Source organism: Luteimonas salinisoli (genome assembly GCF_013425525.1).
GTDB classification, from domain to species: domain Bacteria; phylum Pseudomonadota; class Gammaproteobacteria; order Xanthomonadales; family Xanthomonadaceae; genus Luteimonas; species Luteimonas salinisoli.
On sequence record NZ_JACCKA010000012.1, the window covers coordinates 1 to 48,137 of the forward strand.

38 protein-coding genes, 1 pseudogene and 1 riboswitch are annotated in these 48,137 nt (G+C 73.0%); of the genes and pseudogenes, 14 read left to right on the forward strand and 25 right to left on the reverse strand.

The annotated features are described in order from the left end of the window. The 8 genes and pseudogenes from H0E84_RS01660 to H0E84_RS01695 all read right to left on the reverse strand — a co-directional run. A pseudogene (locus H0E84_RS01660) lies at positions 1–1,040 on the reverse strand (excinuclease ABC subunit A); the annotation flags it as partial. A 105-nt stretch (positions 1,041–1,145) separates the two neighbouring features. Next, positions 1,146–1,505 (reverse strand): four-helix bundle copper-binding protein, encoded by a 360-nt coding sequence (locus H0E84_RS01665; protein ID WP_180676889.1) that lies wholly within the window; start codon positions 1,503–1,505, stop codon positions 1,146–1,148. Between the two features lie 281 nt (positions 1,506–1,786). Continuing rightward, entirely contained in the window at positions 1,787–2,488 is a 702-nt protein-coding gene (locus H0E84_RS01670) for an RES family NAD+ phosphorylase (protein WP_180676890.1), read from the reverse strand. Beyond that, complete coding sequence (locus H0E84_RS01675) at positions 2,488–2,901, reverse strand: antitoxin Xre/MbcA/ParS toxin-binding domain-containing protein (RefSeq protein ID WP_180676891.1); 414 nt, start codon at positions 2,899–2,901, stop codon at positions 2,488–2,490. The genes H0E84_RS01670 and H0E84_RS01675 overlap by 1 nt, the downstream gene beginning before the upstream one ends. A gap of 155 nt (positions 2,902–3,056) precedes the next feature. Beyond that, positions 3,057–3,566 (reverse strand): hypothetical protein, encoded by a 510-nt coding sequence (locus H0E84_RS01680; protein ID WP_180676892.1) that lies wholly within the window; start codon positions 3,564–3,566, stop codon positions 3,057–3,059. 58 nt (positions 3,567–3,624) lie between these two features. Then, a complete protein-coding gene (locus tag H0E84_RS01685; protein ID WP_345776249.1) occupies positions 3,625–3,978 on the reverse strand; it encodes a LysM peptidoglycan-binding domain-containing protein in 354 nt (117 codons plus the stop codon). A gap of 82 nt (positions 3,979–4,060) precedes the next feature. Then, complete coding sequence (gene queF, locus H0E84_RS01690; RefSeq protein ID WP_180676893.1) at positions 4,061–4,876, reverse strand: NADPH-dependent 7-cyano-7-deazaguanine reductase QueF; 816 nt, start codon at positions 4,874–4,876, stop codon at positions 4,061–4,063. Positions 4,877–5,039: 163 nt separating this feature from the next. Continuing rightward, positions 5,040–6,383, reverse strand: coding sequence for an amidohydrolase (locus tag H0E84_RS01695; RefSeq protein ID WP_180676894.1), 1,344 nt, complete (start codon positions 6,381–6,383; stop codon positions 5,040–5,042). A gap of 389 nt (positions 6,384–6,772) precedes the next feature. Here H0E84_RS01695 and H0E84_RS01700 point away from each other — a divergent pair, with 389 nt between their 5' ends. After that, a complete protein-coding gene (locus H0E84_RS01700) occupies positions 6,773–8,707 on the forward strand; it encodes a choice-of-anchor X domain-containing protein (RefSeq protein WP_425600444.1) in 1,935 nt (644 codons plus the stop codon). A 64-nt stretch (positions 8,708–8,771) separates the two neighbouring features. On the opposite strand, the gene H0E84_RS01705 is transcribed toward H0E84_RS01700, so the two are convergent. The 12 genes from H0E84_RS01705 to H0E84_RS01755 all read right to left on the reverse strand — a co-directional run bounded on the left by H0E84_RS01705 (position 8,772) and on the right by H0E84_RS01755 (position 20,263). Next, on the reverse strand, positions 8,772–9,803 hold the full coding sequence (locus H0E84_RS01705; RefSeq protein WP_180676895.1) for a ribonucleotide-diphosphate reductase subunit beta: 1,032 nt from the start codon (positions 9,801–9,803) through the stop codon (positions 8,772–8,774). Positions 9,804–9,849: 46 nt separating this feature from the next. Continuing rightward, the gene (locus H0E84_RS01710) at positions 9,850–10,071 is read right to left on the reverse strand and encodes a hypothetical protein (RefSeq protein WP_180676896.1); all 222 of its coding nucleotides are present in this window, start codon (positions 10,069–10,071) and stop codon (positions 9,850–9,852) included. A gap of 19 nt (positions 10,072–10,090) precedes the next feature. After that, positions 10,091–12,400: a ribonucleoside-diphosphate reductase subunit alpha gene (locus H0E84_RS01715; protein ID WP_180676922.1), complete on the reverse strand. Its 2,310-nt coding sequence runs from the start codon at positions 12,398–12,400 to the stop codon at positions 10,091–10,093. Between the two features lie 321 nt (positions 12,401–12,721). Next, a riboswitch (cobalamin riboswitch) is annotated at positions 12,722–12,954 on the reverse strand. Positions 12,955–13,025: 71 nt separating this feature from the next. Then, positions 13,026–13,679, reverse strand: a complete 654-nt coding sequence (locus tag H0E84_RS01720) for a mechanosensitive ion channel family protein (protein WP_180676897.1) — start codon at positions 13,677–13,679, stop codon at positions 13,026–13,028. 33 nt (positions 13,680–13,712) lie between these two features. Then, on the reverse strand, positions 13,713–13,949 hold the full coding sequence (locus tag H0E84_RS20715; protein ID WP_425600445.1) for a DUF3037 domain-containing protein: 237 nt from the start codon (positions 13,947–13,949) through the stop codon (positions 13,713–13,715). Then, the gene (gene zapE / locus H0E84_RS20720; protein WP_345776251.1) at positions 13,871–14,062 is read right to left on the reverse strand and encodes an AFG1/ZapE family ATPase; all 192 of its coding nucleotides are present in this window, start codon (positions 14,060–14,062) and stop codon (positions 13,871–13,873) included. Before zapE (H0E84_RS20720) ends, H0E84_RS20715 begins: the two co-directional genes overlap by 79 nt. Positions 14,063–14,170: 108 nt before the next feature. Continuing rightward, on the reverse strand, positions 14,171–15,763 hold the full coding sequence (locus H0E84_RS01730; RefSeq protein WP_180676898.1) for an aldehyde dehydrogenase family protein: 1,593 nt from the start codon (positions 15,761–15,763) through the stop codon (positions 14,171–14,173). Then, the gene (locus tag H0E84_RS01735) at positions 15,760–16,668 is read right to left on the reverse strand and encodes a dihydrodipicolinate synthase family protein (RefSeq protein WP_180676899.1); all 909 of its coding nucleotides are present in this window, start codon (positions 16,666–16,668) and stop codon (positions 15,760–15,762) included. The genes H0E84_RS01730 and H0E84_RS01735 overlap by 4 nt, the downstream gene beginning before the upstream one ends. After that, entirely contained in the window at positions 16,665–17,969 is a 1,305-nt protein-coding gene (locus H0E84_RS01740) for an NAD(P)/FAD-dependent oxidoreductase (RefSeq protein ID WP_180676900.1), read from the reverse strand. Before H0E84_RS01740 ends, H0E84_RS01735 begins: the two co-directional genes overlap by 4 nt. Then, positions 17,962–18,216 carry a (2Fe-2S)-binding protein gene (locus H0E84_RS01745; protein WP_345776252.1) on the reverse strand — a complete coding sequence of 85 codons (255 nt, stop codon included), beginning with the start codon at positions 18,214–18,216 and terminating at the stop codon, positions 17,962–17,964. Before H0E84_RS01745 ends, H0E84_RS01740 begins: the two co-directional genes overlap by 8 nt. Then, on the reverse strand, positions 18,213–19,313 hold the full coding sequence (locus H0E84_RS01750) for an NAD(P)/FAD-dependent oxidoreductase (protein ID WP_180676901.1): 1,101 nt from the start codon (positions 19,311–19,313) through the stop codon (positions 18,213–18,215). The genes H0E84_RS01745 and H0E84_RS01750 overlap by 4 nt, the downstream gene beginning before the upstream one ends. Beyond that, on the reverse strand, positions 19,310–20,263 hold the full coding sequence (locus tag H0E84_RS01755; protein ID WP_180676902.1) for a proline racemase family protein: 954 nt from the start codon (positions 20,261–20,263) through the stop codon (positions 19,310–19,312). Before H0E84_RS01755 ends, H0E84_RS01750 begins: the two co-directional genes overlap by 4 nt. Positions 20,264–20,425: 162 nt before the next feature. Here H0E84_RS01755 and H0E84_RS01760 point away from each other — a divergent pair, with 162 nt between their 5' ends. Together H0E84_RS01760 and H0E84_RS01765 are read left to right on the forward strand one after the other, a co-directional pair. Further along, the gene (locus H0E84_RS01760; RefSeq protein ID WP_180676925.1) at positions 20,426–21,130 is read left to right on the forward strand and encodes a helix-turn-helix domain-containing protein; all 705 of its coding nucleotides are present in this window, start codon (positions 20,426–20,428) and stop codon (positions 21,128–21,130) included. Between the two features lie 74 nt (positions 21,131–21,204). Then, a complete protein-coding gene (locus H0E84_RS01765; protein ID WP_180676903.1) occupies positions 21,205–22,011 on the forward strand; it encodes a fructosamine kinase family protein in 807 nt (268 codons plus the stop codon). Positions 22,012–22,122: 111 nt separating this feature from the next. Here the strand turns inward: H0E84_RS01765 and zapE (H0E84_RS01770) are convergent, their stop codons facing one another. From zapE (H0E84_RS01770) to H0E84_RS01785, 4 genes are all read right to left on the reverse strand, one after another. Continuing rightward, complete coding sequence (gene zapE / locus H0E84_RS01770) at positions 22,123–23,268, reverse strand: cell division protein ZapE (protein WP_180676904.1); 1,146 nt, start codon at positions 23,266–23,268, stop codon at positions 22,123–22,125. Continuing rightward, the gene (locus H0E84_RS01775; RefSeq protein ID WP_180676905.1) at positions 23,261–23,929 is read right to left on the reverse strand and encodes an alpha/beta hydrolase; all 669 of its coding nucleotides are present in this window, start codon (positions 23,927–23,929) and stop codon (positions 23,261–23,263) included. The genes zapE (H0E84_RS01770) and H0E84_RS01775 overlap by 8 nt, the downstream gene beginning before the upstream one ends. A 26-nt stretch (positions 23,930–23,955) precedes the next feature. Next, entirely contained in the window at positions 23,956–25,713 is a 1,758-nt protein-coding gene (locus tag H0E84_RS01780) for an ExeM/NucH family extracellular endonuclease (RefSeq protein WP_180676906.1), read from the reverse strand. Positions 25,714–25,790: 77 nt separating this feature from the next. Then, positions 25,791–26,306: a c-type cytochrome gene (locus tag H0E84_RS01785; protein WP_180676907.1), complete on the reverse strand. Its 516-nt coding sequence runs from the start codon at positions 26,304–26,306 to the stop codon at positions 25,791–25,793. 406 nt (positions 26,307–26,712) lie between these two features. Between H0E84_RS01785 and xylB the strand changes: the two genes are divergently transcribed. Both xylB and xylA read left to right on the forward strand, forming a co-directional pair. Beyond that, the gene (gene xylB, locus H0E84_RS01790; RefSeq protein WP_180676908.1) at positions 26,713–28,221 is read left to right on the forward strand and encodes a xylulokinase; all 1,509 of its coding nucleotides are present in this window, start codon (positions 26,713–26,715) and stop codon (positions 28,219–28,221) included. Between the two features lie 60 nt (positions 28,222–28,281). Beyond that, positions 28,282–29,619 (forward strand): xylose isomerase, encoded by a 1,338-nt coding sequence (gene xylA, locus H0E84_RS01795; protein ID WP_180676909.1) that lies wholly within the window; start codon positions 28,282–28,284, stop codon positions 29,617–29,619. Positions 29,620–29,883: 264 nt separating this feature from the next. On the opposite strand, the gene H0E84_RS01800 is transcribed toward xylA, so the two are convergent. Next, positions 29,884–30,864 (reverse strand): LacI family DNA-binding transcriptional regulator, encoded by a 981-nt coding sequence (locus H0E84_RS01800; protein ID WP_425600446.1) that lies wholly within the window; start codon positions 30,862–30,864, stop codon positions 29,884–29,886. A gap of 272 nt (positions 30,865–31,136) precedes the next feature. On the opposite strand from H0E84_RS01800, the gene H0E84_RS01805 reads away from it, so the two are divergent. The 9 genes from H0E84_RS01805 (at position 31,137) to H0E84_RS01845 (ending at position 47,787) form a co-directional block, all read left to right on the forward strand. Beyond that, positions 31,137–33,347, forward strand: a complete 2,211-nt coding sequence (locus H0E84_RS01805; RefSeq protein ID WP_180676911.1) for an alpha-glucuronidase family glycosyl hydrolase — start codon at positions 31,137–31,139, stop codon at positions 33,345–33,347. Then, positions 33,344–35,347 carry a sialate O-acetylesterase gene (locus tag H0E84_RS01810; protein ID WP_180676912.1) on the forward strand — a complete coding sequence of 668 codons (2,004 nt, stop codon included), beginning with the start codon at positions 33,344–33,346 and terminating at the stop codon, positions 35,345–35,347. The genes H0E84_RS01805 and H0E84_RS01810 overlap by 4 nt, the downstream gene beginning before the upstream one ends. Positions 35,348–35,442: 95 nt before the next feature. Continuing rightward, positions 35,443–36,705: a D-mannonate dehydratase ManD gene (gene manD / locus H0E84_RS01815; protein WP_180676913.1), complete on the forward strand. Its 1,263-nt coding sequence runs from the start codon at positions 35,443–35,445 to the stop codon at positions 36,703–36,705. 301 nt (positions 36,706–37,006) lie between these two features. Further along, a complete protein-coding gene (locus H0E84_RS01820; protein ID WP_180676914.1) occupies positions 37,007–38,767 on the forward strand; it encodes a glycoside hydrolase family 43 protein in 1,761 nt (586 codons plus the stop codon). Positions 38,768–38,778: 11 nt separating this feature from the next. Further along, positions 38,779–41,709 (forward strand): glycoside hydrolase family 3 protein, encoded by a 2,931-nt coding sequence (locus tag H0E84_RS01825; RefSeq protein ID WP_180676915.1) that lies wholly within the window; start codon positions 38,779–38,781, stop codon positions 41,707–41,709. A 228-nt stretch (positions 41,710–41,937) separates the two neighbouring features. After that, entirely contained in the window at positions 41,938–43,419 is a 1,482-nt protein-coding gene (locus tag H0E84_RS01830; protein WP_425600447.1) for a mannitol dehydrogenase family protein, read from the forward strand. A gap of 258 nt (positions 43,420–43,677) precedes the next feature. After that, positions 43,678–45,018: a GntP family permease gene (locus tag H0E84_RS01835; RefSeq protein ID WP_180676917.1), complete on the forward strand. Its 1,341-nt coding sequence runs from the start codon at positions 43,678–43,680 to the stop codon at positions 45,016–45,018. A 271-nt stretch (positions 45,019–45,289) separates the two neighbouring features. Continuing rightward, positions 45,290–46,189, forward strand: a complete 900-nt coding sequence (locus H0E84_RS01840; protein ID WP_180676918.1) for a fumarylacetoacetate hydrolase family protein — start codon at positions 45,290–45,292, stop codon at positions 46,187–46,189. After that, positions 46,186–47,787: an aldehyde dehydrogenase family protein gene (locus H0E84_RS01845; protein WP_180676919.1), complete on the forward strand. Its 1,602-nt coding sequence runs from the start codon at positions 46,186–46,188 to the stop codon at positions 47,785–47,787. The genes H0E84_RS01840 and H0E84_RS01845 overlap by 4 nt, the downstream gene beginning before the upstream one ends. Positions 47,788–48,137: the final 350 nt, after the last annotated feature.

Here is a 48,137-nt window from a genome sequence, read left to right on the forward strand (position 1 = left end):
CTGCCGGCAGCGGCGAAGCGCCCCTCGGCCGCGGGCCGCAGCGCCTTGGCGATGCGGTCCAGCGGCAGCCGCGAGAGCGTGCCGATGTCCATGCCGGCGAAGCTCACCGACAGCGCCTCGCGCTTGAGCCGGCGTCCGTCGCAGTGTGGGCACGCCCGGCCCACCATGTAGCGCGCCGCCCGCTGCTTCATCGTCGCGCTCTGGGTGGTGGCGAAGGTGTGCAGCACATAACGGCGCGCACTGGAGAAAGTGCCCATATAGCTGGGCTCCTCCTTGCGTCTCAGCGCCGCGCGGGTTTCCCGGGGGGTGAACCCGGCGTACACCGGCACCACCGGCTGTTCGTCGGTGAACAGGATCCAGTCGCGGTCCCGCTTCGGCAGTTCGCGCCACGGCCGGTCGACGTCGTAGCCGAGGGTGACCAGGATGTCGCGCAGGTTCTGGCCGTGCCAGGCCGGCGGCCAGGCGGCGATGGCGCGTTCGCGGATGCTCAGCGACGGGTCGGGCACCATCGACTGTTCGGTGACCGCGTACACGTGGCCCAGGCCGTGGCATTCGGGGCAGGCGCCCTGCGGCGTATTGGGGGAGAAATCCTCGGCGAACAGCATCGGCTGCCGCGGTGGATAGGTGCCGGCGCGCGAATACAGCATCCGCAGCAGGCTCGACAGCGTGGTCACGCTGCCCACCGACGAGCGCACGCTCGGGCTGCCTCGCTGCTGCTGCAGGGCCACCGCCGGCGGCAGGCCGTCGATGGCGTCGACGTCGGGCACGCCGGCCTGGTCGATCAGCCGCCGTGCATACGGCGCCACCGATTCCAGGTAGCGGCGCTGCGCTTCGGCGTAGAGGGTGCCGAACGCCAGCGAGGACTTGCCCGACCCCGACACGCCGGAGAACACCACCAGCGCATCGCGCGGGATGTCGACGTCGACATTCCGGAGATTGTGCTCGCGTGCGCCGCGCACGCGCACCAGCCCGTCGGCATCGGGCCGGGGGCGGGCGGAGCGGGAGGGGGTGGAGCGCGGCCGGCGCGAGCGTCTGGGCATTGCCGCGATGCTGCCGGCTACCGGGTCACGGGCGCGCGACGGCGCCGTCACCGGAGCGCGCGCCGCGGCGTGGACCGGCTTTCTTCGCTACCGCGGGAAGGGCGGCTACGCGGCCTTGGCCATCCTGCCGCAGCTGTCGGCACAGCGTCGGCACGCGTCGGCGCAGCGCTGCATGTCCGCGTCGTCGCCCATCGCGGCGCAGGCCTCCGCGCACTTCCGGCAGACCTCGGCGCAGGCGCCGCAGGTGGCGCTATGCACCGACGCACCGCGCAGCATGGCATCGGCACTGGTGGCGCAGATGTCGGCGCAGACCGACATCAGGTTGATGTGCTCGGCTTCGGCGTGCTTGCCGCCCTTTTCCAGACAGTAGTTGATCGTCTCCAGGCACACCGCATGGCAGGTGCTGCAATTGTCGATGCACTGGTTCATCTCGTCGCTGCGGTGTTCGGCTGTGTGGTGGGTCATCGGAGCCTCCGGTGGTGGCGGGTGATCCACGGCGCACCCGCGTCGCCAGCGGTCGCGATTGCGATCGCCCCCTGGTTGGCCACCGTGCCAGCACCGCCCTCCACGTACGGTGAAGCGGCGCGTGCGGGGCAGCCGCCGGTCAGGAGGGCGTGGACTGCTTCGGCAGGATTGGCGACGAAAGCCGGCTCGGCCGGCAGTGTCGGCTTTCGCGCGCATGGCGCGTTCCTACGGGTGCGCGGCTGCCGGCCCACGCCGCGGCCGGGCCGTGCGAGCCGCGCGGGTCAGCGATTGCGCTGCAGCTCGCTCAGATGCAGCTGACGCTCCACCACGCCCGGGCGGCGCTCCACGGTGACCGTCTGCGCGGCCACGTCGATGCGGTAGGTGAGGTAGTACTGCAGCCGCGGCTGACTCAGCGGTTCGGCGCGGAATGCCGCCAGGCAGCTGCCGTCGGGCCAGCGCGCCGAGGGATACAGCAGGCCGGGCAGGCCCTGGGCGGTGGCGTGCTTGCCGATCGCCTGGGTGGCGCCGTAGTCGTCGTCGAGCAGCTCCGGGTGCTCGTGTTCCTTGCCGCGCAGTTCCAGGAACAGGCCGCGCGCGCGGACCTCGTAGACCGCGCGGTAACGCGCCACCGGCCTGGTCACGCCTTCGATCGCCGACAGTTGCCGCAACTGGTGCCAGCAGGTCTCGGCCACGCCGGTGGCCTCGTCCAGTGCGCCGTACCAGACCCGGATGCTGCCGTCGCCGTAGCGGCTGGCGACGGTACCGTCGCTGGTGAACGGATAGCCGATCGCCTGCGAGTAGTGCAGACCGCGCTCGACCACGCCGGTGCGCTCGGGCCGCATCCGCAGATCGGCCGCCAGCGCGGCGGCGCGGCCGGCGCCGTCGTCGACCAGGTCGTCGAACAGATCCTCCGCCACCCGCAGGGAAGTGATGTTGCGCAGCAGCCGGCCGTCGAAATCCGTGAGCCGGTCGTACAGCGGCATCACTGGCCGCGCTGGAAGTCGACGAAGCGCGCGATCCGCGCCAGCCCCACCAGGCCGTCGTCGAGCATGACCTCGAGCGGGGCGCGCCCCTCGAGCATGCGATTGCGGCGCCGCACCCAGCCGAAGCGCAGGTCCGGATCCTCGGGGAACAGCATGCGCAGGCCCTTGTGGATGCCGAGCAGGTAGCCGGCGCGGTCGAGGGTGTCGCGGCTGTTGGGCAGGGCGCGCTCGCCGCGCCGGTACTGCGCCAGCACCTTGCGGCTTTCCGGGCTCATGCCGAGCAGGGCGAGCTGCTGCTCGGTCGGCAGCGCCCACTTCTCGAACAGCGCCGCCAGGATGCGGGCGAGGTCGCGGCGGGCCTCGTCGCGGGCCAGGTCCGGGATCTGCGGCAGGGCATGTGCGGTGATGGCCATGGGCGGCTCCTGGGTACAGGGCAACAATATACGGAGATACAACCCCAAAATCCAGCAAGCGCTCGCTTCGTCCGGCTGCCGGGACAGCTGCCGGTCAAAAAAAGGGCGCGGCCTGCGCCGCGCCCGTGCTTGCCCGCCTCGCGGCGGCGAACCGGTTATTCGACGGTGAACTCGCGGGTCTCCACCACCTCGCCGTCGAGCGAGATCTCGAGGGTATAGCGGCCCTGCGGCCAGTCCTCCGGGTTGCTGATGCGGAAATTGGTGACGTCCTGGCCGCTGAAGTCGAGCCGCTCGCTGCGTTCGTCGACCAGCTGGCCGTCCTGGAAGGTCCAGCGCGCGGTCAGGGTGCCGCTGCTGGGGAGGGCGGTCTCGCCGCCCGCGGCGGTGGTCGAGACCGCAGCGACGATGGTGTCGTCGCCGGCGGAGAACGTGGTGGCGGGCTCGGCGATGGTGCGTTCGGCCGTGGTCTCGGTGCCGAGCTGCACGTCGGTCACGGTCACTGCGGCGACCGGGCGTTCCGGCGCCGGCGGGGTGGCCGGTTCGGCGGGCTGCGCGGTTGGCGGCGTGGCCGGGGTCGCAGGCTCGGGGTCGCGCTTGCAGGCGGCCAGCGCGAGGCTGCCGATCAGCAGCGCGGATATCAGCAGGGCGGGGCGGATGCGGTTCATGGCGGTTCCTTGTCGGATCGGGTGGCGGGCTTGCTGCGGGCGGGAGCTGCGCTGTGCCTCAGGCGGGATCGGATGCGTCCCCGTCGCGGTCCGGGATCCGCAGCGTCTGGCCGGGGTGGATCAGGTCCGGATTCTCGAGCTGGTCGCGGTTGGCCTCGAAGATCTCGCGCCAGTGGTTGGCGCTGCCGTAGAACTTCTTCGAGATCGCCGAGAGGTTGTCGCCCTTCTCGACCACGTAGCGCTGGTCGCCGCTGCGCGCGGCGGTGGACGAGGCCGAGGATCGCACCTTGCCGAAGTCGGCGCGGTCCGCATCGCCGGCGGCGGTGCTCTCGCTGCTGCCGGTGACGGCGGAGAAGTCGGGCCTGGTCTTGCCGGGGCCGTCGTCGTCGGGACCGTCGGGGGGTCTGTTCACGGTGGAGCTCCACAGTCGGGTGGCGGCAAGCCTCCCACGCGGAACGTTAAGGCCGGATGCTGCCCGCGGGGGCGGCGGCTGCCTATTGCCGCAGGTCGCGCCGCGCCGGCGGCGGCGCGAGCCCGGGCGTCGCCCGCCAGGGATTGATGTCCAGGCCGCCGCGGCGGGTATAGCGCGCCTCCACCGACAGCCACTCCGGCCGGCAGCGCGCCGCGAGGTCGGTGAAGATGCGTTCGACGCACTGCTCGTGGAACTCGGCATGGTCGCGGAACGAGACCAGATAGCGCAGCAGCCCGCCCCGGTCGATGCGCGGGCCGCGGTAGGCGATGCGCACGCCGGCCCAGTCGGGCTGGCCGGTCACCGGGCAGTTCGACTTGAGCAGGTCCGAGCGCAGCGTTTCGGCGACGATCGCGTCCGCGTCGCAGGCCAGCCATTGCGGCCGCGGCGGGCCGTAGTGGTCGACGTCGAGCTCGAGGCCGTCGATGGCGGCGGCGTCGTCCCGGTCGGGGTCGGCCGCCGCGGGCAGCCCGAAGGCCACCTCGACCGGGGCGCCGGCGGCGCCGGCCAGGTCCGCGGCGATCAGCTCGCGGACCTGCTCGGCGCCTTCGAAGCGGCTGGCGTTGAGCGAGTTGAGATAGAGCTTGAGCGACTTCGACTCGACCAGCCGCGGCGAGTCGGCCGGCACCGTGAAGGTGGCGGTGGCGACCATCGGCTTGCCGCGCGCGTCCAGCCAGGCCAGCTCGTAGGCATGCCAGCGGTCGTGGCCTGCGAACGGCAGCGCCCGGGGATCCAGGCCGAGCGCGTCGCGCCCGGCGCTGCGCGCGATCGGGAACAGCAGCGCGGGGTCGTAGGCGCGCGGGTAGGCCACGTCGCGGCCCAGGGGGAGATCGGAAGCCATGCGCGCATTCTATCGACGCCGGCCACCGCATCGGCACCATGCGACAGCAACGGCATCGACGCCCCCGGCCGGGAAGTCGCGATTCCCCGCCGGTTCGAAGAAGCGGAACTCGCCCCGTCGCGACGGCACGAGCGCCGCCTGCCGGCTTCCGCGACGCCGGGAACTACCTGGCCGCGGAGGCCTCGCTGCCGCCCTCCAGATAATCCAGCGCGACCTGCAGCATCGCCCGCAGGCCGAGGTCGAGTGCCGCCTCGTCGACGTCGAACTGCGGCGAGTGGTTGCTCGGCGCGGTCACCGGATCCTCGCCCACCGGCGTGGCGCCGACGAAGAAGAACAGCCCCGGCACCTCGCGCGCGTACAGCGAGAAATCCTCGGCGCCCATGATCAGCGGCATCTCGACCAGCTTGCCGGGGCCGGCGGCGGCCGCCAGGCTGGGGCGCATGCGCTCGGTCAGCGCCTCGTCGTTGAAGGTGACCGGGTTGCCCTCCTCGGCCGGGATCTGCGCGTCGATGGTGGCGCCATTGGCCGCCGCGACGTGCTCGGCGATGCTGGTCAGCCGCGCGAACACGTCCTTGCGCATGTCCTCGTCGAAGGTGCGGATGGTGCCGACCAGTTCCACCTCGTCGGGGATGATGTTGTAGCGGATGCCGCCCTCGATCGCGCCGAAGGTGACCACCACCGGCTGCTTGCTGATGTCCATCTGCCGGCTGACGATGGTCTGCGCCTGGGAGATAATCTGCGCCGCCGCGACGATCGGGTCGACCCCGCCCCAGGGTCGCGAGCCATGCGTCTGCCGGCCGATCACCTTGAGCCCGAAGCGGTCCGAAGCGGCCATGGTCGGCCCGGCGCGTACGCCGATCCGGTCGGCATTGAGGGTGCTGAACACGTGCAGCCCGAACACCGCCTCGGGTTCGAAGTCGCGGAACACCCCCTCCTCGAGCATCAGCGAGGCGCCGCCCTCCTCGCCCTCGGGCGCACCTTCCTCGGCCGGCTGGAATACGAACAGGATCTCGCCCGCCAGCTCCTCGCGCATTCCCGCCAGCGCTTCGGCCACCCCCATCAGGATCGCGGTATGGGCGTCGTGCCCGCAGGCGTGCATCACCCCGGTGCTCTGGCCGCGATAGGTATCGGTGGCGGTGGATGCGAACGGCAGGCCGGTCCGTTCGGTGACCGGCAGCGCGTCCATGTCGGCGCGCAGGGCGATGCGCGGCCCGGGCCGGCCGCCCTTCAGCACCGCGGTGACGCCGGTGTGGGCGATCCCGGTCCTCGGCTCCAGCCCCAGGGCGCGCAGGTGGTCGGCAACCACGCCGGCAGTGCGCGTCTCGCGGTTGCTGAGTTCGGGGTGCTGATGGATGTCGCGGCGCCAGGCGACCACCTTGTCCTGCAGCGACTGCGCGGCGGCCGCGACCTCGGGACGGACGGGGCCCGCGGCGGGCTCCTGCGCGGCGGCGGCGGAGAACAGCGGGATCGCGAGCAGCGCGGCGGCAAGGCGGGTGCGGACGGGCATCGGCGGTTTCCAGGCGGGAAGGACAGGCCGATGCTAACCCGGGACGTGCGGGAGCCGACCCGGCGGAGGCCGCAGCCTCTGCAGTGCGGCCGCCTTCCCACCCGACCGCCGCCGCCGATGCGCGAGGCTCGCCCTCCGGACCGAGCGGCGCCATTCGGCGCCGCCATTTCCCTCCAGCGGGACAGCCTTCATCGCTGCCAGCCCCGGCGCGGACGCGAACGACCGGTCCGCCCAGGGGCCATCGGCCGGAATGCCGAGCCGGTCGCAGAACGCGGCGCGCCGCAGGACCAGAATCGGTGCGCGGGGCCTCGAAGGCCATGGAAACCGGCGCTGCCGGCGCATGCAGCCCTCGCCGCCGTCGCGTCATCCATTCCGGGGAGGGCCCACGCATGGCCATGCATGCACGCGCTGCACTGTTGTCCATCGCCTGTCTCGCGGTTCCGGTCGCCTGGGCGCAGCCCGGCGGGCTGGTGCCCAAGCAGCTGTCCGGTCCCCCGGAGGAATTCGCGGCGGTGCGCGCGCCGGATCCGGCCGATGCCGCGATCCTGTCGAAGAGCGCGCTGCTGCCGGTGGAATTCGGCGAGTCCGACCTCTGGCGCGGCCGCCTGCCGGTGGAGGGCGCGCAGGCGCGCCTGCTGGTGTTCGGCGGCGCCGGCCGATGGCAGCTGGAGCTGCAGCAGGACGCGCGCGCGGGCGTGCCGGCGCGGCAGGCGCCCTCCGGCCGCGCCGGCCGGTCCTGGCTCGGGATCGAGGCTGCCGGCCGGCCGGCGCGGCGCTACGAGTTCGAGGGCCTGGAAGGCGGCGAATGGACCCTGCAGCTGCGCGCCGCGCCGGGCGACGCCGAACGGCGCGGCTATGTGTTGGTCGAGGGCGATGCCCGCACCCGGCTGGCGTCCTGGCAGAGCCATCGCCGCCAGCTGGTCGGCGAGCGCATCGGCCTGACCGCGCTGCTGACCTCGGAAGACGGCGACCGGGCGCGCAGCGGCCACGACGCCGGTGCGATCGTCGAGGCCTCGCTGCGGGTGATCGACCCCGACGGCGCGGCACGCACCTGGCCGATGGCCGACGACGGCCGCGGCGCGGACGGCGCGGCAGGCGACGGCCTGTATGCCGGCGCCTTCGTTCCCGACCGCCCCGGCACCTGGATCGCCCAGGTCACGATCCGCGGCCGCGACGATCGCGGCAACCCGGTGCTGCGCAGCGCCGAACACGTCCTGCCGGTGCTCGAGCGGGGGCTGCGGATCGCCGACGACCGCGCCGTCGCCACGGCGGCGGAGCCGGGCAGGCTGTCGATCGCGGTGCCGGTGGCGCTCGACAGGGGCGCCCCGTCCCGCTACCGGGTCACGGGCGAGGTCTGGGGCAGCGACGACGCCGGCAATCCCGTGCCGGTCGCCTGGGTCGGCGGCATGGTCGCGCCCGAGGGCGGGCGCCTGCCGATCGGCCTGGACGCGCGCTGGGTGCAGCGCGCCGGGGCGCTGCCGCCGTTCGAACTGCGCGCGCTGCGCATCGAGGATCCCGACCACTTCGTCCCGCTGGCGGCCGCGGCGCGGATGCCCCTGGCGCTGCCGTCGCTGCCGCCGGCGAAGTCGGCCGCGGCCGTCGCCATCGACGACACCATGCGCATGGGGCCGCGCCCCGCAACGCTGCGGGTCGCCGACGACAAGGCCAACGGCGGCCGGCTGCTCCTGGTCCATGGCTATTGCTCGGCCGGCGTGTGGCCGGAGCAGCAGTTCGCCAGCGCATCGTCCTTCATCGACGCGCACCAGAACCGCAGCCACGATCAGTTCGCGCAGCTGCTCGGCGCGTTCGGCGCCGGCTGGGATTCGTTCGGCACGGTGGCGCACAGCCAGGGCGGCGCCGCGGCGCTGCACCTGTACGCCTACTACTGGAGCGGGCTGGACAACGCCAGCGGGGCGCGGCTGATGCAGTCGGTGGGCACGCCCTACCAGGGCACCAACCTGTCGGGGATCATCGCCACGATCGGTTCCTGGTTCGGGGTGGCCTGCGGTTCGAACAGCAACATGACCTACAGCGGCGCCTCCGCCTGGCTGGCCGGGGTGCCGGGCTGGGCGCGGGCCCAGGTGAACTATCACACCACCTCGTTCTCGACCGCCTGGTACCGCTGGGACTATTGCCACATGGCCTCGGACCTGGTGCTCGACGACCCCGAGGACGGAACCGTGGAGCGTGCGTCCGGGCAGCTGCCAGGAGCGATCAATCGCGGCCACGCCACCGGGCAATGCCACACCACAGGAATGCGCGATCCGGCGCAGTACCTGGACGCCGGACGCAACGCGACGATGAACGCCAACGCGGCGCGATAGCCGCGCCAGGGCGCCGGGCGGCGCAGCGCAGCTGCGGCGGCGCACCGCCCGGTGTCGGATCCGCTCAGAACGCCTCGTCGAACGCCACCTCGCCCTGCACGCCGACCTGGTAGGCCGACACCCGCCGCTCGAAGAAGTTGGTCAGCTCCTGCACGTCCTGCAGGTCCATGAAGCCGAACGGGTTGCGCGCGCCGAAGTGTTTGGCGAAGCCCAGCTGGGCCAGGCGCTGGTCGGCGCAGTACTGCAGGTACTCGCGCATGTCGCGGATCGACAGCCCGGCGACGCCTCCCGACAGGGTGTCCTCGGCGAAGGCCACCTCGCAGTCCACCGCCTCGCACAGCATCTCCACCACCTGGCGGCGGAAGTCGTCGTCCACCAGGTCGGGCTCCTCCTCGCGCGCGGTGCGGATCACCTCGAACGCGAAGGCCATGTGGCAGCTCTCGTCGCGGAACACCCAGTTGGTGCCGGCGGCCAGGCCGTTGAGCAGCCCGCGCGAGCGCAGGTAGTACACGTAGGCGAACGCGCCGAAGAAGAACAGCCCCTCGATGCAGGCGGCGAAGCACACCAGGTTGAGCAGGAACCGGCGCCGCTGATCCGCGGTCTCGATGCGGTCGAGCTCCTGGATCGAGTCGATCCACTTGAAGCAGAACTCGGCCTTGCGGCGGATCGAGGGAATGTTCTCGGTGGCGGCGAAGGCCTTGGCGCGCGCCTCCGGGTCGGGCAGGTAGGTGTCGAGCAGGGTGAGGTAGAACTGCACGTGCAGCGCCTCTTCGTAGAGCTGCCGCGACAGGTACATGCGCGCCTCCGGCGCGTTGATGTGCTGGTAGAGGTTGAGCACCAGGTTGTTGGAGACGATCGAGTCGCCGGTGGCGAAGAACGCCACCAGCCGCTCGATCAAATGCCGCTCCGCGGGGCCGACCTTGTGCGCCAGGTCCCGGGTATCGAGCGAGAAGTCCACCTCCTCCACGGTCCAGGTGTTGCGGATGGCGTTGCGGTACATCTCGTAGAACTGCGGGTAGCGCATCGGCCGCAGGGTCAGTTCGAAGCCGGGGTCGAGCAGGAGCTGCCGGCGGGTGCCGGAAGGTGGATTGGACATCGGGATTTCCTTGGGCTGTCAGCCCGACCGGATCGGGTCGATCCGGTCAGCGCACGTAGCGGTCGGCGACGTGGCGGCTGATGAAAGTGGACAGGCCGCGGCCGGATTCGGCCAGGCGCTTCATGCGCGCGACGTTGGTGCGCCCCGCGCTGGCGTGGCTGTACTCGTAGACGCGTTCGGAGCCGCGGAACTTCACCAGGATCGACTCCGGCGTGAAGGCATAGGCCACCACGCCGGAGTCGCCGCTGAGGTTGGCGTAGCGCTGCATCGCGGCCTCCGCTGCGGCCTCACTGGCAGGCCTCGCAGGACTCGGGGTTCTCCAGCGAGCAGGCTACCGCCTGCTCCGGAACGGCCGTGTCGACGGTGGCCTTGGCGATCCGGGTGGCCGGCCGCGAGCGCAGGTAGTAGGTGGTCTTGATGCCGCGCTTCCAGGCGTGCATGTACATCGACGACAGCGCGCCGATGCGCGGATTCTCCATGAACAGGTTGAGCGACTGGCTCTGGTCGATGAAGGCGCCGCGCTCGGCGGCCATGTCGATCAGCGCGCGCATCGGCAGCTCCCAGGCGGTGCGGTAGATCGCGCGCAGCACTTCGGGGATCTCGGCGATGCCCTGGATCGAGCCCTCGGCCTGCTTGATCGCGTCGCGCATCTCCGGCGTCCACAGCCCGAGCTTCTTCAGCTCGGCGACCAGGTAGCGGTTGACCTGCAGGAAGTCCCCGGACAGGGTTTCGCGCTTGAACAGGTTGCTCACCTGCGGCTCGATGCACTCGTAGCAGCCGGCGATCGAGGCGATGGTGGCGGTCGGCGCAATCGCGATCAGCAGCGAGTTGCGCAGGCCGTGCTCGGCGATGCGCGCACGCAGCGCATCCCAGCGCGCGGGGTCGTCCGGCGCCACCCCCCAGGCGTCGAACTGCAGCGCGCCGGTGGCGGCGCGGGTGTCGGCGAACGACGGATGCCGGCCGCGCTCGAGCGCCAGCTCGCAGGAGGTATCCAGGGCGTGGAAATAGATCTCCTCGGCGATTCGCGCCGACAGCGCGCGTGCCGCCTCGCTGTCGAACGGCAGGCGCAGGCGGAAGAACACGTCCTGCAGGCCCATGCAGCCCAGCCCCACCGGGCGCCAGCGCAGGTTGCCGCGGCGCGCCGATTCGATCGGGTAGTAGTTGAGGTCGATCACCCGGTCGAGCTGGCGCACCGCCAGCCGCACGGTCTCGGCCAGCCGGTCGAAGTCGAACCGGCCGTCCTCGTCGAAATGCCGCGCCAGGTTGATCGAGCCGAGGTTGCACACCGCGGTCTCTTCGGCCGAGGTGACCTCGAGGATCTCGGTGCACAGGTTCGACAGGTGGATCACGTTGCCGCGTTTGGCGGTCTGGTTGCCGGCGCGGTTGCAGGTGTCCTTGAAGGTCATCCAGCCGTTGCCGGTTTGCGCCAGGGTGCGCATCATCCGCGCATAGAGTTCGCGCGCACGCACCGTGCGCACCGCCTTGCCCTGCTGCTCGGCCTGCAGGTAGGCGCGCTCGAAGGCCTCGCCGTACAGATCGACGAACTCCGGCACCACCCGCGGATCGAACAGCGACCATTCGGCGTCGGCCTCGACGCGCTGCATGAAAAGATCCGGGATCCAGTTGGCCAGGTTGAGGTTGTGGGTGCGGCGCGCGTCGTCGCCGGTGTTGTCGCGCAGCTCCAGGAACTCCTCGACGTCGGCATGCCAGGGTTCCAGGTAGACGCAGGCCGCGCCCTTGCGCTTCCCGCCCTGGTTGACCGCCGAGACCGACGAATCCAGGGTCTTCAGCCATGGCACGATGCCGTTGGAATGGCCGTTGGTGGAGCGGATCAGCGAGCCGCGCGAGCGCACCCGGGTGAACGACACGCCGATGCCGCCGCTGAACTTGGACAGCTGGGCGATGTCGCCGTAGCGCTGGTAGATCGACTCCAGGGTGTCCCGGGGCGAATCGAGCAGGAAGCAGCTCGACAGCTGCTCATGGGTGGTGCCGGAATTGAACAGCGTCGGCGAGCTCGGCAGGTACTCCAGCTGGCCCATGCGCCGGTACAGCGCCAGGGCCTCGGGCACGTCCTCGCTCAGCGCGCAGGCGATGCGCATGAAGAACTGCTGCGGGGTTTCGATCACCTTGCGCGCGTGCGGATGGCGCAGCAGGTAGCGGTCGTACAGGGTGCGCAGGCCGAAGTAGTCGAAGCCCATGTCCAGGGCCGGGTCGATCGCGTCGTTGAGCTTGCGCGCGTTGGTCTGCACGAAATCGAGCAGGCGATCGTTGATCAGCCCCAGCTCGTGGCCGCGCGCCACCGATTGCGAGAACGCGTGGATCTCCTGGCCCATCACCTCCTTGCCGATCACGTTGGCCAGCAGGCGCGCGGCCAGGCGGCTGTACTCCGGCTCCTCGGCGGTCAACAGCGCGGCGGTGCGGATCGACAGCTCGTCGAGCTCGCGGGTGCTGGCGCCGTCGTACAGTCCGGAGATGGTGCGCGTGGCCACGCGCATCGGGTCGATCGCGTGCAGGCCCTCGCAGCAGCGCTGCACCGCGCGCACGATCTTGTTGAGGTCGACCGCCTCGCGGCTGCCGTTGCGCTTGGTCACGCGCATCGCGGTGGCGGTGGGCGGCGGGGTGAGCAGGAACGATGGATCCTGCGCGATGGCGGGGGTGTCGCCGGCGGCGACGGCTTCGGTCTGGGACACGGATGGACTCCTGCATGACGCACAGCCGCCTGCCCGCGCAGGCGGCACGGGAGCGAGGCACGACGGCGCGGACGTCGTCGCGGCCTCGCCCCCGCGGGCGAGCGGTCTCTTCGCAGGATGGGAAAGCGGCGTCGCAGGACCCGCGACGAGCTCCCGGAGGAACGGTCGGGCGCGTCCGCTTCGCCAGCCATCTCCCCCCGGAGATTCCGCAGCCGGCACCGCGCGTCGTGCTTCGCGCGGCCGTCGGCAGGTCTTCGGACTCACGGGCACGAAGGCACGAGCCTTCACCTGATCCGCCGCTTCCCGAGGCTACGGCCTCAGTGCTGTGTGGCGGGGTCGTTCCCGATTACCGCTGCGGGGCAGTGCCGGACTGGCCGCCATCCAGGCTGGACGGGGCGTCACCGGCTTCCCTTTTCATCCGGCGGATAGCCGCCGCCGGAACCGACGGCCACAAGATAGTGGGGCCGGCATGTCCCGTCAACGCGAAATATTGGGTCGGTGGCGACCGGTGCGGCAGAAGCGTTAACAGGCCCTAGGGGAACTGCGACGCGGCACCGCCGCCGGTGCCGCCGACGGATCCATTGTCGCCGTCGTCGCGGCGCCGCGGTGGCAGCGCCACCGGGACCGGCTCGCCGCGCCAGCGCCGGGTCGCGCGCTGGAAGAACAGGCTGTTGGGCACGCGCAGCAGGCTCTCGCCGCCCTCGTGCTTCTCCTCCAGGGTCACGAAGACCAGGTTCATGTCGACCACACGGCCGCGAAAGCCCGCGCGCTCGCCATTCTCGATCAGCTCGATGTGGTCGAGCAGCCGGAACGGCCGCAGGATCAGCAGCAGCAGCGCGCAGAAGACGTTGGTGAGCACGCTCCAGGCGGCGAAAAAAGCGATCGCCGCGACCGCGGCGAAGCCGGTGAAGGCGGTCCACAGCACGCCGCCGGAGACGCCGAACCGCTCGAGCACCAGCAGCAGCGCACCGAAGCCGACCAGGAACCCGACGATCCGTCGCGCCGCCACCGAGACTTCGAACGGCAAGTCGTAGCGCGCCGACAGCCGGCGCACCATCCGCACCAGTAGCCAGCGCAGCACCCAGGCGGCGAGCAGGATCGCGACCACCTGCATCGCGAGAGCGATCTCGCCGAGCCAGGCGTGCAGCCACGGCGGCAATTGCGCCTGGAAGCGAGAAGGATTCATGCAGGAGGCAGCGCCCGGCGGTGAGCCGGGAGTCTAGCGCGCCGGTCGCGGCCAGTCCGGCTCCGCGGCCCCGCCCGGCGCCAGCGGCAGCACCATGCGCTGCATCAGGTGGCGGAGGGTCTCGGCCGGATCGCCGGCGCACTGGCCGGTATGCACCGGCGACATCTGGATCACCGCGCTGCGCGTGGCGGTCAGCGCGTGGAAGCGCGCGCGCGGCGCCAGCCGGCCGATCGGGCCGCTGTCCGGGCCGCCGCGGCAGACCGCCACGATCGCGTCGAGGCCAGATTGACCTGGCTGTCGTATCGCTCGTCGACCAGGGTGACGAAGCGCCGCGCCGCGTCGTCGCGGGTGGCGTCCAGCACCGGCACGCCGCCGACGCCCACAAGATAGTGGGTCGCCAGATTCCGTCAACGCGAATGTGGGGCCCGGGCATAAGTGGCCGGGGCGGCGCGTGCCCGCCAGGCGCCCGTCCGGCGCGCTCCGCGGCGGCCTCAGCAGGCGATGGCCGCTTGCGTCCAGGTGCCGTCGACCAGTCGCCACAGGCGCAGCGGGTTGCCGTCGCGCAGCGGGTCGGGCAGCAGTGCATCGGGCACGTGGTCGTAGCTGTGCAGCGCGGCGAAGCGGCGGATCGCGCCCGGCATGCCGACCGCGGTGAAGCCCGCATGGCTGGCCGCCGGAAACGGGCCGCCGTGGTTCATCGCCGGGCTGACCGCCACCCCGGTCGGCATGCGGTCGACGATCAGCCGGCCGACGCGCGGCCGGAGCAGCGCCACCAGCGCCGCGGCCTCCGCGTCGTCGCGCCCGTCGCCGGCGCGGTAGAGGGTCGCGGTCAGGCTGCCCTCGAGCGCCCGGGCGATCGCCCGCGCCTGCGCCGCGTCGTCGCTGCGCACCAGCAGGCCGGCCGGCCCGAAGGCCTCGCCCTGCAGCCTGCGCGCGGCATCGGCCAGGAACGTACCGCCGTCCACCGACAACAGCTTCGGGCCGACCCAGAAGCCGGCGCGTTCCGGGTCCGCGGCGCCGGCGAGAAGTTCCGCGCCCGCTTCCAGCAGCGCGCCGACGGCGGCATGGAGGCCGTCGCGCCCCTGCCCGGAGAACAGCGCCTGCGCCGGGGCGGCGTCGAAGCGTTCCGTGGCGGCGGCCACGAACGCGTCGCCCGCCGCGCCGCGCGGCACCACCACCAGGCCGGGGTTGGTGCAGAACTGGCCGCTGCCCATCGTGCAGGAGGCGAAGTACGCCTCGGCCAGGGCGCCGCCGCGCTCGGCGAGCGCGCCTTCGAGCAGGAAGACCGGATTGATGCTGGACATCTCGGCGTAGAACGGCACCCCGGCCGCGTCCGCAGCCGCCTTCAGGTGCAGTCCGCCGGCGCGGCTGCCGGTGAACGCGACCGCGCCGATCCCGCGCCGGCCGACCAGCTCCAGCCCGGCGTCGGGCTCGACGTGGTAGAGCACCTGCAGCGTGGCCGCCGGCAGGCCGGCTTCCAGCAGCGCGTCGTGCGCGATCCGCGCCAGCGCCTCGCTGGTGGCCGGATGCAGCGGATGAACCTTGGCCAGCACCGGGTTGCGTGCGGCGATCGCCGAGGCGAAATCGCTCCCGGCCACCGCGTTGAAGGCGAACGGGAAGTTGTTCGGCCCGAACACCACCACCGGCCTGCCCAGCGGGCCGTAGGCCGCGCGCAGCCCGGCCGCGGTGTCGATCACCGGGTGGCTCCAGCTGGCCTCGCGCGCCGCGCGCGCGGCCTGGCGCAGCTGACCGGTGGTGCGCGGAAGCTCGATCTCGCGCAGGCGCGGCACCGCCGGCAGCGCGGTCTCCGCATGCGCCAGCGCCGCCAGCCGCTCCGCGTCGGCCTCGATGCCGGCGGCGTAGGCTTCCAGGAAGGCGGCCACGCGCGCCGGCGCGGCGGCGGCCAGTTCCGGCGCCGCCGCTTCCGCCGCTTCCGCCGCGATCGCGATCTCGTCGCGGCCGCTGACCGGGAACGCCGGCCCGATCTCTTCGCCCGTGGCCGGGTTGCGGGCGCGGAAGCTGCCCACCGGCTCGGCCGCGTCGCGCCACCCGCCCGCCACCAGCACCTGTCGCAGGCCGCTCATCGCGCGGTCCCCGGACGGGTCGCGATCGCGTGCTCGATCACCTGCAGCGCCGCCGCGCGCTCGGCGCCGTCCAGCACCAGCCGCGGAGCCCGCACGCGCTCGCTGCCCCAGCCCACGCACTGCTGGGTCAGCTTGATCAGCTGCACGAACTTCGGCCCGGTATCCAGGCGCAGGATCGGCAGGAACCAGTCGTACAGGTCCTTCGCCGCGGCGTAGCCGCCGGCGCGCGCGCGCTCGAACAGCGCCACCGACTCGGCCGGGTAGGCGTTGACCTGGCCGGCGATCCAGCCGGTCGCGCCCATCGCGATCCCCTCGACGATCGCGTCGTCGATGCCGGTCATCAGCACCAGCCGGTCGCCGGCGAGCGCCTGGATCGCGGCGAAGCGGCGCAGATCCCCGGACGACTCCTTCACCGCCTCGATCTGCGGGAACTCCGCCGCCAGGTCGACGATCTGCTCCGGGGCGAAATCGGTCCGGTAGGCAAGCGGATTGTTGTAGAGCAGCACCGGCAGCCCGGTGGCGGCGACCACCGCGCGCACGTGCGCGCCCATCTCGCGCCAGTCGGTGGAGTAGGCGTACGGCGGCAGCACCATCAGCCCGCGGGCGCCCTCGGCCTCGCACGCCCGCGCCAGCCGCACCGCCTCGTCGGTGGCCAGCGCCGCGATCCCCGGGATCACCGGCGCGCGGTCGCCGAGCGCCGCCACCAGGGTGCGCACGATCGCGATCTTCTCCGCGAACGAGAGCGTGGCGCCCTCGCCCAGAGAACCGAACGGCACCACGCCGGTACAGCCGGCCTCGACCTGCCAGAGGGCGTGGCGGGCGAGAAAGGCGTGGTCCACCGCGCCGTCCTCCGCGAACGGCGTGGTGATCGCAGGGATGACGCCCTGCCACATGGACTTGCTCATGTCGTGACTCCTATCGGTGGATCCGGAGGCGGCGCATCGCCGAAGCGCGCCAGCACCTCCAGGGGAACGGGGAAGATCGGCGACCGCAACCCGTCGCGCGGGAAGCGGCCCATTTCCGCCAGCGCGGTGCCGCAGATCCGGCCCTGGCACGCGCCCATCCCGCAGCGCGCGGCGAGCCTGGCCTCGCGCGCGCCGGCGCAGCCGTCCAGCGCCGCCAGCGGCACGTCTTCGCAGCGGCAGACCAGGGTGTCGGGCGCGGCGAGGCGGCGCAGCCCGTCGTGCAGGGCGAAATGGCGCTGCAGCGAAGCGGCGAAGCGGCGTGCGCGCTCCCGGCGCGGGCTGAGCGCGCCCGCGCCGGCGGCGTCGCCGGCCGCCGCCAGTCCGGCGATCCGGCCCTCGAGCGCGGCGCAATCGACGCCGCCCACGCCGCAGGCTTCGCCGGCCGCGAACACGCCGTCCACGCTGCTGCGCTGCAGCCCGTCCACGCGCACCTGCGGGTGCGGCGCGCCGTCGAGCGCGCAGCCGAGCGCCTGTGCCAGCTCCACGTTCGGCACCAGGCCGTACCCGCAGGCCAGCAGGTCGCACGCGATCGTCCTGCTGCGCGCGCCGCAGCGCACTTCCACGGCCTCGAGGCGCTCGTCGCCGAGGGCGCGCAGCACGTGGCTGCCGGCGAGGTAGCGGCTGCGCCACAGGCCCGCGCGCAGCTGCAGCGCCTGCGCCGCCTTGCCGGGCCAGCGCCACAGGCCGAGCGCGAACCCGGACACGGCCGCGGCCGGTGCCTGCTCGTGGATGCTTACGACGCGGGCGCCGTGGCGTCGCAGGGTGGCCGCCGAGGCGAGCAGCAGCGGCCCGCTGCCGGCCACCACCGCGCGCAGGCCGCGCAGCGGCCAGCCCTGCTTGGCCAGCGCCTGCGCTCCGCCCGCGCCGGTCACGCCGGGCAGGGTCCAGCCGGGGAACGGCAGCAGCAGCTCGCGGGCGCCGGTGGCCAGCACCAGTGCGTCGTAGTCGATGGCGACCGCCGCCTGCGCGGCGTGGACGAACAGCCGGTTCCCGGCGCAGCCGACCACTTCCGCCTGCGTCAGCACCCGCACCCCGAGGGCCTGCAGCGCGGACCGCGCGGACGCCGCCCGCGCCGGCAGGCCGTGGAGCGCGTCCTCGCGCCAGACCTGGCCGCCGACCGCGGGCTGCGCGTCCAGGACCAGCACGGCGGCGCCAAGCGCCGCGGCCGCGCGTGCGGCGGCCAGTCCGGCCGGGCCGGCGCCGACCACGGCGACGTCGCAGCGCAGGCGCGGCTCAGCCATCGGTGACCACCTCCATCCCCTCGCGCGCGCGGATCATGCAGGCGCGCTGCTGCGGGCGGCCGTCGATCTCGACCCGGCATTCGAAGCAGACCCCGATGCCGCACACCGGCGCCCGCGGCTGGCCGCTGCAGGAGCGGCGGAATCCCCCACCCGCGGCAGCGATGGCGGCGGCGACGCTGCTCCCTTCGAGGACCACCAGCGCACGCCCGTCGACGACCAGCCGCACCCCGTCCGGCGAAGGCCTCACGCCAGCATCCGCGCCGGGTCGTATGGACCCGGATCGATTGCAGGGGTGCGGCCCAGCAGCAGGTCGAGCAGCAGGTGCGCGGAGCCGGTGGCGGTGGTGACGCCGAGACCCTCGTGCCCCGTGGCCACCCAGACCTGCGAGCGCCCCGGCACTGCGCCGATGCAGGGGCGCCCGTCCGGGGTGCACGGGCGCAGGCCGGTCCAGGCGCGGATCGCCTGCAGCCCGCGCAGCGCCGGCAGATACGCGAACGCGCGCCGCAGCATGCGCGCCAGGACCGCCGGGTCGACCTCGCGCTCGCGGCGGCCGCGCTCGCGCGAGGAGCCGATCAGCAGCTGCCCGGTCGGCCGCGGCTGCACGTTGAACGCGACGCTGCACGCGGCGCTGCCGTGCGCGCTCTCGGCATAGCCGAACTCGAGGATCTGGTGGCGGACCAGCCCGGGATGGCGGTCGGTGACCACCAGGTGCCCGCGGCGCACCTCGCTCGGCAGCTCCGGAAGCAGCGTGGAGACGTCGCAGCCGGTGGCCACCAGGACCGGCCCGCGCAGCACCGTGCCGTCGTCGAGCTGCACGCCGCCGGCGACCAGTCGGACTGCGCGCCGTCCATGGAACAGCGCGGCGCCGGCGCCGGTGCTGCGCTCGACCAGCCAGCGTGCGATCCGCGGCGGATACACCACGGCCTCGCGCTCCACCAGCACGCCGCCGGCCAGCCCCGGCGCCAGCTGCGGCTCCAGCGCATACAGGTCCCAGGCATCCAGGGGCTCCGCCACGATCCCCGCTGCGGCCAGGCGCGCGATCTTGGCCGGGATCGCGCACAGTTCGGACTCGGTCGCCGCCACCCACAGCGTGCCGCAGCGGTCGAACTCCGCCTCGGGCAGCGTCTCGAACGCGTCCCACAAGCGCAGCGAATACCGGCTCAGCGCGAGTTCGGCCGGATCCTCGTCCAGCGCCACCAGGTGTCCCATCGACGCCGCCGTGGCGCCGCCGCCGACCGTGCCGGCCTCGACGATGGCCACGCGCAGGCCGTGGCCCGCAGCCAGGTCCGCACAGCTCGCGCCGACGATGCCGGCACCGACGACGATCAGATCGAAGCCGCTCATCCGCACTCGCGGCGCGTGTCGACGCCCCAGGCGAAGGGATCCTCCGGATCGAGCAGGATCTGCGACCGCGCGGTGATCCAGGCGCGTCCGGTGACGCGCGGCAGCACGCCGCGCCCGCCCCTGCGGTAGCTGGCCTCGAAGGCGCTGCCGAGGATGCCCTGCTGCACCCAGGTCTCGCCCTCTGCCAGGCGCCCGTCCGCGGCCAGGCAGGCGAGCTTGGCGCAGGTGCCGGTCCCGCAGGGCGAGCGATCGTACGCGCCGCCCGGGCACAGCACGAAGTTGCGCGCCGCTCCCGACCCGTCCGGTGCGGTGCCGCCGATCTCGATGTGGTCGATCGCGGCGCCGGCGTCGCCGCCGATGCCGGCGGCATCGATCGCGTGCCGGATCGCCAGCGTGTAGGCGGTCAGCGCCGGCGCGTTGGCCAGTTCCAGCGCCACCGGCGACTGCTCGGTGAGGAAGAACCAGTTGCCGCCCCAGGCGACGTCGCCGGCGACCGTGCCGTAGCCCGGCACCTCCACGGCGACGCCGGTCGCGCAACGGTAGCTTTCGACGTTCTCCACCGAGACCCGGCCGTCGGCGTGGAGCTCGACGCCGACCACGCCCACCGGCGTTTCGATCCGGTGCCCGCCGGGCGCGATCCTGCCCAGGTGGGCGAGCGTGCGCACCACGCCGATGGTGCCGTGCCCGCACATGCCCAGGTAGCCGACGTTGTTGAAGAAGATGGCCCCGGTGCAGCAGCCCGGGTCGGTCGGCCGCTGCAGCAGCGCCCCGACCAGCGTGTCCGAGCCGCGCGGCTCGCAGACGAGCGCGCTGCGCCAGCGGTCGAACCGGCTGCGGAACCGGTCGCGGCGCTCCGCCAGGCTGCCGTCGCCGAGCTCCGGAAAGCCCGACAGCACCACGCGGGTCGGTTCGCCCGCGGTGTGAGAATCGATGACGTCGATCTGCCGCATGCCCCATCTTCCCGCCGCGGCCGCCGGGCGACTAGCAGGTTCTCCGTGTGCGGGATGCGGAAATATGCACAATCGGCAGCGACCGGCGGGGCCTGGCCGCCGCCCCGGACGCGGCGGCCCGTCCCGCATGCCGCGTCACGAAATCCTTCCCGGCCCAGGAGCATCGCCGCCATCGACGTCACGATCCCTCCCGGCGAGCTGCAGGCCATCTTCGACGCGCTGCCGGACGTGGTGTTCTTCCTCAAGGATCACGAGGGCAGGTACACCCACGTCAACCTCACCCTGGTCCGGCGGCTGGGCATGAAGGACCGTTCCGAGGTCGTCGGAAAGACCGCGCTGCAGGTCTTTCCTCCGCGCCTGGGCGGCGCCTACGTCGTGCAGGACCGTCGGGTGCTGGACGGCGAGATCATCGAGAACCAGCTCGAGGTCCACCTCTATCCGAATCGCACTCCCGGATGGTGCCTCACCTTCAAGCGCCCGCTCGCCGGCGGCAGGCGGAGCCTGATCGGCATCTCTCGCGACCTGGGGCAGCCCGACAGCCGCGATTCCGCCTTCGGCCGCCTGCAGCGTGCGGTCGAGACCATGCAGGCGCACTACGGCGAGCCGCTGCGCGTGCAGGCCCTGGCCGCGATCGCGGAAGTCTCGGTGGCGCAGCTGGAGCGGCTGTTCAAGCGCGTGTTCCAGCTGACCCCGCAGCAGATGCTGACCAAGCTGCGCATCGAGGCGGCGATGCGCCTGCTGCACACCGACGCCAGCATCGCCGACATCGGCCAGGCCTGCGGATTCTCGGACCAGAGCGCGTTCGCGCGGCAGTTCAAGGCGACCGTCGGCGTGCCGCCGCGCGACTATCGCGCGCTGCGTCGCTGATCCGCGAGCGCCGCCCCGCGGGTGCGGTGATCGGCACAAGCGCGCACGCGCGGCGGGTGCGGGAGAATCGGGGCATGGAAATGACGTTGCGAGCCCGGCTGGACGCGCTCGGCGATGGGGTGCACCGGCTGCGGCTGGCCGACGGACGCGCCGTGGTCGCCAAGCGCCGGTGCGCCGCGCCGCCCGGCTTCTTCGCGGTGGAGGCGCACGGGCTCGCGCTGCTGCGCGACGCACACGCCTTGCGCGTGCCGGACGTGGCGGCGGTGGCCGAGGATGCGCTGGTCGTCGCCGACCTCGGTCGCGGACGTCCCGATCGCTCCGCGTGGGAACGCGCCGGGGCCGCGCTGGCGCGGCAGCACGCCCGCATCGGCGACCGGTTCGGCCTCGACCGCGACGGCTGGTGCGGCGACAGTGCGCAGGCCAACACCCCGATGGACGATGGCTGGCGCTTCTTCGCCGAGTGCCGGCTGCTGCCGCAGGCGCGGCGCGCGCTGGATGCCGGCCGCCTCGGGGCCGGCGACGTGGCCAGCATCGAGCGCCTGTGCGCCGGACTGCCCGCGCGCGTCCCCGCGCAGCCGCCCGCGCTGCTGCACGGCGACCTGTGGAGCGGCAACCTGCACGCCTGCGGCGACGGCGAGCTGGCGCTGATCGACGCCGGCGCGGTGCACTTCGGCTGGGCCGAAGCCGAGCTGGCGATGCTGACGCTGTTCGGCGAGCCGCCGGAGCCGTTCTTCGCCGCCTACCACGAGGCTGCCGCTGTCGACCAGGGTTGGCGCGGGCGTGCGCCGCTCTACAACCTCTACCACCTGCTCAACCACCTCAACCTGTTCGGCAGCGCCTACCTGGCGGCGGTACGCGGGGCGCTTCGCCCATTGCGATGAGGCCGTCCACGGCGGCGGTCCGCGCCGCCGGACGAGGGGGCGGATGGGCGCCGCGCTGCGATGCCGGACCGGAACCCGGGTTGCGGAGCCGGAGCCGCGCCTCGGTGCCGCTCAGCCGCGGTGCTCGCGCGCCAGGTACTCGGCGCTGCGCATCTCGATCAGGCGCGAGGCGGTGCGTTCGAATGCGCCGGCCAGGCGCTCGCCGACATACAGGTCCGGCGGTGCGGCGGCGGCGGTGCAGACCAGGTTGACCTGGCGGTCGTACAGCTCGTCGACCAGGGTGACGAAGCGCCGCGCCGCGTCGTCGCGGGTGGCGTCCAGCACCGGCACGCCGCCGAGCAGCACGGTGTGGAACTCGCGCGCGATCTCGATGTAGTCGCTGGCGCCGCGCGGCCCCTCGCACAGCGCGTCGAAGTCGAACCAGGCCATGCCCGGGCCGCGCGCGCGCACGGCGATGCGCCGGCCCTCCACCTCGATGCCGGCGTCGCGGTGACCGTCGTCGCCGCCCAGCTCCTGCCAGCGCCGCCGCAGCCAGGCGTCGGCCTCGTCGTCGAGCGGCGTGCGGTAGACCGGCGAGCGGGTCAGCGCGCGCAGCCGGTAGTCGATGTCGCTGTCCATGCGCAGCACCGTGCAGTGCCGCTCGATGAGGGCGATGGCGGGCAGGAACCGCACCCGCTGCAGGCCGTCCCGATAGAGCTCCGAGGGCGGCGTGTTGGAACTGGTGACCAGCACCATCCGCTCGGCGAACATCCGCTCCAGCAGCCGTGCCAGCAGCATCGCATCGCCGATGTCGCTGACGAAGAACTCGTCCAGCACCAGCACCCGCAGCCCGGCCGCGCGCCAGCCGTGCACGATCGCCGCCAGCGGGTCGCGCTCGCCGCTGTGGACGCGCAGCGCCGCGTGCACCTCGCGCATGAAGCGATGGAAATGGGTGCGGCGCTTGCCCTCGCTGCCGCCGGCGGCGCCTTCCAGCGCCTCGGGCTTGAGATCGCGCAGCGGCAGGCCGCGGAAGAACAGGTCGATCAGGAAGGTCTTGCCGCGCCCCACGCCGCCCCAGAGATAGAGCCCCGGCACGGCGTCGCCGCCGCTGCCGAACAGCCGCCCCAGCAGCCCTCCGCGGGCGGGGGCCTGGGCCAGCGCGTCATGGATGCGGTCGAGCTCGCGCAGGACCGCGCGCTGCGCCGGGTCGTCCTGCCAGTCGCCGCGGGCGATCCCGGCGGCGTAGACCTCCGACGGCGCCGTCGCCGGTTCAGCCATCCGCGGCGGGCAGGTACTGGCGCACGCCGTTCTTGATCGCGCCGCGCAGGTCCATCAGCTTGCGGTGGAAGAAGTGGCTGGTGTCGGGCATGCGCACCAGTTCGGCCTGGGCCTTGGCGCTCTCCAGCCAGTCGTAGACCGCCTGCGGATCGACGATCTCGTCGGCCTCGCCCTGGATCACCAGCCACGGGCAGGCCGGCAGCTCGATCTCGTCGAAGTCCCAGCGCCCGGCCGGCGGCGCGATCGAGATCAGCATCCCCGGCTGCAGCCCGGCGGCGGCGCGCAGCGACACGTAGGCGCCGAAGCTGAAGCCTGCCAGCCACAGCGCGTGCTCGGGGCGTTCGGCGCGCACCCAGGCGGCGACCGCGCGCAGGTCGTCGAGCTCGCCCTCGCCGCCGTCGAACTCGCCTTCCGACTGCCCCGTGCCGCGGAAGTTGAAGCGGACCGTGGTGGCGCCCAGCTCGCGCAGCGCGCGGCCGGCCATCGTCACCACCTTGTTGTGCATGGTGCCGCCCTCGGTGGGCAGCGGATGGCAGACGATGGCGACCAGTGGCCGCGCGGCGACGTCCTCTTCGGGCAGGTCCACCGCCACCTCCAGCGCGCCGGCCGGGCCGGGCAGGACGAGGGCGGCGGACTGCGACGGAAAGCGCGGGGTCTCCATGCCGGCGATGATAGGGGTTGGCGCGTTCACGGTGTGCGCAGGCGCAGCCCGACCAGCACCGGATCGTGATCGGAGCTGCGCCATGGTGCGCCGTCCTGCGGACGCCCGTTGGCGGCACGATAGCCGACGTTCTGCGGTTCGTCGGCGTTGTTGTGCCAGATTGCCGCGCCTGCCAGCCGCGCCGCCAGGGCCGGGCTCAGCAGCGCATGGTCGAGGCGCCCGGCCTGGCCTTCGTGGAGGTAGGTGTAGTGCGTCCCGGCGTCGCCGAGGGCATCGTGCCAGCCTGCCTCGCGCAGGATCCTGATCGGGTCTTCCTGTGCGTAGGCGTTCAGATCGCCGACGATCGCAATCAAATCGCTGCCAGAACCGGTCGGATCCTCCGCCAGCCAGCGCATCAGCCGGCGTGCCGAATCGCTGCGCAGGGCATTCCAGCAGCCCTGGCCGTCGCCCTGGTCGCGGTCGGCGCCGCCGGCCTCGCCGCAGCCCTTGGACTTGAAGTGGTTGGCGACCACCACGAAAGCCGGCCCGGCATCGGCGCTGCCCGCGACCGGCACGTAGGCCTGCGCCAGCGGGCTGCGGCTGCGCTGGCCGAACGGCCCGCCGTCGAGGGTCGCCGGCGCGCCGAGGGCGCGCACCCGGCTGGCGCGGTGGACCAGCCCGACCCGGATCGCGTCTGTGCCCGGTCCCCGGCCGGCGTCGGCGAAGCGCCAGTCGGCGCCATCGCGGTTCAGTGCGGCGACCAGCTGGGCGATGCTCGAGGTGGCTGCGTAGCCGTCGTTCTCCAGTTCGGCCAGCGCCACCACGTCCGGATCCAGCGCGGCCATGGTTGCCGCCAGCCGCTCCAGCTGCGCCGCCAGCTGTTCCGACGACCCGGCGCCGCGCTCGGTGGGAAAGCCGCCGCCGCGGCCGTCGCCGTTGAACAGGTTCTCGAGGTTGAGCGTGGCGATGCGGACGTCGCCGGCCACCCGCGGCGGCCCCGGGCGCGGCGCGGCCTGCAGCTGCACGGGCGCGGTCAGCTGCAGCCGGTAGCGGCCCCAGCGCTGGTCCACGATGCCCTCGGCGCCGTCGATCGTGCTGCCGGCGCGCGGTGCCTGCGCGTCGTCGGGCAGGTACCAGATCGCCGGCGGATCCTCGTCGCCGCGGCCGTCGTCGAGCAGCAGGGTGCGGCGGGCGTTGTCGGCGGCGACCGCGGCGGCCGCGGGACCGGGCGCCGCCGCCTCGGTCGGCGCCGGCAGGCGGCCGTCGAACGCCGCCAGCAGCACCCCGCGGCGGGCGAGGTCGCGATGGCCGCTGACCGTCAGCGGCGCGGCGATGCGCACGTGCATGCCTTCGTAGCGCTCCCAGTCCGCCGGGGCGGCGTCGAGGACCGCCGCCGCGGCCTCGCCGCGGCCCAGCGGCTCGAGCGCCAGCGGCCGCAGCGCGGTGAGGGTGGCCTCGCCCTCGCCGTGCTCGAAGACCCGGCCGCGCACCCGCACCCGGTCGCCGGCGCGCACCGCGAAGGCGTTCTCGGCGGAGACGAACAGCGCATCGGACGTCGCCGGGTCGCCGTCGCCGCCGTCCTGCAGGAACCAGCCGTCGAGCTGGCGGCTGAAGTCGGCGGTGACCACCCCCTCGACCACCACCTCGCGGCCCTCGAGCGGGCTGCGCGCCGCATCGCCCTGCACCGCGCCGATGGCCACCACCGCGGTGTCGGGGTGCGGGGACGGGCTGCAGGCGGCGAGCAGAGCGGCCAGCGCAACCGGGACGGCGCGCAGGGCGGTGGACGGGGGGGAGCAAGGGCGCATCACGGTCTCCGGCGGGCGGGGGCGCGCAAACGAAGACGCCGCCCGGAGGCGGCGTCGCGAGGCAGGCCCGACAGAGCTTACTGCAGGTTGTCGAGCATCCAGTCGACCGAGGCCACCACCTGCTCGTCGCTGAGCGCCGGGTTGCCGCCGCGCGGCGGCATCACCCCGGTCGCGCCGGTGAACCCCTCGATCGCGTGCCGGTACAGGGTGTCCTCGCCCTGGGCGATGCGCGCAGTCCACTGCGCCTGCACCAGGGTCGGAGCGCCGCCGGCACCGCTGGTGTGGCAGCCGGCGCAGAGGTTGTCGTAGATCACCGCGCCGTCCAGGGTGCCGCCGTAGGCGACCTGCGACGCCGCCGCCGCCTCGGCCGCCGCCGTGGCCGCTGCGGCCGCCGCGGCGCCGGTGGAGCCGGCATAGACGTCGCCGACCGGGGCGATGCGGTCGAGCTGGCGCTGCACCGCGGACTCGGGCACGTCGGCCGGGATCGACCGGTGCAGCCAGGCGGCCAGGCCGATCAGTCCCGCGGTGACCAGCATCAGGAACAGGATCACCAGCGAGAACTTCTTCAGGAAATCGAGATCGTAGTTGCGCACGTGGGTACCTTTGGCGCGTGGCCACCGGGCCACAGCTAAACGGCGGAGTATATCGGGTTGCCGGTCGGGTTCGGGCGCGCCGGCGCGGTGTTCCGGCGGCCCTGCGGAGGGTCGCGGAGCCGCTACGGCGCGCGAACGGGACCGCTTCGGCCGCCGCGCTCCCGCGCCCGCCGGCCGCGCGCGGACCGCGCCGTAGTCTAGCGCATCGGAGACCGCGGCCGGGCGCCAGGGCCCGGACAGCACGGCGTTTTTTGCACTGCAGCAAGGGCTTCCCGGCAACCGCGGTTACAGTTTTCGGGTTCCTCCCGACTCAGGTGCCCATGCGATCCCCCTCCCCCCCGACGCTGCGGCGAGATCTTCCTGCCGCTGTTTTTGTTAGCGCTACCTTCCAACGCGGGGGTGGCCGGTGAGCCTCGTCGTCGGCCTGGACGTCGGCACCCAGGGCGTCAAGCTGGTGGCCTACGACCCGCAGCAGCGCCGCATCGTCGCCACCCACGGCCGGCCGCTGGAGCTGGTCGCCGGCGACGACGGCAGCCGCGAACAGCACGCGACGTGGTGGCTGGACGCGATCCGCGCCTGCTTCGCCCGGCTCGCGCCCGACGCGCGCGCGCGGGTGGCGGCGATCGGCGTGTCCGGGCAACAGCACGGCTTCGTGCCGCTGGACGCGAACGGCGAAGTGCTGGCGCCGGTGAAGCTGTGGTGCGACACCAGCAGCCAGCGCGAATGCGACGAGATCATGGCCGCGGCCGGCGGGGCGGACCGCTGCGTGGCGCTGGCGGGCAATCCCATCCTCGCCGGCTACACCGCTTCCAAGCTGCCATGGACGCGCCGGCACCGGCCCGAGGCGTACGCCCGGCTCGCTTCCATCCTGCTGCCCCACGACTACGTCAACTTCTGGCTCACCGGCGAGCAGTGGATGGAGTGCGGCGACGCCTCCGGCACCGGCTGGCTCGACGTGCGCACGCGGCGCTGGTCGCCGGAGCTGCTGGCCGCCACCGATCCGGAGCGCGATCTCGGCGCCTGCCTGCCGCCGCTGGTGGCGGCCGACGCCAGCTTCCCGATCGCGCCGGGCATCGCCGCCGAGCTCGGCCTGCCGCGTGGCGTGCGCATCTCGGCCGGCGGCGGCGACAACATGATGGCGGCGATCGGCACCGGCAACGTCGAGCCGGGCGTGCTCAGCATGAGCCTGGGCACCTCCGGCACGCTGTTCGCCCATGCGCGCGAGCCGGTGGTGGACGCCGGCGCCGGCTGGGCGGCGTTCTGCGATTCCACCGGCGGCTGGCTGCCGCTGGTCTGCACCATGAACTGCACCCTGGCGACCGAGCAGGTGGCGCGCCTGCTCGGCTTCGACGCGCGCGACGGCGATGCGGCCATGGAAGGCACCGCCCCCGGCGCCGGCGGCCTGGTGATGCTGCCGTTCTTCAACGGCGAGCGCACCCCCGACCTGCCGCACGCGCGCGCCTCGCTGGCCGGCATGGACCTGTCCAACCTGACCCGCGGCAATGCCTATCGCGCGGCGATGGAAGGCGCCACCTACAGCCTGCGCAACGGCTACGACGCGCTGCTGGCGGCGGGGCTGGGCTTCGACGCGATCCGGGTGACCGGCGGCGGCGGCCGCAGCCCGGCGTGGCGGCAGATGGTAGCGGACGTGTTCGGGCTGCCCGTCGACGTGCCGGTACAGGCCGAAGGCGCCGCCTTCGGCGCCGCGCTGCAGGCGCTGTGGGCGCTCGGCGCCGGTGCGGACGGCCCCGGCATCGCCGCGATCTCGCGCGAACACGTGCAGGTCGATCCCGCGCTGTCGGCACGGCCCGATCCCGCCGCGGTCGAGGCCTACCGCGAGCCGTACGCGAAGTTCCTGCGCCATCTGCAGGCCGCGCGCCTGCTCCACGAGATCGGCCCGCCCGGCTCCGGCTGAGCCTCCGGGGCCCGCGGTCCCGGACACGCACCATTCCACTCCCACTACCGGCATTCCTCCATGAGCACACCTTTCACCGGCTCCCGCGAGCACTTCCCCGGCATCGGCAGCATCCCCTACGAGGGCGCGGGTTCCGACAACCCGCTGGCGTTCAAGCACTACGACGCCGCGCGCACCATCGGCACCCGCACCATGCGCGAGCACCTGCGCTTCGCGGTCTGCTACTGGCACAGCTTCTGCAATGCCGGCCACGATCCCTTCGGCCCCGGCACCCGTGCGTTCGGCTGGGACCGCGGCGAGACCGCGTTGGCTCGCGCCGAGGCCAAGCTGGATGCGGCGTTCGAGTTCTTCACCAAGCTCGACGTGCCCTACTACTGTTTCCACGACGTCGACCTGGCGCCCGACGCCGACGACATCGGCGAGTACCGCGACAACCTCGCGCACATGGTGGCGGCGGCGAAGCAGCGCCAGCAGGCCACCGGCGTCAAGCTGCTGTGGGGCACCGCCAACCTGTTCTCGCACCCGCGCTACATGAACGGCGCGGCCACCAACCCGGACTTCGCGGTAGTGGCGCGCGCCGCGGTGCAGGTGAAGGCGGCGCTCGACGCCACCGTGGAACTCGGCGGCGAGAACTACGTGTTCTGGGGCGGGCGCGAGGGCTACGCCAGCCTGCTCAATACCGACATGGGCCGCGAGCTGGAGCACTTCGCGCGGTTCCTGACCATGGCGCGCGACTACGGCCGCAGCATCGGCTTCACCGGCAACTTCCTGATCGAGCCCAAGCCGATGGAGCCGATGAAGCATCAGTACGACTTCGACAGCGCCACCGTGGCGGGCTTCCTGCAGCGCCACGGACTGGCCGGCGACTTCAAGCTCAACATCGAGGCCAATCACGCCACCCTGTCCGGGCACACCTTCGAGCACGACCTGCAGGTCGCCTCCGACCACGGCCTGCTCGGCAGCATCGACGCCAACCGCGGCAACCCGCAGAACGGCTGGGACACGGACCAGTTCCCGACCGACCTGTACGACACCGTCGGGGCGATGCTGGTGGTGCTGCGGCAGGGCGGGCTGGCGCCGGGCGGATTGAACTTCGACGCCAAGGTGCGGCGCGAGTCCATCGAGGCCGAGGACCTGTTCGAGGCCCACATCGGCGGCATGGACGCGTTCGCACGCGGGTTGGAGGTGGCGCATGCGCTGCTCGCCGATTCGCCGCTCGAGCGTTGGCGCGCGGAGCGCTACGCGAGCTTCGACGACGGCCCGGGCAAGGCCTTCGCCGAGGGCGGCCTGGATCTGGCGGCGCTGGCGGCCAAGTCCGGCGAGCTGGGCGAGCCGCAGCGGCGCAGCGGCCGCCAGGAGCGCTACGAGAACCTGCTCAACCAGTATCTGGTGCGCTGAGCGCGGGCAGCGGCCCGGGAGTTTCGGGTTTCGCGACCATGGGACGCTCCTGCAGATGCCGGATCCGTCCGGCTTCCCCCTGCAGGGGCCCCATGGCCGCGATTGCCGTCGCGGCGGCTTTCTGTAGGAGCGGCCCATGGCCGCGACGGCCGCGGGAGTCTCCGGCCGGGTCGGCGGCGATTCCCGGTGTGGCCGGCTGCGGCCGGACCGGGTCAGGTCTACGCGTGTCGGCGCCGCGGCCGGTCGGCAGCGGGAGCCGCCCCCTCAGTCCTGGGATTCCCCCGGCGGCGAAACCGAGTCGCGCTCCACCAGCAGATGCGCGACGACGTGGTCGACGACCACGCGGGTGTCGCGATCCTTGTGGCGGATGCTGCGCATCAGGATGCCGATCGCCGAATCGGCCATCGACGCGATCGGCTGGCGCACCGTGGTGAGTTCCGGCCAGACCGTGGTCGCTGCGGAGGTGTCGTCGAAGCCGACCACCGACAGGTCGCCGGGGACTTCCAGGTGGCGGCGGTGCGCCACCGAGACCGCCGCGGCGGCCATGTCGTCGTTGCTGGCGAAGATGGCGGTGGGCACGCGGCGGCGGCCCAGCAGTTTCTCGGCCGCTTCCAGCCCGGAGCGGTAGGTGAACAGGCCGTGCTGCACCAGGCCCGGCTCCAGGGAAATGCCGGCGTCCTGCAGCGCTGCCTGATAGCCCTCGTAGCGCCGCGCGCTGGCGCTCTGGTTGGGATTGCCCTCGATGTAGCCGATGCGGGTATGGCCGCGGGCGATCAGGTAGGCGGTGATCTCCCGGCTGGCGCGGAAGTCGTCGATGCGCACCCGCGAGATGTCGTCGCTGGCGCGTCCGGAGGCGATCGCCACCACCGGCACCTTGGCCGCCGTCAGCTCCGAGATCACCGCATTGGACTCGCACAGCGGCGGCGGCAGGATCACCCCCGCCACGCTCTTGGCCAGTGCGCGCGCGGCCTTGCGCTCGGCCCTGGCGTCCAGGCCGTCCCACGAGTCGACCACCAGCTGCGCGGCGCAGCGCGCGGTGCCGCGCAGCGCGCCGACCAGCAGCTCGCTGAGGTACGCCGCGCTCGGGTTGGTGTGGATCAGCGCGATCCGGGTGCCCTGGGCTCCGGCCAGCGAGCGCGCCGCCAGGTTCGGGGTATAGCCGAGTTCGCGCACCGCGCGCATCACCCGCTCGCGGGTGGCGTCGCGGACATTGCCCGAGCCGTTGACCACGCGCGAGACGGTCATCGGCGAGACCTTGGCGAGCGACGCCACCTCGTGGATCGTGGACGCCCGGCCCTTGCGGCGGACCGTCTTCGTAACGTTGCCCAAACTCGCTCCTCCGGGTCGGCCGCGGCGGCCGCCACATCCCCGGGCGCGCCTCCTGCAGGGTGGAAGATAGCACCCGGGACCGCCCGGGCTGGACAGCGCCGGCCCTCCATGTTACCGATAACATTCTACTCGGATACCGGGAAAACGCGCCGCAGAGCGTCGTCTCCGGGAGCCGGACGGGAGGGAGAATGCACAGAACGTACGCGTCGCGGATCGCGACATCGGCGCTCCACCGCACCGCCTGGTGGCAACGCGGCGCGCTCGCGGCGCTGCTGGCGCTGGCCGCGGCCTGGGCGACCCCGCTGGCCGCCGAAGATGGCCATGCGCTGTGGCTGCGCTACCCGCCGCTGGCGGAGCAGGCGCAGGGCACCCCGGCGCCGGTGACCGGCCTGGTCGCGGCCGCCGGCACCCCGACCCAGGCGGCCACTCGCCAGGAGCTGCTGCGCGGACTCGGCGGGCTGCAGGGCACGGCACCGCCGCTGGCCGACGCGGTCGGCCGGCCCGGTGCGCTGTTGGTCGGCACTCCCGATTCGACGCCCGCGCTGGCGCAGCTGCGGCCGGCGCTGGAAGGCCTGGGCCGCGAGGGCTACCTGATCCGCAGCGTCGAGATCGACGGCCACGCCGCCACGGCGATCGTCGCCAACGACGACATCGGCGCGCTCTACGGCGCGTTCCACTACCTGCGCCTGCTGCAGACCGGGGAACCGGTGGACGCGCTGGATCTGCGCTCGGCGCCAGAGGTGCGGCTGCGCGTGCTCAACCACTGGGACAACCTCGACCGCCACGTCGAGCGGGGTTACGCCGGCCAGTCGATCTGGGACTGGCACCGCCTGCCCGGCTGGGTCGATCCCCGCTACACCGACTACGCCCGCGCCAATGCCTCCATCGGCATCAACGGCACCGTGCTCAACAACGTCAACGCCAACGCCATGGTGCTCACCCCGATGTACCTGGAGAAGGTGGCGGCGCTGGCCGAGGTGTTCCGCCCCTGGGGCATCCGCGTCTACCTGAGCGCGCGCTTCAGCGCGCCGGTGGAGATCGGCGGGCTCGAGACGGCCGACCCGCTGGACCCGGCGGTGCGGCGCTGGTGGCGCGCCAAGGCCGACGAGATCTACGCCCGCATCCCCGACTTCGGCGGCTTCCTGGTCAAGGCCAACTCGGAGGGGCAGCCCGGGCCGCAGGACTACGGCCGCAGCCACGCCGACGGCGCCAACATGCTGGCCGAAGCGCTCGCGCCGCACGACGGCATCGCGATGTGGCGCGCCTTCGTCTACTCCGACGAGGAGCCCGACGACCGCGCCAAGCAGGCCTACACCGAGTTCGTCCCGCACGACGGCGAGTTCGCCGACAACGTGCTGGTGCAGGTGAAGAACGGCGCGATCGACTTCCAGCCGCGCGAGCCGTTCCACCCGCTGTTCGGGGCGATGCCGCAGACCCCGTTGATGATGGAATTCCAGGTCACCAAGGAGTACCTCGGCTTCGCCACCCACCTGGTCTACCTGGGGCCGATGTGGGAAGAGGTGTTGCGCGCCGACACCCATGCCGAGGGCGAGGGCTCGACGGTGGCGAAGGTGATCGACGGCTCGCTGCACGGCCATGCGCTGACCGGGATCGCCGGCGTGGCCAACATCGGCACCGACCGCAACTGGAGCGGCTCGCACTTCGACCAGGCCAACTGGTACGCCTACGGGCGCCTGGCCTGGGATCCGCACGCCTCGGCGCGCGACATCGCCGGCGAGTGGGTGCGGATGACCTTCTCTAGGGATCCGGATTTCGTCGGCCCGGTGGTCGACATGATGATGGACTCGCATCAGGCGGCGGTCGACTACATGACCCCGCTCGGCCTGCATCACCTGATGGGCCGCGGGCACCACTACGGCCCCGGCCCCTGGGTCGAGGGTGGTCCGCGCGCGGACTGGACCTCGGTGTACTTCCACCGCGCCACCCGCGACGGCATCGGTTTCGACCGCACCGCCAGCGGCAGCGACGCGGTGTCGCAGTACGCGCCGCCGGTGGCGCGCGAGTTCGGCGACCTGGCGCGGGTGCCCGAGGACTTCCTGCTCTGGTTCCATCACGTGCCCTGGGATCATCCGGCGCGCTCGGGGCGGCCGCTGTGGGACGAACTGGTGCATCGCTACGACCGCGGCGTGGCAGCCGTGCGCGAGATGCGCGCCACCTGGGCCGGCCTGGCCGGCCAGGTCGACGCCGAGCGGCACGCGCAGGTGGCGGCGTTCCTGGCGATCCAGGCGCAGGAGGCGCAGTGGTGGCGCGATGCCAGCATCGCCTACTTCCAGACCTTCGCGCAGCGGCCGCTGCCCGAGGGCCACGCACCACCGCCGCAGCCGCTGGAGCACTACCAGGGGCAGGAATTCCCGCACGCGCCGGGCGACGGACGATGAGCGTCGTCGCGTCGCTCCGGCGGACTCGTGGCGCCGCCCCGGCGCTGCTGCTGGCCGCGCTGGCGCTGACCGCGGCCGCGGCCGCCAGTGCGCAGGAGGCGTCCGGTGGATCCGACGCGCCGGCGCCGCTGCTGCACCCGATGTTCCAGGACCACGCGGTGCTGCAGCGCGGCCAGCCGCTGCGCCTGTACGGGAGTGCGCCGCCCGGCCAGCAGGTGCAGGTGGAGTTCGCAGGGCGCCGCGCCCGTGCGCGCGCCGACAACGACGGCCGCTGGGAAGCGCGGCTGCCGGCGCTGCGGGCCGGAGGGCCGCACGCGCTCACCGCGCGCGCCGGCGAACGGGTGCAGCGCGTCGAGGACGTGCTGGTCGGCGACGTGTGGCTGTGCGCGGGCCAGTCCAACATGGAGCTGCAGGTGTGGCGCGCGCTCGACGCCCGCGCCGAACTGGCCGACGCCGGCAACGATCGCATCCGCCTGCTCACCGTGCCCAAGGCGGGTGCCGCGCTGCCGCAGGACGATTTCGCCGAACCGGTGCGCTGGCGCCCGGTGGACGCCGACGCGGTGCGCGACTTCTCTGCCGCCTGCTACTTCTTCGCCCGCGAACTGCAGCGGAGCATCGACGTGCCGATGGGGCTGGTCAGCGCCGCCTGGGGTGGTTCGCGGATCCAGGCGTGGACCAGCGGCGCGGCGCTGCGCGCGGCCGGCGGGCACGAGGACGAGCTGGCGGCGCTGCGGCAGTACGCCGCGGATCCGGTTGCCGCAGGCGCGCGCTGGGGCGAGCTCTGGGGGCAGTGGTGGCGCGGCCGCGAAGGCGCGGCCGCCGGCGACGAACCCTGGCGAGCCGACTACGCGCCCGGCCGCGACTGGCGCCCGGCACCGCCCGAGCTCGGCCCGTGGGAGCAGTGGGGCGTGGCCGAACTGGCCGAGCACGACGGCATGGTCTGGTATCGCGCCAGCGCGCGCCTGGACGCCGCACAGGCGGCGCAGGACGCGGTGCTGGTGCTCGGCCCGGTCGACGAGACCGACATGACCTGGGTGAATGGCCGCGGCGTCGGCAGCGCCTACGACCCGGGCGGCGCGCGCGAATACCCGCTGCCGACGGGGCTGCTGCAGGCGGGCGACAACACCGTGGTGGTGAACGCGCTCGATACCTACCGTGCCGGCGGCCTCGGCGGGCCGGCGTCGGCGCAGTATCTGCGCCTGGCGGACGGCTCGCGCGTGCCGCTGCAGGGTTGGCGCTACCGCGTCGAGTCCGGCAGCGACTGGCCGCCGCCGGCGCCGTGGCAGTCCGCGGCGGGCATGTCGACGCTGTACAACGGCATGATCGCGCCGCTCGGTCGCTACGGCCTGCGCGGGATGCTCTGGTACCAGGGCGAGTCCAACACCCTCGAGGCGGAGCGCTACGCCGACCAGCTGCGTACGCTGCGCGCCGACTGGCGCGACCGCTTCGGCGAGGGCCTGCCGCTGCTGGTGGTGCAGCTGGCCGGCTACGGCATGCCGAAGGCGCACCCGGCGGAGAGCGGCTGGGCCGAGCTGCGCGAAGCGCAGCGGCGCGTCGCCGACGAGGACACCGGCACCGGCCTGGCGGTGACCATCGACATCGGCGACCGCTACGACCTGCATCCGCCGAACAAGCAGGAACTCGGCCGGCGTCTGGCGCGCGCGGCGCGCCACGTGGTCTACGGCGAGCGGCTGGCGCCGAGCGGGCCGGTGCCGCGATCGGTGCGCCGCGAAGGGGAGACCGTGACGGTGGCGTTCGACGACGTCGACGGCGAGCTGCTCGCCTACGGGGCCGAGGGCCCGCTCGGCTTCGAGCTGTGCGGTCCGGCACCGGAGACCTGCCGCTGGGCACAGGCGTCGATCAACGGCCAAGAGGTGGTGCTGCGCGGCGCGCCAGCCGCGACGCGGGTGCGCTACGGCTGGGCCGACAGCCCCCTGCTCAACATGTTCGACGGCGCCGGCCTGCCGGCTGGGCCGTTCGAGACCTCGATCGACGAATAGCGACACAGCGCAAAACCGAGACGGACCCTCCGAGCCGAGCAGCAGCGCCAGCCATAGCGACAGCGGACCCTCTGAACCGAGCAGCAGCACCAGCCATGACCGACCCGACTTCCACCGCACCCCTGACCGCACCCGAGGGTTCCGCGCGCGAGCGCGAGATCGTCGAGGCCCGGGTGATCGTCACCAGCCCCGGGCGCAACTTCGTGACGCTGAAGATCGTCACCCGTTCCGGGGTGTACGGCGTGGGCGATGCCACCCTCAACGGCCGCGAACTGGCGGTGGCCAGCTACCTGCAGGACCACGTGGTGCCCAACCTGATCGGCCGCGACGCCGGCCGCATCGAGGACGCCTGGCAGTTCCTGCACCGCGGCGCGTACTGGCGGCGCGGCCCGGTGACCATGACCGCGATTGCCGCGGTCGACGTGGCGCTGTGGGACATCCTCGGCAAGATGGCCGGGCTGCCGCTGTACCGGCTGCTGGGCGGGCGCTCGCGCGAGGGCGCGCTGGTCTACGGCCACGCCAACGGCCGCGACATCGACGAGGCCAGCGATGCGGTCGGCAGGTTCATCGAGCAGGGCTTCCTGGCGGTGCGCGCGCAGTGCGGCGTGCCCGGGGTGAAGAAGGCCTACGGCATTTCCAGCGGCAAGGCCTATGAGCCGGCCGAGAGCGAGCTGCCGGCCGAGACCGTGTGGAACACGCCGCGCTATCTGGAGACCGCGCCGAAGCTGTTCGAGCGCCTGCGCGCCGATCACGGCAACCAGGTCGAGCTGCTGCACGATGTGCACCACCGCCTCACTCCGATCGAGGCGGCGCGACTGGCGCGCGATCTGGAGCCGTACCGGCTGTTCTGGCTGGAGGACGCCACCCCGGCCGAGAACCAGCAGGCGTTCGAGCTGATCCGCCAGCACTCGGTCACCGCGCTGGCGGTGGGGGAAGTCTTCAATTCGATCTGGGACTGCAAGCACCTGATCGAGCGCCAGCTGATCGACTACATCCGCACCACCATCGTGCACGGCGGCGGCATCAGCCACGTGCGCCGGCTGGCCGACTTCGCAGCGCTGTACCAGGTCCGTACCGGCTTCCACGGGGCCACCGATCTCTCTCCGGTGACCATGGGTGCGGCGCTGCATTTCGACACCTGGGTGCCGAACTTCGGGATCCAGGAATACATGTTCCATACCGAAGAGACCGACGCCGTGTTCCCGCACGACTACGTGCTGCGCGACGGCCGCCTGCACGTCGGCGACACGCCAGGGCACGGTGTCGACATCGACGAGGCGCTGGCGGCGAAACACCCGTATGCGCCGAAGCAGCTGCCGATCGCGCGCCTGGAAGACGGCGCGATGTGGGACTGGTGAGGCGATGTCCTTCGCTCCGTCGTCGCGGCCTGCCCTCACCCCAGCCCTCTCCCGCGAAGCGGGAGAGGGAGCAGGAGCGGCGCAGCGCGGGAATGGAGCAGGAGCGGCGCAGCACAGCGAGGGCGCAGGAGCGGCGCAGCACTGTGAGAAAGCAGGAGCGTCGCCGTACCGTGAGGGAACAGCAGCAGCGCCGCCGCACCGTGAGGAAGCAGGAGCGGTGCAGCACTGTGAGGGAGCAGAGGCACCGCGGCGCTGCACTTCCCTTCTCCCGCTTGCGGGAGAAGGTGCCCCGCAGGGGCGGATGAGGGCAGCCCGCCGCATCGCAGCGGCCCGCGCCCTCCTCATCGCCGCGCTGCTGCTGCCGCTGTGCGCCCAGGCCCGGCAGCCGGTGCTGTTCGACTGGTTCGAGTACAGCGGCCGCGACGCGGTGTTCGAGACCCCGCTCCCCGATGGCCACTACCGCAATCCGGTGCTGGCCGGCTTCCACCCGGACCCCAGCATCACCCGCGCCGGCGACCGCTACTACCTGGTCAACTCCAGCTTCGCCTACTACCCAGGCATCCCGGTGTTCGAAAGCGCCGACCTGGTGCACTGGGAACAGATCGGCCACGTCGTCGACCGGCCGGACATGCTCGACTTCGACGGCCTCGGCGTCTCGCGCGGCGTGTTCGCACCGGCGATCGAATTCCACGACGGCACCTTCTACCTGGTCACCACCGCGGTCGACAGCGGCGGCAACTTCGTCGTCACCGCCACCGATCCGGCCGGCCCCTGGTCGGATCCGGTGTGGCTGCCCGGCATCGACGGCATCGATCCCTCACTGTTCTTCGACCGCGACGGCCGCGTCTACCTGCTCAACAACGGCCCGCCCGAAGGCGAGCCGCGCTACGACGGCCACCGCGCGGTGTGGCTGCAGGCATTCGACCTCGACGCGATGCAGCCGACCGGCCCGCGCCGGTTGCTGGTCGACGGCGGCGTCGACCCGTCCACCAACCCGATCTGGATCGAAGGCCCGCACCTCTACCGTCGCGACGGCTGGTACTACCTCAACTGCGCCGAGGGCGGCACCGGCCCGCAGCATTCGCAGGTGATCCTGCGCAGCCGGGACGTGTGGGGGCCGTACGAACCCTACGACCGCAATCCCATCCTCACCCAGCGCGACCTGCCCGACGACCGCGCCGACCCGGTCACCAACGCCGGCCACGCCGACCTGGTGCAAGGGCCGGACGGCAGCTGGTGGGCCACCTTCCTCGCCAGCCGCAACTACGACCGCGCGCACTACAACACCGGCCGCGAGACCTTTCTGCTGCCGGTGCAATGGCGCGACGGCTGGCCGGTGATCCTCGAACCCGGCCGGACCATTCCCTACGTGGCGCCGGCGCCATCATGGATGGACGGCGCTGCCGACCAGGCGCCGATGACCGGCAACTTCAGCTGGCGCGACGAGTTCGACGGCCCGGCGCTCGACGGCGCCTGGCGCTTCGTCCGCGTACCGAAGCAGGACTGGGCCGATCTGCAGGCGCAGCCCGGCTGGCTGGCGATCCAGCCGCTGGCCGAGGGCCTGGACACGCTGCGCAACCCGGCATACCTGGCCCGTCGCCAGCAGCACCTCGCGTTCGAGGCCAGCACCGCGCTGCGCCTGCCAGCGGAGCCGGGCACCGAAGCCGGGCTGGCCGCGTTCCAGAACGAGCGCTACTGGTACTTCCTCGGCGTGCGCCGCGGCGCGAACGCGGCCGAGGCCGAGGTATTCCTGGAGCGCAGCGCCGGCGACGGGCGCGAGCTCGTCGCCACCGCCGCGCTGCCGCCCTCCGCGAACGGCGCCGCAGCGACAGACGACCGCAACCGGGCCGCAGCGCACGACGCTGCCGCAGCGGCCCCCACGGCAACGGTGTCGCTGCGCATCACCGGCGACGCCGGCACCTACGGCTTCGCCTTCGACGCCGGCGACGGCTGGCAATGGCTGGCGCGCGACCAGGACGGCACCGTGCTCAGCACCGAGACCGCCGGCGGCTTCGTCGGCGCCACCGTCGGGCCGCACGCCCGGCTCGCGCCGGACAGATGAGGAACTCCCCCATGCGCACTCCATCGACCCGTTCCAGGCTCTTCCGACAGGCGCGTGCTGCGTCGGGCTCGCCATGCGCCGCACTCCCGAAGCGCCTGGCCGATTGCGAACACGCCGGACTTCGGCGCCGCGGTGCAAAGGGCAACGGCCTCGCGCTGCTCGCCCTGGTCTTCACCCTCGGCTGTGCCACCGCCTGGGCCGCCGATCCGGAACCGCAGGCCGGCGATGCGGAGGCGAACGCGCCCTGGCTGGATCCGGAGCGCAGCTTCGAGGAGCGCGCCGCGGAGCTGGTCGCGCGCATGACCCTGGAAGAGAAGGCCGCGCAGATGCAGCACGACACCCCGGCCATCGAGCGCCTGGGCGTGCCGGCCTACGACTGGTGGAACGAGGCGCTGCACGGCGTGGCCCGCGCCGGCGGCGCCACCGTGTTCCCGCAGGCGATCGGCCTGGCGGCCACCTTCGACACCGAACTGATGGCCGAGATCGCCCACGCCATCGGCGACGAGGCCCGCGCCAAGCACCACGAGTTCGCCGCCCGCGGCCAGCGCGGCCGCTACCAGGGGCTGACGTTCTGGTCGCCCAACATCAACATCTTCCGCGACCCGCGCTGGGGCCGCGGCCAGGAGACCTACGGCGAGGACCCGTTCCTCACCGCGCGCATGGGGGTGACCTTCGTGCGCGGGCTGCAGGGCGACGGCCCCGGCGATGCCGGCATCGACACCCCGTACCGCAAGCTCGACGCCACCGCCAAGCACTTCGCCGTGCACAGCGGCCCCGAGGCCGACCGCCACCACTTCGACGTGCATCCGTCGAAGCGCGACCTCTACGAGACCTACCTGCCGGCGTTCCAGGCGCTGGTGCAGGAGGGCGACGTGGCCGCGGTGATGGGTGCCTACAACCGCGTCTATGGCGAGTCGGCCAGCGCCAGCCGGTTTCTGCTGCGCGACATCCTGCGCCGCGACTGGGGCTTCGACGGCTACGTGATGTCCGACTGCTGGGCGGTCGAGGACATCTGGAAGAACCACAAGATCGTCGCCACCGTGGAAGAGGCCTCGGCGCTGGCGGTGAAGCACGGCACCGAACTCAACTGCGGCCACAGCTACGCCAAGGCGCTGCCGGTGGCGGTGCGCGAGGGGTTGATCGACGAGGCCGAGCTCGACGCCGCGCTCACCACGCTGATGGCGGCGCGCTTCCGCCTGGGGATGTTCGATCCGCCGGAGCTGGTGCCGTGGGCGGCGATTCCGTACGCCACCAACCAGTCGCCCGCGCACGACGCGCTCGCGCGCCGCGCCGCGCAGGCGTCCATCGTGCTGCTGAAGAACGAGGGCCTGCTGCCGCTGTCGAAGGACCTGCGCCGGGTGGCGGTGATCGGCCCCACCGCCGACGACACCATGTCGCTGCTCGGCAACTACTACGGCACACCGGCCGCGCCGGTCACGGTGCTGGAAGGCATCCGCGCGGCGCTGCCGGACGCCGAGGTGGTCCACGCCCGCGGCGCCGACCTGGTCGAGGGCCGCGACGATCCGGCCGCGGCGCCGCTGATCGAGCCGCGCCACCTGCGCCCGTCGACGGACTCGAACGAACGCGGCCTGCGCGGCGAGTACTTCCGCGGCCGCGCGCTGGAAGGCGAGCCGGTGCTGACCCGCGTCGATGCCCAGGTCGGCTTCCGCTGGGACCGCGGCGCGCCCACCGACGACCTGGCAGCGCGCGGCGAGATCGCCCCGGCGCAGGCGCTGGCCGGCGAGGACTTCAGCGTGCGCTGGAGCGGCCAGCTGCTGCCGCCGGAGAGCGGGCGCTACGAGCTGCACGTCGCCGCCAACGACGGCTTCCGCCTGTTCCTGGACGACGCGCCGGTGCTCGAGCGCTGGGACGATGCCGAGCGCCTGACCGGCGACAGCGTCGAGCTGGAGCTGGAAGCCGGCCGCGCCTACGACCTGCGCCTGGAGTACTACGAGGCCGAGCGCGACGCCGGCGTGCGCCTGGCCTGGCGCATGCCGGGCGCCAAGCCGCCGTTCGAGGAGGCGATGGCGGCCGCGCGCGACGCCGAAGTGGTGGTGTTCGTCGGCGGCCTGACCGGCGACGTCGAGGGCGAGGAGATGGAGGTCAGCTACCCCGGCTTCGCCGGCGGCGACCGCACCGACCTGCGCCTGCCCGCACCGCAGCGCAAGCTGCTGGAGGCGCTGCACGCCACCGGCAAGCCGGTGGTGCTGGTGCTCACCACCGGCTCGGCGCTGGCCATCGACTGGACCCAGGCCAACCTGCCGGCGGTGCTGGTGGCCTGGTACCCCGGCCAGCGCGGCGGCAGCGCGGTGGCCGACGTGCTGTTCGGCGATGCCAATCCGGCCGGCCGCCTGCCGGTGACCTTCTACAGCGCCGACGAGCAGCTGCCCGCGTTCGACGACTACGCCATGGCCGGCCGCACCTACCGGTATTTCGACGGCGAGCCGCTGTACCCGTTCGGGCACGGGCTGTCCTACACCCGCTTCGCCTACGGCGACCTGCGCCTGGCCGGTGGCGACGGCCCCGGTGCCAGCAGCGGGCGTGACGGCGATCGCGCGTCGGCGCCGGCGCCGGCGACTGCCGGCGGCAACGCCGAGGCGGGCGCGGATCCGGTCGTGCTCGGCCCGGAAGATGCGCTGACCGTACAGGTCGACGTCACCAACGTCGGCGCGCGTGCCGGCGAGGAAGTGGTGCAGCTGTACCTGCGCGCCGTGGATCCGCAGCGCGAACGCGCCCGCCGCGAGCTCCGCGGCTTCCAACGCATCGCCCTGCAGCCGGGCGCAACCCGCACCGTCGCGTTCACCGTCGAACCGGCCCGCGATTTGCGCCACTACGACGAGGCGGCCGGCGACTACGCGGTCGACCCCGGCGCCTACGAGGTCGAGATCGGCGCCTCCAGCGCCGACATCCGCACCCGTGCCCGTTTCGATGTCTCTCCGTAGACGGGGCCCATGGCCGCGAAGTCCGGGCGGGGCTGCGCACCCGCGGCGGCGGCCGGCTTCGGCTGGCTCGAATGCGACCGCAGGCCCAGCGCGCCGCGCCGGCTTTCGCGTGCACGGCACGCTCCCACGATGGGCCGGGTCTCGCGCCAGCGATATGCGTGCCGGGCGTCGCACCGCCGGCATCGCGGGTGGGCAATGTGCCGCGGGCCGGACGAGGCGATCATGACCGTGCCCGGCGCCCGCCTTTGCAACACGACGCTCGATGCGCTGCCGCCGGCGATCGTGCGGCCGACGTACGACCGCGCCGGCACCCGCATCGGCATCGTCCACCTTGGTGCGGGCGCGTTCCACCGCGCGCACCAGGCGGTCTACATCGACGACCTGCTCGCCGAAGCGCCGGACTGGGCGATCAGCGCCGTCTCGCTGCGCAGCAGCGACGTGCGCGATGCGCTGCGGCCGCAGGACGGGCTGTACACGCTGGTGCGGATCGGCGAGCAGGAGACGCTGCGCGTGATCGGCGCAATCGGCGAGCTGCTGTGCGCGCGCGACGAGCGCGACGCGGTGCTGGCGCGGCTGGCCAGCGCGCAGGTCCGCCTGGTGACCCTCACGGTGACCGAGAAGGGCTACTGCCTCGGCGCCGACGGGCTCGACTTCGACCACCCCGATATCGTCCACGACCTGGCCGCGCCCGATGCGCCCGCCAGCGCCATCGGCCTGGTGGTCGCCGGGCTGCGCCAGCGCCGCGCGCGGGGTGTGGCGCCGTATACCGTACTGAGCTGCGACAACCTCGCCGACAACGGCGGCCGGCTCCGGCGCGCCGCGCTGCAATACGCGCAGCGCATCGATCCCGAACTGGCGCGCTGGATCGAATCGGAGGTCGCATTCCCGCGCTCGATGGTCGACAGCATCACCCCGGCCACCGACGACGCCCTGCGCGAACGCGTCGCCGCGCAGCTGGGTTGCACCGACGCCTGGCCGGTGCAGCGCGAGCCGTACACGCAGTGGGTGGTCGAGGATCGCTTCTGCAACGGCCGGCCGCCGCTGGAGCGGGCGGGCGTGACCCTCAGCGACGACATCGCCGGCCATGACCGCGCCAAGCTGCGCCTGCTCAACGCACCGCATTCGGCGCTGGCCTACCTGGGCGCGCTCATGCACCTGGCAACGGTTGCAGACGCGATGCGCCAGCCCACCCTGGCCCCCTTCGTCGAAACGCTGATGCGCGTGGATATCGCCCCCACCGTGGCCGTCCCGGCGGGCTTCGACGCCGACGCCTACATCGACGCCATCCTGGCGCGCTTCCGCAATCCGGCCATCCGCCACCTGCTCGCGCAGATCGCCTGGGACGGCTCGCAGAAGATCCCGGTGCGCCTGCTGGGCACGATCGCCGACGCGCTTGCCGCGGCCCGGCCGATCGAGCGGCTGTGCCTGCCGGTGGCAGGCTGGCTGCGCTACGTCGTCCGCCAGGCGCAGGTCGGGGTGGCGCTGGTCGATCCTCTGGCTGCCGTGCTGACGAGCACCGCTGCCGCCGCCAGCGGCCACGCGCACCGCGACATCGACGCCTTCCTCGCGATCGATGCGGTGTTCGCGCCGCTGTCGGGCGATGCCCGCTTCGTCGAGGCATTGGCTGCCGCGTATGCCGCGCTGGGAAACGCCAGCCCCGCTGCGGTCGCAGGCGCACTCGAGCGCGCCATGCAGGGCGCCGGCCGATGAATCCAGCGATGGCCGTGCTCGTCGATCACCGCGCCCGGAGGGTGAGCGCGGAGCGCAGCGCTGCCCTCGGTGCACGGTACGCGTGCCCTGGGCCTCGTGCCGGCGAGCGCATCGACCCATGCCGCCGACTCCACGACGCGTCCCCCGGAGCCTCGAAGAGACGGATTCGATGCGCGGCGGCCTCGATCCGGCACGCCAGGGCGCTCCACGAGTCCGCGGTGCTTCCTTCACCGGCATGACGCCCACGGAGTCCCGCCGATGATGTTGTCCCTGCTCCTGCTGGCGCTCGCGGTGGTGTTCATCGTCGTCGCCACCACGCGCTTCCAGCTGCATCCGTTCCTGGCGCTGCTGGCGGCCGGACTGCTGTTCGGCGTCGGCAGCGGCATGCCGCTGCCGGAGGTGTCGACGTCGCTGCGCGACGGCTTCGGCGCCACCATCGGCAACGTCGGCATCATCATCATCGCCGGCACCATCATCGGCGTGTTCCTGGAGCGCTCCGGCGGCGCCTACGCCATCGCCGAGGCGATCCTCGCCCGCATCGGCCGCCGCCGCGTGCCGGCCTCGATGTCGGTGATCGGCTACGTCACCTCGATCCCGGTGTTCGCCGACTCGGGCTTCGTGATCCTGCAGTCGCTCAACCGCGCGCTCACCCAGCGCGCCGGCCTGTCGCTGGCGACCACCTCGATCGCGCTCGCGCTCGGCCTGATGGTGACGCACACGCTGCTGCCGCCGACCCCGGGGCCGATCGCCGCCGCCGCGGCGCTGGCCGCCGATCTCGGCCTGGTGATCGCGATCGCCGCGCCGGTCAGCCTGGTGGTGCTGGCGTTCTCGTGGCTGTGGGCCACGCGCGTGGCCAGCCGGCTGCGGATCGATCCCGCGCCGGAGACCAGCGAAACCGAGATCGCCCAGCGCCTCGCCACCGCGCCGTCGGCGACCCGCGCGCTGCTGCCGATCTTCCTGCCGCTGGCGCTGATCATGCTCGGCTCGGTGGCGCGGCTGCCGGCGCAGCCGTTCGGCGATGGCGCACTGGCCGCGGCGCTGCTGTTCGCTGGCGACCCGGTGATCGCGCTGCTGGCCGGCATGCTGCTCGCGTTCGCGCTGCCGGCGAAGCTGGAGCGGCGCATGTTCGCGCAGACCGGCTGGGTGGGGGAGGCGATCCTCTCCGCCGCGGTGATCATCCTGGTGACCGGCGCCGGCGGCGCGTTCGGCCGGGTGCTGCTCAACTCCGGTTTCGCGCAGGCGTTCGGCGAGGCGATGGCGTCCTGGGGCCTGGGGCTGTGGCTGCCGTTCGCGATCTGCGCGGTGGTGCGCGCGGCGCAGGGCTCGGCCACCGTCGCCATCATCACCACCGCCGGCATCATCGCGCCGCTGCTGCCCGCGCTCGGCCTGGATTCCGAACTCGGCCGCGCGCTGGCGGTGGTGGCGATCGGCTCGGGCGGGTTCTTCGCCTCGCACGCCAACGACAGCTTCTTCTGGGTGGTCACCCAGATGAGCGGCATGACCCCGGGCCAGGGCTACCGACTGCTCACCGCCGGCTCCTGCCTGATGGCGCTGCTGTCCGGCACCCTGGTGTGGCTCGCCGGAATGCTGCTGCTGTGAGCGTCGTGCGCGCCCGTATCCGAGCAGCCGGAATCGAAGCGGTCCCGATCGACGCGGCCCGCATCGGAGCAGTCCGCATCGGAGCAGTCCGCATCGGAGCAGCCCGCATCGGAGCAGCTCGAATCGAGGTGGCTTCGATAGAAGCGGCCCGGAGCGAAGCGGCTCGGATCGAAGCGGTCCGAACCCGGATCCGAGACCGACCTCGCCACCGTGGATCCCGCTGGTGTGCCGCAGCCGTGAGGTCGATCGCCACCCACATGGAGACGTCCCGATGCACCCGACCCTGACGCGCCACGCCACCGACGACGGCCCGCGCTGGGCGCTCGACGGCGCCTGGCTGTCCCGCGATTTCAGCCTGTCCGCGTGGCTGGCGTCGCCGCAGCCCGACCTGCAGGCGCGACTGGCGACGCTGCAGCGCGACCCTCCGGCCCCAAGTGGGCGCGACGACAGTCGCGACCCGCCGGGCCAATGTGGGAGCGACGGAAGTCGCGACACCCGCGAGCCATCCGCCACCGCCCCGCTGCTCCCCCCGGTCGAGGACACCCAGGAAATCTGGGCCAGCGGCGTGACCTACCTCAGCAGCCGCATGGCGCGCGAGGCCGAATCGCAGAGCAGCGACGTCTACCAGAAGGTGTATTCGGCCGAGCGCCCGGAACTGTTCTTCAAGGCCAACGGCTGGCGCGCGAAAGGCCACGGCCAGCCGATCCGGGTGCGCCCGGACAGCGCCTGGAACGTGCCCGAGCCGGAGCTGGTGCTGGTGCTGGACGCGGCCGGCAGCATCGTCGGCTGCACCACCGGCAACGACGTCTCCTCGCGCAGCATCGAGGGCGAGAACCCGCTGTACCTGCCGCAGGCCAAGGTCTATGACGGCGCCTGCGCGCTCGGCCCCGGCATCCGCCTGTGCGCGGCGGACGCGCTGCGCGACCTGCCGGTCGCGCTGGAGATCCTGCGCGGCGGCGCCCCGGTGTTCGCGGGGGAGACGCGCACCTCGCAGATCAAGCGCCGGCTCGAGGAGCTGGCCGGGTACCTGTTCCGCGACCTGCAGTTCCCGCAGGGCGCTTTCCTCTTCACCGGCACCGGGATCGTGCCGGGCGAAGACTTCACCCTGCGGTCCGGCGATGTCGTGCGCATCGACATCGGCGGCCTTCTGCTGGAGAACCCCGTGCAATGAATGCCAACACTCCCCCGCATCCCATCCTCGTCGACGGCCGCTGGGCCCAGGCCAGCGCGCCGACCGGCAACTTCCACGCCTACGATCCTTCCACGAAACAGGCGCTCGCCGAGCGGCGCTACCCGGTCTCCGGCTGGTCTGACCTGGAAGCGATGCTGGCCGCCGGCAAGCGCGCCGCCGCCGCCATGGCGCGGCTGCCCGGTGCGAAACTCGCCGAGTTCCTCGATGGATACGCCGCCGCCATCGAAGCGCGCGCCGACGCGCTGGTCGCGGCCGCGCACCAGGAGACCGGCCTGCCGGTCGAGCCCCGCCTGCGCAATGTCGAACTGCCGCGCGCCACCGGCCAGCTGCGCCAGGCCGCGCAGGCCGCGCGCGACGGCGGCTGGCGCCGCCCGACCATCGACACCAAGGCCAACATCCGTTCCCAGCTCGGCCCGCTCGGCGGCCCGGTGCTGGTGATCGGCCCGAACAACTTCCCGTTCGCGTTCAACGGCATCGCCGGCGGCGACTTCGCCGCGGCCATCGCCGCCGGCAACCCGGTGATCGCCAAGGCGCACCCGGCGCATCCCCGCACCTCGGCGCTGCTGGCCGAGGCCGCGCACGAAGCGGCCGAAGCCGCCGGCCTGCCCGCCGGCGCGGTGCAGATGTTCTTCCACGTCGAACCGGAGACCGGTCTGCGGCTGGTCGCCGACCCGGCGCTGGCCGCGGTCGCGTTCACCGGCAGCCGGCCGGGCGGCATGGCGCTCAAGGCCGCTGCCGACCGCGCCGGCAAACCGATCTACCTGGAGATGTCCAGCGTCAACCCGGTGTTCGTGCTGCCCGGCGCGCTGCGCGAGCGCGGCGCCGCCATCGCCGCCGAGCTGCAGGCCTCCTGCGCGATGGGCGCCGGCCAGTTCTGCACCAAGCCGGGCATCGCGGTGATCGCCCGTGACGAACATGCCGATGCTTTCGTTGCCGAGCTTCAAAAGCTCACCACTGCCGCCGCGCCCGGCGTGCTGCTCACCCCGCAGGCCCCGCAGGCGGTCGCAGACGCCGTAACGGGCCTGCGCGACGCCGGCGCCGAGCTGCTGGCCGGCGGCGAGATCCCCGCGGACGCGACCGCCCACGCCTTCCAGCCGACCCTGCTGCAGGTGTCAGGCGAACGCTTTCTCGCCGACCCGCACGCACTGCAGTCGGAGGCGTTCGGCCCGGTCTGCCTGGTGGTGGTGGCGGATTCGCCGGAGCAGCTGCAGCGCATCGCCCAGGCGATGGAAGGCAACCTCACCGGTTCGATCTACAGCGACACCGGCGGCGCCGATGACGCCGCGCACGACGCGCTCGAACCGATCCTGCGCACCCGCGTCGGCCGCCTGATCAACGACAAGATGCCGACCGGCGTCGCGGTCAGCGCGGCGATGAACCATGGCGGCCCGTATCCGGCCACCGGCCACCCCGGCTTCACCGCCGTCGGCATGCCTGCGGCGCTGCTGCGCTTCGCCGCGCTGCACAGCTACGACAACGTCCGCCCGCAGCGCCTGCCGCCCGCGCTGCAGGACAGGAACCCCACCGGCACCCTGCCGCGCCTGGTCGACGGCGAATGGACCACCCGAGATGTCTGACCCCGCGCCCGCGTCCTGCCTACCTCCCCGGCACCCGCCGCCCCGCCTTGCTCCCTCCCCCGCTCCGCGGGGGAGGGCCGGGGTGGGGGCGCGCAACGCGCGCGTCTCACTCCCTCACCTGCCGCGCCTTCCCCCAACCCGAACGCCGCCCCGCTTTTCTCCCTCCCCCGCTTCGCGGGGGAGGGCCGGGGTGGGGGCCGCGCAACGCGTGCGACGCCCCTTCCCTCCGACCCGCGCCGCCTCGCTTTGCTCCCTCCCCGCTTCGCGGGGGAGGGCCGGGGTGGGGGCGCGCAGCGCGCGACGCGCCGTCCCTCCGCCCCACGCCGCCCCGCTTTTCTCCCTCCCCCGCT

What these genes read in the sequence shown, in the direction of transcription:
- H0E84_RS01665 (WP_180676889.1), bottom strand. Translation starts at nt 1,505, where the DNA reads ATGACCCACCACACAGCCGAACACCGCAGCGACGAGATGAACCAGTGC.
- H0E84_RS01670 (WP_180676890.1), bottom strand. Translation starts at nt 2,488, where the DNA reads ATGCCGCTGTACGACCGGCTCACGGATTTCGACGGCCGGCTGCTGCGC.
- H0E84_RS01675 (WP_180676891.1), bottom strand. Translation starts at nt 2,901, where the DNA reads ATGGCCATCACCGCACATGCCCTGCCGCAGATCCCGGACCTGGCCCGC.
- H0E84_RS01680 (WP_180676892.1), bottom strand. Translation starts at nt 3,566, where the DNA reads ATGAACCGCATCCGCCCCGCCCTGCTGATATCCGCGCTGCTGATCGGC.
- queF (WP_180676893.1), bottom strand. Translation starts at nt 4,876, where the DNA reads ATGGCTTCCGATCTCCCCCTGGGCCGCGACGTGGCCTACCCGCGCGCC.
- H0E84_RS01695 (WP_180676894.1), bottom strand. Translation starts at nt 6,383, where the DNA reads ATGCCCGTCCGCACCCGCCTTGCCGCCGCGCTGCTCGCGATCCCGCTG.
- H0E84_RS01700 (WP_425600444.1), top strand. Translation starts at nt 6,773, where the DNA reads ATGGCCATGCATGCACGCGCTGCACTGTTGTCCATCGCCTGTCTCGCG.
- H0E84_RS01705 (WP_180676895.1), bottom strand. Translation starts at nt 9,803, where the DNA reads ATGTCCAATCCACCTTCCGGCACCCGCCGGCAGCTCCTGCTCGACCCC.
- H0E84_RS01710 (WP_180676896.1), bottom strand. Translation starts at nt 10,071, where the DNA reads ATGCAGCGCTACGCCAACCTCAGCGGCGACTCCGGCGTGGTGGCCTAT.
- H0E84_RS01715 (WP_180676922.1), bottom strand. Translation starts at nt 12,400, where the DNA reads ATGCGCGTGACCAAGCGCAACGGCAGCCGCGAGGCGGTCGACCTCAAC.
- H0E84_RS01720 (WP_180676897.1), bottom strand. Translation starts at nt 13,679, where the DNA reads ATGAATCCTTCTCGCTTCCAGGCGCAATTGCCGCCGTGGCTGCACGCC.
- H0E84_RS01730 (WP_180676898.1), bottom strand. Translation starts at nt 15,763, where the DNA reads ATGAGCGGCCTGCGACAGGTGCTGGTGGCGGGCGGGTGGCGCGACGCG.
- H0E84_RS01735 (WP_180676899.1), bottom strand. Translation starts at nt 16,668, where the DNA reads ATGAGCAAGTCCATGTGGCAGGGCGTCATCCCTGCGATCACCACGCCG.
- H0E84_RS01740 (WP_180676900.1), bottom strand. Translation starts at nt 17,969, where the DNA reads ATGGCTGAGCCGCGCCTGCGCTGCGACGTCGCCGTGGTCGGCGCCGGC.
- H0E84_RS01750 (WP_180676901.1), bottom strand. Translation starts at nt 19,313, where the DNA reads ATGAGCGGCTTCGATCTGATCGTCGTCGGTGCCGGCATCGTCGGCGCG.
- H0E84_RS01755 (WP_180676902.1), bottom strand. Translation starts at nt 20,263, where the DNA reads ATGCGGCAGATCGACGTCATCGATTCTCACACCGCGGGCGAACCGACC.
- H0E84_RS01765 (WP_180676903.1), top strand. Translation starts at nt 21,205, where the DNA reads ATGGAAATGACGTTGCGAGCCCGGCTGGACGCGCTCGGCGATGGGGTG.
- zapE (WP_180676904.1), bottom strand. Translation starts at nt 23,268, where the DNA reads ATGGCTGAACCGGCGACGGCGCCGTCGGAGGTCTACGCCGCCGGGATC.
- H0E84_RS01775 (WP_180676905.1), bottom strand. Translation starts at nt 23,929, where the DNA reads ATGGAGACCCCGCGCTTTCCGTCGCAGTCCGCCGCCCTCGTCCTGCCC.
- H0E84_RS01780 (WP_180676906.1), bottom strand. Translation starts at nt 25,713, where the DNA reads ATGCGCCCTTGCTCCCCCCCGTCCACCGCCCTGCGCGCCGTCCCGGTT.
- xylA (WP_180676909.1), top strand. Translation starts at nt 28,282, where the DNA reads ATGAGCACACCTTTCACCGGCTCCCGCGAGCACTTCCCCGGCATCGGC.
- H0E84_RS01800 (WP_425600446.1), bottom strand. Translation starts at nt 30,864, where the DNA reads ATGACCGTCTCGCGCGTGGTCAACGGCTCGGGCAATGTCCGCGACGCC.
- H0E84_RS01805 (WP_180676911.1), top strand. Translation starts at nt 31,137, where the DNA reads ATGCACAGAACGTACGCGTCGCGGATCGCGACATCGGCGCTCCACCGC.
- H0E84_RS01810 (WP_180676912.1), top strand. Translation starts at nt 33,344, where the DNA reads ATGAGCGTCGTCGCGTCGCTCCGGCGGACTCGTGGCGCCGCCCCGGCG.
- manD (WP_180676913.1), top strand. Translation starts at nt 35,443, where the DNA reads ATGACCGACCCGACTTCCACCGCACCCCTGACCGCACCCGAGGGTTCC.
- H0E84_RS01820 (WP_180676914.1), top strand. Translation starts at nt 37,007, where the DNA reads ATGAGGGCAGCCCGCCGCATCGCAGCGGCCCGCGCCCTCCTCATCGCC.
- H0E84_RS01825 (WP_180676915.1), top strand. Translation starts at nt 38,779, where the DNA reads ATGCGCACTCCATCGACCCGTTCCAGGCTCTTCCGACAGGCGCGTGCT.
- H0E84_RS01835 (WP_180676917.1), top strand. Translation starts at nt 43,678, where the DNA reads ATGATGTTGTCCCTGCTCCTGCTGGCGCTCGCGGTGGTGTTCATCGTC.
- H0E84_RS01840 (WP_180676918.1), top strand. Translation starts at nt 45,290, where the DNA reads ATGCACCCGACCCTGACGCGCCACGCCACCGACGACGGCCCGCGCTGG.
- H0E84_RS01845 (WP_180676919.1), top strand. Translation starts at nt 46,186, where the DNA reads ATGAATGCCAACACTCCCCCGCATCCCATCCTCGTCGACGGCCGCTGG.